48 protein-coding genes, 1 tRNA gene and 2 pseudogenes (1 of these 51 running past the window's edge) are annotated in these 57,671 nt (G+C 46.4%); 26 read left to right on the top strand and 25 right to left on the bottom strand.

What is annotated here, in order from left to right; all coding sequences use genetic code 11:
• Positions 1–2,169, bottom strand: the 5' portion of a protein-coding gene (gene aceE / locus JMX98_RS07030) for a pyruvate dehydrogenase (acetyl-transferring), homodimeric type (protein ID WP_201585536.1). 645 nt of this gene lie to the left of the window's left edge; only the first 2,169 of its 2,814 coding nucleotides appear in the window; its start codon is at positions 2,167–2,169; its stop codon lies beyond the left edge, outside the window.
• A 478-nt stretch (positions 2,170–2,647) separates the two neighbouring features.
• Between aceE and JMX98_RS07025 the strand changes: the two genes are divergently transcribed.
• The 5 genes from JMX98_RS07025 to JMX98_RS07005 all read left to right on the top strand — a co-directional run bounded on the left by JMX98_RS07025 (position 2,648) and on the right by JMX98_RS07005 (position 13,524).
• On the top strand, positions 2,648–4,288 hold the full coding sequence (locus tag JMX98_RS07025) for a hypothetical protein (RefSeq protein ID WP_201585534.1): 1,641 nt from the start codon (positions 2,648–2,650) through the stop codon (positions 4,286–4,288).
• 268 nt (positions 4,289–4,556) lie between these two features.
• Positions 4,557–5,021, top strand: a complete 465-nt coding sequence (locus tag JMX98_RS07020) for a hypothetical protein (protein ID WP_201585532.1) — start codon at positions 4,557–4,559, stop codon at positions 5,019–5,021.
• 43 nt (positions 5,022–5,064) lie between these two features.
• A complete protein-coding gene (locus tag JMX98_RS07015) occupies positions 5,065–7,116 on the top strand; it encodes a DUF11 domain-containing protein (protein WP_201585530.1) in 2,052 nt (683 codons plus the stop codon).
• Positions 7,117–7,250: 134 nt separating this feature from the next.
• On the top strand, positions 7,251–12,581 hold the full coding sequence (locus JMX98_RS07010; protein WP_201585529.1) for a DUF11 domain-containing protein: 5,331 nt from the start codon (positions 7,251–7,253) through the stop codon (positions 12,579–12,581).
• A gap of 172 nt (positions 12,582–12,753) precedes the next feature.
• On the top strand, positions 12,754–13,524 hold the full coding sequence (locus tag JMX98_RS07005) for a hypothetical protein (protein ID WP_201585528.1): 771 nt from the start codon (positions 12,754–12,756) through the stop codon (positions 13,522–13,524).
• Positions 13,525–13,643: 119 nt separating this feature from the next.
• On the opposite strand, the gene JMX98_RS07000 is transcribed toward JMX98_RS07005, so the two are convergent.
• From JMX98_RS07000 to glpK, 4 genes are all read right to left on the bottom strand, one after another.
• Complete coding sequence (locus tag JMX98_RS07000; protein WP_075102140.1) at positions 13,644–14,336, bottom strand: TetR/AcrR family transcriptional regulator; 693 nt, start codon at positions 14,334–14,336, stop codon at positions 13,644–13,646.
• Between the two features lie 233 nt (positions 14,337–14,569).
• On the bottom strand, positions 14,570–15,589 hold the full coding sequence (locus JMX98_RS06995) for an endonuclease/exonuclease/phosphatase family protein (protein ID WP_192995354.1): 1,020 nt from the start codon (positions 15,587–15,589) through the stop codon (positions 14,570–14,572).
• A 281-nt stretch (positions 15,590–15,870) separates the two neighbouring features.
• Entirely contained in the window at positions 15,871–16,383 is a 513-nt protein-coding gene (locus JMX98_RS06990; RefSeq protein ID WP_201585527.1) for a hypothetical protein, read from the bottom strand.
• A gap of 532 nt (positions 16,384–16,915) precedes the next feature.
• Positions 16,916–18,574 (bottom strand): glycerol kinase GlpK, encoded by a 1,659-nt coding sequence (gene glpK / locus JMX98_RS06985; protein ID WP_201585526.1) that lies wholly within the window; start codon positions 18,572–18,574, stop codon positions 16,916–16,918.
• Positions 18,575–19,269: 695 nt separating this feature from the next.
• Between glpK and JMX98_RS06980 the strand changes: the two genes are divergently transcribed.
• From JMX98_RS06980 to JMX98_RS06960, 5 genes are all read left to right on the top strand, one after another.
• On the top strand, positions 19,270–20,907 hold the full coding sequence (locus tag JMX98_RS06980) for a TolC family protein (RefSeq protein WP_227680071.1): 1,638 nt from the start codon (positions 19,270–19,272) through the stop codon (positions 20,905–20,907).
• Positions 20,908–21,016: 109 nt separating this feature from the next.
• Positions 21,017–21,883, top strand: coding sequence for a YihY/virulence factor BrkB family protein (locus tag JMX98_RS06975; RefSeq protein ID WP_201585524.1), 867 nt, complete (start codon positions 21,017–21,019; stop codon positions 21,881–21,883).
• A 45-nt stretch (positions 21,884–21,928) separates the two neighbouring features.
• Positions 21,929–23,122, top strand: coding sequence for an HlyD family secretion protein (locus tag JMX98_RS06970; RefSeq protein WP_201585522.1), 1,194 nt, complete (start codon positions 21,929–21,931; stop codon positions 23,120–23,122).
• 3 nt (positions 23,123–23,125) lie between these two features.
• A complete protein-coding gene (locus JMX98_RS06965) occupies positions 23,126–24,520 on the top strand; it encodes an ABC transporter permease (protein ID WP_201585521.1) in 1,395 nt (464 codons plus the stop codon).
• Positions 24,520–25,710, top strand: a complete 1,191-nt coding sequence (locus tag JMX98_RS06960) for an ABC transporter permease (RefSeq protein ID WP_201585520.1) — start codon at positions 24,520–24,522, stop codon at positions 25,708–25,710. Before JMX98_RS06965 ends, JMX98_RS06960 begins: the two co-directional genes overlap by 1 nt.
• Positions 25,711–25,853: 143 nt before the next feature.
• Here JMX98_RS06960 and sthA read toward each other — a convergent pair whose 3' ends face one another.
• From sthA to JMX98_RS06940, 4 genes are all read right to left on the bottom strand, one after another.
• Positions 25,854–27,503 carry a Si-specific NAD(P)(+) transhydrogenase gene (gene sthA / locus JMX98_RS06955; RefSeq protein ID WP_201585519.1) on the bottom strand — a complete coding sequence of 550 codons (1,650 nt, stop codon included), beginning with the start codon at positions 27,501–27,503 and terminating at the stop codon, positions 25,854–25,856.
• Positions 27,504–27,607: 104 nt separating this feature from the next.
• Complete coding sequence (locus tag JMX98_RS06950; RefSeq protein WP_201585518.1) at positions 27,608–28,012, bottom strand: DUF4377 domain-containing protein; 405 nt, start codon at positions 28,010–28,012, stop codon at positions 27,608–27,610.
• Between the two features lie 79 nt (positions 28,013–28,091).
• Positions 28,092–28,988 carry a pyruvate, water dikinase regulatory protein gene (locus JMX98_RS06945; RefSeq protein ID WP_192995369.1) on the bottom strand — a complete coding sequence of 299 codons (897 nt, stop codon included), beginning with the start codon at positions 28,986–28,988 and terminating at the stop codon, positions 28,092–28,094.
• A 224-nt stretch (positions 28,989–29,212) separates the two neighbouring features.
• A complete protein-coding gene (locus JMX98_RS06940; RefSeq protein WP_201585517.1) occupies positions 29,213–30,517 on the bottom strand; it encodes an RNA-guided endonuclease InsQ/TnpB family protein in 1,305 nt (434 codons plus the stop codon).
• A gap of 596 nt (positions 30,518–31,113) precedes the next feature.
• On the opposite strand from JMX98_RS06940, the gene ppsA reads away from it, so the two are divergent.
• The 6 genes from ppsA (at position 31,114) to JMX98_RS06910 (ending at position 36,634) form a co-directional block, all read left to right on the top strand.
• Positions 31,114–33,498, top strand: a complete 2,385-nt coding sequence (gene ppsA / locus JMX98_RS06935; RefSeq protein WP_198336331.1) for a phosphoenolpyruvate synthase — start codon at positions 31,114–31,116, stop codon at positions 33,496–33,498.
• A gap of 154 nt (positions 33,499–33,652) precedes the next feature.
• Positions 33,653–34,642, top strand: coding sequence for an RDD family protein (locus JMX98_RS06930; RefSeq protein ID WP_227680070.1), 990 nt, complete (start codon positions 33,653–33,655; stop codon positions 34,640–34,642).
• Between the two features lie 299 nt (positions 34,643–34,941).
• Positions 34,942–35,340 carry a 30S ribosomal protein S6 gene (gene rpsF, locus JMX98_RS06925; protein WP_075102154.1) on the top strand — a complete coding sequence of 133 codons (399 nt, stop codon included), beginning with the start codon at positions 34,942–34,944 and terminating at the stop codon, positions 35,338–35,340.
• Positions 35,341–35,356: 16 nt separating this feature from the next.
• A complete protein-coding gene (rpsR, locus tag JMX98_RS06920; RefSeq protein WP_058368567.1) occupies positions 35,357–35,584 on the top strand; it encodes a 30S ribosomal protein S18 in 228 nt (75 codons plus the stop codon).
• A 25-nt stretch (positions 35,585–35,609) separates the two neighbouring features.
• Complete coding sequence (gene rplI, locus JMX98_RS06915) at positions 35,610–36,119, top strand: 50S ribosomal protein L9 (protein WP_075102155.1); 510 nt, start codon at positions 35,610–35,612, stop codon at positions 36,117–36,119.
• 245 nt (positions 36,120–36,364) lie between these two features.
• Entirely contained in the window at positions 36,365–36,634 is a 270-nt protein-coding gene (locus JMX98_RS06910; RefSeq protein ID WP_227680069.1) for a hypothetical protein, read from the top strand.
• Positions 36,635–36,786: 152 nt separating this feature from the next.
• Here the strand turns inward: JMX98_RS06910 and JMX98_RS06905 are convergent, their stop codons facing one another.
• Both JMX98_RS06905 and JMX98_RS06900 read right to left on the bottom strand, forming a co-directional pair.
• Positions 36,787–37,068: a histidine phosphatase family protein gene (locus tag JMX98_RS06905; protein WP_201585513.1), complete on the bottom strand. Its 282-nt coding sequence runs from the start codon at positions 37,066–37,068 to the stop codon at positions 36,787–36,789.
• Between the two features lie 39 nt (positions 37,069–37,107).
• On the bottom strand, positions 37,108–37,359 hold the full coding sequence (locus JMX98_RS06900; protein WP_201585511.1) for an adenosylcobinamide-GDP ribazoletransferase: 252 nt from the start codon (positions 37,357–37,359) through the stop codon (positions 37,108–37,110).
• On the opposite strand from JMX98_RS06900, the pseudogene JMX98_RS06895 reads away from it, so the two are divergent.
• Positions 37,359–37,460: pseudogene (locus JMX98_RS06895) on the top strand (zinc ribbon domain-containing protein); the annotation flags it as partial. The gene JMX98_RS06900 and the pseudogene JMX98_RS06895 sit on opposite strands and share 1 nt — an antisense overlap.
• A 124-nt stretch (positions 37,461–37,584) precedes the next feature.
• The gene (locus JMX98_RS06890) at positions 37,585–38,397 is read left to right on the top strand and encodes an enoyl-CoA hydratase (protein ID WP_201585509.1); all 813 of its coding nucleotides are present in this window, start codon (positions 37,585–37,587) and stop codon (positions 38,395–38,397) included.
• A 35-nt stretch (positions 38,398–38,432) separates the two neighbouring features.
• Here the strand turns inward: JMX98_RS06890 and arfB are convergent, their stop codons facing one another.
• The 3 genes from arfB to JMX98_RS06875 form a co-directional block, all read right to left on the bottom strand.
• The gene (gene arfB, locus JMX98_RS06885) at positions 38,433–38,846 is read right to left on the bottom strand and encodes an alternative ribosome rescue aminoacyl-tRNA hydrolase ArfB (protein ID WP_075101581.1); all 414 of its coding nucleotides are present in this window, start codon (positions 38,844–38,846) and stop codon (positions 38,433–38,435) included.
• 218 nt (positions 38,847–39,064) lie between these two features.
• A complete protein-coding gene (locus JMX98_RS06880) occupies positions 39,065–39,403 on the bottom strand; it encodes a RidA family protein (RefSeq protein WP_075101582.1) in 339 nt (112 codons plus the stop codon).
• Positions 39,404–39,467: 64 nt separating this feature from the next.
• Entirely contained in the window at positions 39,468–40,715 is a 1,248-nt protein-coding gene (locus tag JMX98_RS06875) for an NAD(P)/FAD-dependent oxidoreductase (RefSeq protein WP_201585508.1), read from the bottom strand.
• Between the two features lie 452 nt (positions 40,716–41,167).
• Here JMX98_RS06875 and ychF point away from each other — a divergent pair, with 452 nt between their 5' ends.
• From ychF to JMX98_RS06855, 4 genes are all read left to right on the top strand, one after another.
• Positions 41,168–42,259, top strand: a complete 1,092-nt coding sequence (gene ychF, locus JMX98_RS06870) for a redox-regulated ATPase YchF (protein WP_201585507.1) — start codon at positions 41,168–41,170, stop codon at positions 42,257–42,259.
• A 327-nt stretch (positions 42,260–42,586) separates the two neighbouring features.
• Complete coding sequence (locus JMX98_RS06865; RefSeq protein WP_201585506.1) at positions 42,587–43,138, top strand: hypothetical protein; 552 nt, start codon at positions 42,587–42,589, stop codon at positions 43,136–43,138.
• 120 nt (positions 43,139–43,258) lie between these two features.
• Positions 43,259–44,707, top strand: coding sequence for a deoxyguanosinetriphosphate triphosphohydrolase (locus tag JMX98_RS06860; RefSeq protein ID WP_201585505.1), 1,449 nt, complete (start codon positions 43,259–43,261; stop codon positions 44,705–44,707).
• Between the two features lie 145 nt (positions 44,708–44,852).
• Positions 44,853–45,533 (top strand): TetR family transcriptional regulator, encoded by a 681-nt coding sequence (locus tag JMX98_RS06855; RefSeq protein WP_198336324.1) that lies wholly within the window; start codon positions 44,853–44,855, stop codon positions 45,531–45,533.
• A 12-nt stretch (positions 45,534–45,545) separates the two neighbouring features.
• On the opposite strand, the gene gspK is transcribed toward JMX98_RS06855, so the two are convergent.
• The 6 genes from gspK to JMX98_RS06825 form a co-directional block, all read right to left on the bottom strand.
• A complete protein-coding gene (gene gspK / locus JMX98_RS06850; RefSeq protein WP_201585504.1) occupies positions 45,546–46,574 on the bottom strand; it encodes a type II secretion system minor pseudopilin GspK in 1,029 nt (342 codons plus the stop codon).
• Positions 46,575–46,612: 38 nt separating this feature from the next.
• A complete protein-coding gene (gene gspJ / locus JMX98_RS06845; protein WP_201585503.1) occupies positions 46,613–47,443 on the bottom strand; it encodes a type II secretion system minor pseudopilin GspJ in 831 nt (276 codons plus the stop codon).
• Positions 47,440–47,913 carry a type II secretion system minor pseudopilin GspI gene (gspI, locus tag JMX98_RS06840; protein WP_201585501.1) on the bottom strand — a complete coding sequence of 158 codons (474 nt, stop codon included), beginning with the start codon at positions 47,911–47,913 and terminating at the stop codon, positions 47,440–47,442. The genes gspJ and gspI overlap by 4 nt, the downstream gene beginning before the upstream one ends.
• A gap of 3 nt (positions 47,914–47,916) precedes the next feature.
• Entirely contained in the window at positions 47,917–48,576 is a 660-nt protein-coding gene (locus JMX98_RS06835; protein ID WP_227680068.1) for a prepilin-type N-terminal cleavage/methylation domain-containing protein, read from the bottom strand.
• 362 nt (positions 48,577–48,938) lie between these two features.
• Positions 48,939–49,622 carry a TetR/AcrR family transcriptional regulator gene (locus JMX98_RS06830; RefSeq protein ID WP_201585498.1) on the bottom strand — a complete coding sequence of 228 codons (684 nt, stop codon included), beginning with the start codon at positions 49,620–49,622 and terminating at the stop codon, positions 48,939–48,941.
• Positions 49,623–49,856: 234 nt separating this feature from the next.
• Positions 49,857–50,645, bottom strand: a complete 789-nt coding sequence (locus tag JMX98_RS06825) for a TatD family hydrolase (RefSeq protein WP_192994268.1) — start codon at positions 50,643–50,645, stop codon at positions 49,857–49,859.
• Positions 50,646–50,870: 225 nt separating this feature from the next.
• Between JMX98_RS06825 and JMX98_RS06820 the strand changes: the two genes are divergently transcribed.
• A complete protein-coding gene (locus JMX98_RS06820) occupies positions 50,871–51,536 on the top strand; it encodes an acyltransferase (RefSeq protein WP_201585497.1) in 666 nt (221 codons plus the stop codon).
• Between the two features lie 46 nt (positions 51,537–51,582).
• Here JMX98_RS06820 and JMX98_RS06815 read toward each other — a convergent pair whose 3' ends face one another.
• Complete coding sequence (locus JMX98_RS06815) at positions 51,583–53,370, bottom strand: GspE/PulE family protein (RefSeq protein ID WP_201585496.1); 1,788 nt, start codon at positions 53,368–53,370, stop codon at positions 51,583–51,585.
• Positions 53,371–53,487: 117 nt separating this feature from the next.
• Positions 53,488–54,363, bottom strand: a complete 876-nt coding sequence (locus JMX98_RS06810) for an SAM-dependent methyltransferase (RefSeq protein ID WP_201585495.1) — start codon at positions 54,361–54,363, stop codon at positions 53,488–53,490.
• A gap of 532 nt (positions 54,364–54,895) precedes the next feature.
• Here JMX98_RS06810 and JMX98_RS06805 point away from each other — a divergent pair.
• Together JMX98_RS06805 and JMX98_RS06800 are read left to right on the top strand one after the other, a co-directional pair.
• Positions 54,896–55,669 carry a ferredoxin--NADP reductase gene (locus tag JMX98_RS06805; protein WP_201585494.1) on the top strand — a complete coding sequence of 258 codons (774 nt, stop codon included), beginning with the start codon at positions 54,896–54,898 and terminating at the stop codon, positions 55,667–55,669.
• 153 nt (positions 55,670–55,822) lie between these two features.
• Positions 55,823–55,909: transfer RNA gene (locus JMX98_RS06800), tRNA-Leu, on the top strand.
• Positions 55,910–56,232: 323 nt separating this feature from the next.
• On the opposite strand, the gene JMX98_RS06795 is transcribed toward JMX98_RS06800, so the two are convergent.
• Positions 56,233–56,604 (bottom strand): hypothetical protein, encoded by a 372-nt coding sequence (locus tag JMX98_RS06795; protein WP_201585493.1) that lies wholly within the window; start codon positions 56,602–56,604, stop codon positions 56,233–56,235.
• A 17-nt stretch (positions 56,605–56,621) separates the two neighbouring features.
• Between JMX98_RS06795 and JMX98_RS06790 the strand changes: the two are divergent.
• Positions 56,622–56,971, top strand: a pseudogene (locus tag JMX98_RS06790) (transposase); the annotation flags it as partial.
• A gap of 1 nt (position 56,972) precedes the next feature.
• Here JMX98_RS06790 and JMX98_RS06785 read toward each other — a convergent pair.
• Entirely contained in the window at positions 56,973–57,545 is a 573-nt protein-coding gene (locus tag JMX98_RS06785) for an IS630 family transposase (protein WP_227680067.1), read from the bottom strand.
• The coding region (locus JMX98_RS14075; RefSeq protein WP_227680066.1) for an IS630 transposase-related protein at positions 57,466–57,671 on the bottom strand (206 nt) is incomplete at its 5' end. The genes JMX98_RS06785 and JMX98_RS14075, both read right to left, overlap by 80 nt.

Genomic DNA, 57,671 nt, shown 5'->3' with positions numbered 1-57,671 from the left:
AAGCAGCTGTACTTGGCTTGAGCCATTGTCTTCTAGCAAATACATCCCGCGCTTGATGCCTTCCTCTACGCCCTCTGGCATCGCTGGCTGCTCATAGTTTTCGTTCATCAGCGTTAAGTAGTAATAGACGCGCTCACCCTCGCCATACATCCGGCGCAGACCATCATGCATAATGACCGCCAGCTCATAACCAAAGCAAGGGTCATAACTCACGCAGTTCGGTACGGTGTTAAACAAAATATGCGAATGGCCATCTTGATGCTGCAAGCCCTCGCCATTGAGCGTCGTACGGCCTGCTGTCGCACCAAGTAAGAAACCTTGTGCCTGACAGTCGCCTGCCGCCCATGCCAAGTCGCCCACACGCTGAAAGCCAAACATAGAATAGTAAATATACAGCGGTATCATTGGCAGCGCATTGACTGAATAGCTGGTCGCCAGCGCAATCCAGGTACTCATCGCCCCTGCTTCGTTGATGCCTTCTTCCAACATGTGACCGTCGATGGCTTCTTTATAGCCCATCAGCGCTTCACTATCTTCTGGCGTGTATTTTTGTCCTGACGCCGAGTAAATACCTAACTGACGGAACATGCCTTCTAGACCAAAGGTACGCGCTTCATCAGGAACGATCGGCACGACGCGATCTTGAATGTCTTTGTTTTTTAGCATCGCTGATAACAGACGGACAAACACCATGGTCGTCGACTGCTCTTTGCCATTACTGCCTTTTAAGATACGATCAAAAATCGATAAATCAGGGATATTTAAAGGAATATGACCACTACGACGGTTTGGCAAATGACCGCCCAACGCTTCACGGCGACCTTTTAGATATTTCATCTCAAGCGAGTCTTCTTTTGGGCGATAGAACGGCAGCGTCTCAAGCTCTTCATCATTGAATGGCAAATCAAAACGATCGCGGAAATACTTCAATGACTCATGATCTAGCTTTTTGATTTGGTGCGATTTATTCACCGCTTGCGCTTGCGTCGAGAGCCCATAACCTTTGACTGTTTTGACCAAGACAACTGTTGGTTGACCTTTGGTCTTCATGGCTTCACTAAAGGCAGCATAGACCTTCATTGGGTCATGACCACCACGGTTTAGACGCGCGATGTCATGGTCAGACAGCTCATTGGCCATCTCTTCAAGCTCTGGGTATTTCCCAAAAAACTCTTTACGGGTAAATTCAGGAGTACGTGCCTCATATAGCTGGTACTCACCATCGACCACTTCTTCCATACGGTGCTTGAGCACACCTGTCACGTCTTTATCAAGCAGTGTATCCCAGTTACCACCCCAGATGACTTTAATCACGCGCCAGCCTGCACCACGAAATACCGACTCTAGCTCTTGAATAATCTTGCCATTACCACGCACAGGGCCATCGAGGCGCTGCAAGTTACAGTTGATGACCCAAATTAGGTTGTCTAGTTTTTCGCGGCCAGCAAGCGAGATGGCACCCAAGCTCTCCGGCTCATCTGTCTCGCCATCACCTAAGAAAGTCCAAATTTTACGGCCTTCTTTTTCGAGCAAGCCACGGTTTTCCATATAGCGATGGACGTGCGCGTGATAAATCGACATGATCGGGCCAAGTCCCATAGAGACCGTTGGGAACTGCCAATAGTCCGGCATCAGATAGGGATGCGGATAACTTGATAAGCCTTTACCACCGACCTCACGGCGAAAATTATCCAACTGGTCTTCACTCAAGCGGCCTTCTAAATAAGAACGGGCATAGATACCTGGCGCGGAGTGACCTTGATAATAAACCATGTCACCACCGAAATGATCACTTGCGGCTCGAAAAAAATGGTTAAAGCCTGTCTCATACAGCGTGGCACTAGAGGCAAATGTCGCCAAATGGCCACCTAGATCATCATCGTTTTTGTTGGCACGCATCACCATCGCCAGCGCGTTGTAGCGAATCAGCGCACGGATCTTACGCTCAATGGTCAAGTCGCCAGGATACATCGGCTCGTCCTCGACTGCGATGGTATTGATATAAGCAGTATCAAGGCGGTTGAATGGCAGGCCTTCTTGCACCGCCATATTGTATAAGGCTTTTAGTAAAAACTGCGCGCGATCTTTGTCTGCATGTTTGATCACAGACTCAAAGGCTTCAAGCCATTCTTGGGTTTCGGTGCTGTCAGCATCCTTATAATAGTTCATCGTTATGGATCCTTTTCTATCGGTCACCCCTACTCGGTGGCAGGGTATTATTAAATCAAAGTATTACTGCATACTGGCGTGTGGAAATGGTTTACTCAAGGACTTCCTTGTTAAATTTATCGGAGTGGTTCTGGCGTACTTTAAGAGATGTATCGACTGCTATATTCGATCATCAAATGATAATAACTCTCCATTATAGGCGCTTATGGGAAAGTTGTTTATAGCGATAAAAAAATGGCGACATGAGATGTATTTTTTAAATAAATAATGATTAGTTTTTTTAAAAATGACAATATTGTAATTTATTTATGTGTAATTTTATGAATATAATTTACTTTTTATCATGCCAAATCGACCACTGGTAACTTTATACTGGATTTATGACAAATTGCTTATTAGTATCCTATACTAGTATATTTGTATAAATATGGTTAACCATCATATTAATTGAGCAACCTTGATTCTTAGGAATAGTGACATGTATAAGGCTAAAAAATCCTTAAATATAGCGAATGCTTTTTCATTCAATAAGTATCAATCTCAAATACTGAGTTTGATAGGCTTTATGATATTGTCACTGATAAGTACCTCATCGTTTGCATTGTTAGCAAACCCTGGAGCTAATTGTAATGGGGTTGCAGATGCTGCCCAAGGTACTTTAACTAATGGCGATTATAATAATTTGGTTACTGGTTTTGGTACTTATGTCAACGTAGCTGGTAACGATGGAGGCAAGATTCCTTTACAAATAAGAATGAGTACTGAAGAATCTAGTACTAGTACAGTGAAAAGTAACTTTGGTGTGATCACATCTGACAATAAAAATGCTATTAACATCAGACGCACATTTCCAACTCCGTCTGATTATACAGATATTAAGCTAGAGTTTCTTAACAGTATAACTGAGCAACCCATATATTTAACAAACGTCGCAATTAGTGCTTTTGACATTGATTATGCATTTAGTTGGAGGGGTAGTAACTTTAATGATTATGTTCAAATCACTGGTGTCACTGAAGCGGATAATACAATAGAAGCTAATTTGCAGCCGATAACGGGTTCGAATATTGACTATTCTCAAGGCTTGTATACCACCAGAACTTCTGTTAACTGCCGTGCTAAAAACCTTGGAACTGCCTGTCAAGGTTCGGTACAGTTCTCGCAACCTGTGGCTTCAATTAATATTCGCTACACAAATAGAGGACGTTTTTTCCGCAACCCAACTAATCAAGAGATTGATTTTAGAGTAGATAACTATTGCTATGTTCCTCAATACATTTTCTCTGGTATAGTGTTCAACGATAATGGCGGTATTACCAATATGCAAGCAGATGCTGACAATGCAGATATCACCAGTAACAGTAGTCCTTATGCTAACAACCCTAGCTACTTTAACGGTCTGTTCGATACGCCATTAGAATCAGGTATTAGCGGAAGTACGGTAAGGTTGACAAATTGTGCAAACGGAACGACTTATCCAACCCAATCAGTTATCAAACCTGGGGCACCGACTGGTGCTTATCAGATTAGTATTCCTAAAACCACTTTAGGTAGTAATACAAATCTTTGCCTAGTTGAGAGTAGAACAGGCAACTCTTACCCTATCCGAACCACGACAGACAATATCAATACTGGGTTTACCACTACCACTTATCATTATCCCAACAGAAACTTTGGTCGCGTCATTACCGAAAACGCAGCATTAGTACTTAGAAAAGCTCAGTACGTTAATAACTGTCCTTCTACCATCCCTTATACTGATCCTGCTCTCAATCGTGTAGGTGAAACAGACCTTAGAAAGGGCTTTAGCGAAAGTGCTAATAATGGAAATGCCCTTACCCCTGGTCAGTGTATTGCTTATCGCATTACCGCCACTAATCGCGCTAATCTCCCCATCACAAACTTTGTGATGCAGGATAAACTGCAAAGCAAAAGTGATGGCGCAGCGGTTACCTCAACCTTAGCCAATCCAGTAGCCAGTACAACCGACTATGCTTCTAATAGTGTGGCTATCGGTAATAACGGTACAGTAATAACCAATCCCTTTACCCTAAACGCCAGATCAAACCGTAACTTTTATTTTAATACCAAATATGGCACTACAGCGAACACTCAGTAGCTATTATCTATTGCAACTCTAGATTCTTACTATTTCCTTTTCTAATACAAAAAAGCCCTGTCTAACCAGACAGGGTTTTTACCGTTTATATCCTCCAAAATGCCAGTTGTCATTTTTGTGATGATTAATTGTATTAATTACGTGAAAATAGAAAAAAGGGAGATAGATGCCTTTTAAAACGATGAATGATATTAGATTACTAGCTCCTCCATCATGATATACGACGTTCGCTTTTTACTGATAGTCATGTTCTAAGAAAGGATTTTATATGAAACGTTTTAACCTATTACATAATGTCATGCTAGCAACTTTTGCCTCTGCTTGTTTGCTAGGTACTGCTCATGCTGACGACGCTCTAAAAATGGAACTGACTGCTAATAAAGTAATTAAAAACGCAGAAGGCGAAGTCAGTTACTTACCCGTGAGAACAGCGCCAAAAGGTACTGTTATTCAATATAAAGCGACTTATACCAATACCATCAATCAAAGCATCAACGATCTAGCAGTGACCCTACCCATTCCAGCAAACATGACCTTTACTGGCGAAGTATCACCCGCTAGTGCTCAAGCCAGTATCGATGGCAAGAACTACGCTGATATGCCGCTGATGCGTAAAGTCGATGGCAAGATGGTCAAGATTCCATATTCTGAATACCGCACTCTACGCTGGAATATTAAATTATTGCCAGCCAAGAAATCTGCCGCTGTAGCACTCAACGCTATCGTTGAATAACTCTCGCTCAACACTTTGCTTTAAACCCTAGGAGATTTACCGCATGAAATCGAATACTTTTAATTATAGCTTGCTTGCTGTCGGTGTCGCCGCGCTTATGGGTGTGTCGACTGGCGCTATGGCAGCTACAAACTCAGGTCCCGTCAGTACTGGCGCACAACCGATTAATAACCAAGCAACTGCCATATATACGGTCAATAATGTCGAACAGCCTAAAGTACAGTCTAATAAAGTGACGGTCAATATCACTGAAACGGCAAACTTCTCGCTTATTGCAACACTCAATGATACCGCTGCTGACGGCACTATTGATGACGATAAGAACGAAGACGTTACTGCCACACCAGAAGGCACGAGCGTTTTTGAGCATACCTTACAAAACAACGGTAACGTCAATGACACTTATACTCTAAATATCACCGATAACAACAACGCTGGTATTGTAACTGATGATCAAGACTACCCGCTCAATAATAATAGCGATATTACTTATACCCTTCGCGCTGTAGGCGGTGATCCTCTTAGTACAGAGCAGCAAAACGCTTTGACCGCATTAGGACAAGCTGAAAGCGGCACAATTTCAAGCGGTAGTACGATTCAGTTACCGCCTGGTGTTGAAGCCGCTCTTAGTTATTCAACCACTACGCCTGCCACTGCTGATGGCGGCGATACTGGCGTCGGTACTCTAGAGGCAACCAGCTCATTTATCACCACTGCAGGTGGTAATGCTACCTTAATCAACGAAAACCAAACGCTGGTCAAACTGCCAGTATTTGCTATTACTAAGACAGCTGCCTGTCAAGGGAGTAACACCTGTGACAGCTTAAATTTAAATGCTGCCAATACTGACATCACTTATAGTCTAAATGTCGAAAACGTCAGGACAGACTATAGTGCTGATGCCACTAACGTGGTCTTTAGAGATGTACTGCCCGAAGGCATGACGCTGATTGACAACACAGTAACTGTTGGTGGTCAGACAGTACCGTCAAACCAGTATACCGTTACTACAGTCGCAGGTCGTCAGGTACTACAAGGTACTCTACCTGAGCTAAAAGTGGGTGAAAGCTTGACTGTCGAGTTCCAAGTCAGTGTCGATAAAGACACGCTTAGCGAAGCGGGTAGCGCGACTAATGACTTAACGCTCTATGATAATTATGATGACACCACACCAAACCCTGATGGTGACTTTGACATCTCTGATAGTACTGATGATACGACTGATGCGCCAAAAGTACCGGACGATGGTCCGAACACAGATGGTGAAGACACCTCATCTACTATCAACTTCACTGATCGTCAGTTGACTATTGAAGACAATGATGCAAAAGAGATCGCGGTGAGAGGCGATGAGGTCACTTACACTCAGACCATTACCAATGGCGGTAATGCTACTGAAGGCGGTACAGACCGTCCTATTAATATCACCATCACTGACCCTGATGGTAATGCACTTAATGTGACCAATCCTGTCTACGTTGATGCCAGTGGTGCTGAGCAGCCCTTAGAAGTGGTTAATGCTGAAAATGGTGAGTATAAGCTCCCTGAATCGGTGACTATCGCACCGACTGAGTCGCTTAATATTCGCTATACCGTCCAATCTAATGGCCAGTCTGAAGGTCCTATCGGTAGCAATACAAACGATATCGGTTACTCTGAAGATAACGTGGTGACACTGACTCCAGGCGGTACTGACGCGCCTGCTTCTGATTCAGTCACCAACACGACCACTATCGAAGGCGTTGAGTTAATCAAAACTCAGTATCTAGACGTCGGTTGTACAGGTACGGTAAGTGGTCCATTTACTGATCAAGATATTGATGGCGGTACGCCTGAAGACTGTATCGTCTATAGAATTACTGCTGATAATACCTTTAGCAATCTTAATGTTACTAACTTAATTATCTCTGATGCTATCTCTGAGTTCTCAGCAGGTGCTACTTACAATGGTGACGCCACCTCAAGTGTCAGCAGCAGCAACTCATCGATATCTTCAGCTGCCAGTAGTAATGGCACGATCATAACAACCACTGTTGGTACGCTGACGCCGACTGATACAGCAACTTTGCAGTTCTCTGTAGATATTAATGAGTAATAATTAACACACTATAAACTCTATAAGTGTCACTTGACGCTTATAGACATCCTCTAACTTAACGCTATTTATCTTGGTTAAGTTAGAGGAATACCATTTAGTCCATCATTTATGTTTTATTGGATAAGCAACTTATGACTAAGCCTACTATGACAGCGTTCAAACGTACAGCAGGATGTACAGCGAAGATCTCTACGCTGACATTGGCCATGTTGCTTATGCAATCGAATATGGCTGCAGCAGCACCTGCTGTGCAAATTATTAACAACACTGCAAAAGTGAGCTTTAATTTAGGCAGTCAAACGGGCAACACTTTAACTGCTACTTCAAACACCGTACAAGTAAAGTCTTCTACGCCTATCATCTATGGTCTGACACTCTCAGAACCTTTACCAAAGACTGTCTCTCCAGGCACGATAGTTAATTGGGTCAATGTACTTGAAAACACCAGTACCGATGAAGCAAATTTTGAGCTGACGATGGCTCCTGAAGAAACTCTATCCAACCTAAAAGTCTATCAAGACTTAAATAGCAATGGCATCATCGATGAAGGCGATCGCGAAATCCTTCTCAAGAACCTAACAGCGCAAATCAAATTAAATCAAGAAGAGAGCATTCAGCTTATTATTCAAGCATTAACAAGTGCAGAAGCTCAAGATAGTGATACCTCCAATATCCAGCTTGGCGCTACTATTGTAGAAGATCCATCAGTAAAAGCCGCTACCGCTACTGATAGCGTGATAATCGTTGAACCGCGTATCGACTTTATGAATAGCGCCTTTGATGACTTCAAGAAAAAGTCTCAAGTTGATCAAAACATCTATATTCAAGCTGGTTATGCTCAATGTAATGTGCAGGATGACAAACAAGATCAGATTTGGGTCACCATTAACTCACCTAAGACTGGTGATACTTACTCTTTAAAAGCATTGGAAACAGGTAGTAATACCGGGAAATACCGCTTAGAGGTACCCACAGCTAATAATGCAAATGCTATAAATGATAATATTATTCAAACCCTGGACGGTGATATATTAGGTGTCAAGTTGGAGGCCTGTATCGCCCCGACGGTAGGTCTTGGAATAGATGATTTGCCGAGCACTACAGATTTGAACACGGTTACTGATAATATTACCAATAATATTAATATTGTTGACGAGACGCCAAAACTAAAAGTCACCAAAGAAAGTCAAGTAAAAACAGCTGAACTTGGTGATTATGTTAACTACACTATCAGTGTAAAAAATGATGGTAAGTCTACTGCCTATGATGTCTCATTAAAGGATGCGCTTCCACGTGGTTTTGATATTGTGCCAAATAGTGTTCGTATCACGGAAGGCCAGGTGTCTAATGACGTTACTATCAACCAAGCACAAACGAACCAATTTAAAGCTAATGGCAAATATCAAGTTTTAGGTTTGGGTGATTTGAACGCAGGCGACACCAAGAACATAACCTATCGAGTGCTTATCGGCTCATCAGCACTAGGCGGCGACGGTATCAACCGTGCCACAGCGGTTGGTCGCGATGAGAATGATGAGCCTATAGCATCGCTTGAAGCGCAATGGCCTATCGAGGTCAGCCGCGGTGTCATGAATACGGACGGCATCATCATCGGTAAGGTCTATCACGATATCAACCGTGATGGTATTCAGCAAAAAGAAGACGGCGAGCTTGGCGTAGCTGGCGTGCGTATTTATATGGAAAACGGCAACTTCATCGTCACCGATCCTGAAGGTAAGTATAACTTCTATGGTGTCAGCGCTAAGACGCACGTGTTAAAAGTCGATCGCACCACTATTCCAAACGCTACAGAACTAGTGATTCAAAGCAACCGTAATACTGCTGATGCCGGTAGCCGTTTCGTCGATTTGAAATATGGCGAGCTGCACCGTGCCGATTTCGGTATCGTCGGCAGTATGGGTGATAGCACTGAGCGTCTAAACGAAGAGCTCATCGCTCGTAGTAAGTCTATCAGCGCAAAAAATAACGCGCTTGAGCAAGCGATTAAGAGCAAGCTAGATCTAGAGCCTATCTACGATCGCGATTACGATGACAACGTCGATGCCAGTGGTTGTAAGTCTAATGATGTGCTAGAGCAAAGTATCCAATGTGATTCAGCTATCGTCAATGAGATGGTCAGTCCAGCTAACGAACGTATCGACCTAAAAGTCAATACTATCACTCAACCGAAAGAAAAAGTACTCGAAGAGTTTCTAAAAGAGGTTGCTAATAACGATATTGCCTTTATTAATCTAAGCGAAGGCCAGCAGCTCAGCAGCTATAAGCAAATGGTACAAGTGCAAGCGCCACTAGGCAGCAGCTTTACCCTTTATGCTAATGGCAAAGCCGTATCAGAGCAGCAAATCGGTAAAACCGCCGAGCAAGAAAAGCAAAAAGTAACCGCTTTTGACTATTACGCAGTTGATTTGAAGCGCGGCAGCAACACCTTGCGCGGCGTGGCAACTGACGTCAATGGCAAAGTCATCTCTGAGCAGACGATCAACGTCTTGACGCCAGATAGCTTGCAAGCGATTGACTATCGTACTCAAGACAGCCTTGTACCTGCAGATGGGGTCAGCGAATATCAAATCGTCATCAGCCTAAAGGATCGTGATGATCGTCCCTATGTCGCCTCTACGCCAATTACTATCGATACCAATATCGGCCGTATCAACCTCAAAGATAATAGTAAAGAAGCGGCAGGCACCCAGATTACCGTCAATGGTGGTGAGCTACTGATACCCGTCACCGCGCCAAGCGTACCGGGTAAAGGCGAGCTGGTCATCGATACCGGTAGCAGAAAACAAGTGATTCCGCTACAGTTTACCGCGCAGCTACGTCCGCTGATCGCGGTCGGTATTGTCGAAGGTGCGATCTCGCTTAAAGACTTTGATGGCGGTCAAATCACTGACGCTCAAGGCGCTTTTGAAGAAGAGCTTCATGAGATATCAGGTAATGACGATTATGCCGCTTCAGGCCGCGCCGCTATGTTCCTAAAAGGCAAAGTACGCGGTGATTATCTATTAACGCTCGCTTATGACAGCGATAAAAAAGGCGAGCGCCTGTTCCGTGATATCGAGCCTGGTGAGTACTATCCGGTCTACGGCGACTCTTCAGCCAAAGGTTTTGACGCGCAGTCAACCAGCAAGCTCTATGTGCGCGTTGATAAGGGCCGCTCGTTCGCCATGTACGGCGATCTAAAAACTCAAATCGATAATGATGAAGGCATCAAGCTTGGTCAGTACAACCGTACTTTGACGGGTCTGAAAGCCCAGTATGAAGATGATAATACGCGTGTGACTGCCTTTGCTGCTGAAACCAGCACCTCACAACGCGTCAATGAAACACGTGGTCTTGGTATCTCAGGCCCCTACCCACTTGGCGAAGACTTTGATGCCGTGTTAGAGAACTCGGAAACTATCGAAGTGATTACTCGCGACCGTAATAACCCTGGCTTAATCGTCAACCGTGAGACGCTCACCCGTTTCGCAGATTACGAGATTGATCCAATTAGCCGCAGTCTATATCTTAAAGCGCCTATCGCTAGCCAAGACTTCGATGGCAATCCTATCTACTTGCGCGTCACTGTGGAAGTGGATGAAGGTGGTGACGATTATTTGGTTGGCGGCGTAGCCGTTAAGCATCAGCTCACGGATAAAGTCGCTATCGGCGGCAGCTATGTCAATAGTGATGATCCGCTTAATAAAGAACAGCTTGCTAGTGTTAATACCGTTATCAAGATGAATGACAAGCTAAAACTGGTCGCTGAATATGCCAAAAACAAAGCAGAAAATCCCAATTACGACCCTAGCAATCAGATCAATAACACTGAGCTTACTGGCAATGACGTCGAAGGCGACGCTTTCAGAGTGGAGCTTGATTATGACGACAAGAAAAGTACCCGTGCCAAAGCCTATTATCATGATGCCGATACAGGGTTTGTCACTGGTGCTTCTCCACAGACTGCTGGTCGTCAAGAGTCAGGCTTTGAGGTTGCACATCTCATCAATGACAAAAAGACCGCGCTTAAACTAGAAGGCGTACGCACCAAAGACCATACTACCGAAGCGAGCCGTCAAGGGGTGCTTGCCAGTATCGAGCAGCGCTTAAGCACTAATGTCGTCGGCGAGATTGGTGTCCGTTACTATAAGCAAGACGCCACAGCCGCCTCGCGCAACACACAAGCGGCAACTGATGTGGTAGATATCACTGATGATACGGTATTTAACGATGACATTATCAACCAGTCAGCACTGAATGGTGTTAGCAATGCGGATAAAGACATCGAAGGCACCACCGCTCGCGCTCGTATTACCTCTCGCCTGCCCAAGCTAAATAATAGCTTGGTATTTGCAGAGTATGAGCAAGATATCGAAAACAGCTCTCGTAATGCCACGTCCATCGGCGGTGAGACAGCGCTGGGTAACCTCGGTCGCTTGTATGCGCGTCACGACTTAATCAATAGCTTATCTGGCAGTTATGGCCTTGATGATACAGACGAGCGCCAACGTACTGTTGCTGGCTTTGATGCTACCTACATGAAGGATGGCAAGGTCTATAGCGAATATCGTATGCGTGACGCAATCAGTGCGCGCGAAGCAGAAGCCGCTATCGGTCTCAAAAACAAATGGTACGTGCAAGAAGGTCTGACCCTAAGCACCTTGTTTGAGCGCGTCGAATCACTAGAAGGCGAGACAGACAATACGGCGACCGCAGCGGGCATTGGGGTCGAATACTTAGCCAAAGAAAACTACAAAGCCTCAGGACGCTTTGAGAAACGTTGGGGCGAAACCAGCGACACCTTATTAGGAAGTGCAGGCATCGCCTATCGTTATACCGATGATATTACCCTACTTGCCAAGGACATCTACTCACAGGTCGACTATGATGATGGCCATCGCACCATCAACCGTTTTCAGTTAGGCGCTGCCTATCGCGACTATGATAGCAATCAGCTAGACATGCTGGCAAAACTTGAGTACCGCTTAGACGACAATGCTACTGGCACTGACCAATATCAAAAAGATACAACGATATGGTCGTGGAGCGGCAACTACCATCCAACGCGCGCGCTCACTCTCTCTGGTCGCTATGCGGGCAAATATACCCAATACGACGCTGATGATATCGTCAGCGAAAATACCGCGCATGCCGTCTATGCACGCGGTTTATATGACGTCAGCGAGCGCTGGGATATAGGTCTACAAGCTGGTACTTACTGGAACAAGCAAGCGGATGATATGTCATATATGCTTGGGGCAGAAGTCGGCTACAGCCCGATGACTAACCTCTGGTTATCACTTGGTTATAACTTTATGGGCTTTGAAGATGACGACATCGCTTATGACGACAGTACGCAAGAAGGCGCATACTTCAGATTACGCTTTAAGTTTGATGAGGATTTATTCAAACGCGAAGACCCACGTAAAAATAAGCGTTTGCTGAGCAACGCGACGCTATAATCTGACAAAATTGTCGTCGCTCTGAGCTGCGGCAATTTTTTTATTACTGTACTGATATTTTTCAGTTGGCTTATATATACTGATAAACGTTTGATATAGTGATTAGGGTATGTCCTGATATTGACAAATACTTAAAAAATAAAACCGATTGCCTGAATACAAGGGTTGTAATATGTCGAAGTCTGCCAGCACAGTAGCTACCTATAAACGCTCTTTTTATACGGCACTGTCCGCAGTATTGCTACTCACGTCTGCTTCATCAGCATTGGCAGCAAGCGACCGTGTCAAAACCAACACACTGATAAGTAATGACTACTGCCATAGCAATTTAGAAAGTCACATCCCTTCTTATCAATACCAAAGTACTCAGCAGCAGGCGTTGAGCTGTATGCTCACACAGGTAAAACCCTATCAGCAAGCGGATAAGACAGCACGCCAGCGCTACTGGGCCTATAAAGCGCAAGCATGGCTGAATTACGCCATTCATCAGGACAGTATCAATAGCCGCTCTACCGCTGGTGCCTACGCTGCCCAAACGGCAGAGTCCATACTGCAATCATTAAAGAATGGCACAGAAAAAGATATCAGCCTGTATCAAGACATCCCTGCGATGTCTGCCTTGATGCGACCAGACCTATGGGCAACTATAAGCGCCTTCAAAGACAGTGACGGCATCGCTGTTGCCCCGCGTGAGGTGGCGTTTAGCGAAGTGGCTCTGATTTGGGCGGCCACCAATCAATGCGCGCGCGGCTGGCGAGAGTCAGGGATTCATTTTCGCATGGCCGATCGCTGGCTTGAGCAAGCACGCCAAGCCTACGTCAATGCTCACGACTCACAGACCAATGTTGCCCTGCAAGCGCGTATCGTTCGCTATTATGAGACGTACGCCCCTCTTGACTCAGGAGAAGACACATGTCATGGGCAAGCGCTCTCTCCTATCTAAGCCACCTACCCTGCTAACTAAGCACCAAGCACCAAGCATAAGTACAGACATAAAAAAACCGACTATGCAGTGAGCATGTCGGCTTTTTCGTTGCTATTCAACCAGTAGCATACTGTCAACTAACGGTTTTTACGCGGTAGCTTTTCTGGCAAATAACAGCGCAAATAAGCGATAAATGCCGTATTTGCTTCTTGAATATAGTCACTGGTGATGCTTTGATGACGACGATAAGACAAAGTAAAGATCGCATTGACGATGCTATAAGCAATCAATAACGTGTCTTGAATATCATCAAAATTCGGCATCTCATAGCGCTCTGATAAGCGCTTATACACCAAGTCTATGATTTGATGATCGATATCTTCACCGAAACTGTCTCCTTCAAAGTCTGGAGTATTGGTATCATAGATCAGCTTGGCTTTGGTTTCATCATTATGAAAGATTGTCACACACTTATCGATCAACGCGGTCAAATACCCCTGCCATCTGTCGTAATTGCCGATATCGACCGTCTCTACCATCTCTAATATCTCGATGGCGTTCAAAAAACGCAACGCTAAAAATATCGCTTCGATATTAGGGAAGAAATGATAAGCAGATGCGCGCGGAATACCTGCCTCTTCGCACACCGCTGCAAGGGTAATATCGTTAATAGCATGGGTTTCGCTTAGCTTTTTGGCACCAGCCAATAGCTTTTGACGGCGTGCACGACCCTGCTGACTGGTAAACTTAAACTTATTTGGCACCAGCTTTTTTGCCAGCTCCGAATCTACCAATACGTCTTCAATCTTTTCGTCTTTATTTTCGCTCATTGTAAGTCTCTTAATGTTACGCCCTATTTTATAAATACGGTCTTTATTGAAAGTTTGGTCTTAAATAAAAAACAACGATGATTGACTAACAATAATTCATTGCTATCATCGCCACCCCTTTCAATAAGGAGGCATCATAAACGCTTGTATACTATCAAGCAAGGCAGTTTAGTGGGTTAAAAATAATATATGAGTCAACAACATAACAATGTCGATATAACTGTATGATACTGCTAATTATTTAGTTTGATTTTCGCTCTTATAATACCATGATCGATGACCCTATCTGCATAATCCCATTTTAAATGATCATTAAAATAGTCCACCCGCTCTACCTGACCGAGCGAAAACTTGCTATCAGGTAAGAACTCTTCTGACACAAATAATTGATCGATGACCTCTGGCATACCTTGGTAAATATGAGTATAAGCCACATCTTTCATCCAGCCATAACGCGCTTGAATACGGGCAGCATCAAATAGTGCAACATCGCGCATGCTTTTATCATAATTGACCTCGCCCGTCTCCGTCATCAGCTGCGTGGTGACGCTATTCGTCACATCATTCATGTCACCCAACAAAATCAGCGGCTCACGGGTATTCTGCAAACGCTCAATGATAGACATACGAATCGAAGCCGCCTCGGCCGCACGCATACAAAGACTTCGTAGCTTGGCACGGACCCTGATATTAGGGTCATCCATATCTTCTAGCAAGTTGCCGGCCTCATCACGCAAGAAAAAAGCACGTTTGCTTTTTAGATGCGCGGTGACGATGGTGATTGGCTGACCATAAGCATCAACGCGCACCATCAGCGGCGGCCGATTAAAGCGCTGATAGAGTCCCACATCAGGGACATCAAGCACTGCCTTCGGTGCCACCTCCTGTAACAAACTGACCTCTAACGGCTCAAAACGGCTGATCATGCCTACTGCTGGTGTCTTTTGGGCACCCTGCCCTTGGGTATACGGGCTGGCCGCATCATTGCTTGCCAGCGGTGCGATGACGTGCTTTGCCTCAAAACCCAAAGACGCCGCCAGCGCTACTAAAGCGGCACTATCCCAAACTTCTTGTACAGCGATGATATCGGCATGAGCCTTCGCCAACAATTCGCTGATACCGCGTAGCTTATGATTGTATTCAGTATCATTATAAGCAGGGGCATTGTCATAATAAATGCGGTTGGGATTTGCAAAGTTCAATAAGTTTGCGGTCGCGATATAAAATTGATGATTATCAGCCTTATTATTCATATATTCCCTATTATTTTTATAATGTCTGATATATTCATTAACACCCATAAATAATAAACTTTTTTCATAAAAAAAGCTTCCAAAGATGCCTTCGGAAGCCTCAAAATAACATAAATAATCTAAATAAAAGCGATTGAAAGAAACTAATGTACAATTAAAATCTCTGCTGTAACGTCATAGTAAGCTCTTATAATACTGCTTAGTTGTTAGACTGTTACGCTTTTTTATTTATATTTCTAATGAGTTTTCATAAGATTTTTAGGGCCTTATAAAGAAGCCAATTAAGAAACACGGTTCCATGCATCGCGTGAAGCTCGGCGAGCATCATTCCACTCTAGGCGAGACTCGCCTTTTACTTCGTGCCATGAGCGCTCTAAGTCAGCTTCGTGGTCTTCAAAACGCGCATCAGCTGGATAGCGCGCACGATTGGCGTAGCCTACTGCATATGCTGGGTGTAAATCACGATCAAAATCTAGACCTTCACGATAGTAGTCTGCATTGGCATACTCAGCGCGCCAGTATGCTTCTTCACGCGTCGGATCAATCGCTTCTGCAGCTGCATGACCGGCGCCGCCACCGACGACTGCGCCAATCGCGCCGCCAATTAGTGTCCCTAGCGGCCCTGCCATTGTACCAATAGCCGCGCCCGCTGCTGCACCGCCAACGCCGCCAATACCTGTGCCAATAGGATGCGATCCTGGCTCACCGGTGATGATGTCTGCGTTTAGGTCTTTTTTAGACTCTTTTGACATGTGTTTTACTTCACTGCGATCGATACCGTCATGGTTACTCATAATATTATCCTTACATTCATTATTTGTTATATTTTAACTACTCAGACCGCCAAGCTTGCGGACTTGTGAATACCATTAAAGTATAGGAATTTATGGATAAGCTTCGATAGACGCGTTATGTAAACTCTGTCCCACTTCAGATTGCCTTACGTTACAGCCTGTATCTTTCTCACGGTCGTGTACGGCCGTTTCAGGTTTTCAGTAATACTCCTTTATTGATTTTATCGTCTTCTTATTTTTCTATATCATTAGGGCGTGTTGAACATTCGACCATGGCACTGACAGCGACTATTTTTTAGGCGATTCGATGTTAAAAATAATAAGTTTAGTCATTCTAAGCGCTTATTTTTAACGATGAAGCGGCAAAAAAGAGTCCTGTCCCTGCGGGCTGATGCTAAAATTGCCCCATACTGCGTTACAAATCTCGCTAAGGCATCTGCATTATCGTCGCTTTGTGCCTTGTCTGGAACAATTTTAGCAATCAGCAGTGCCTATTTGCGAATATTCAACACGCCCTATTTATCGCGTTGTTTTATAGCGGCATTAAGGATCGTTTGATGGCTTGCTGCCATTTACTCAGATGCTGCTCACGCATATCTGCCGACATGCTCGGCTCAAATATACGCTCTACTTGCCAAGACGCTTGCATCGTGGTGTCATCATACAGCCCTGTTTTTAGACCCGCGAGCATTGCTGCACCTTTTGCGGTGATTTCTGTATCCCTAGGACGCAGCACTGGCACATCCAGTAGATCTGCCTGAAACTGCATCAGCAAATCATTATTGGCCGCGCCGCCATCTACCCTGAGCTCTGTAAGCGGATGGGGGCTATCTTTTTGCATTGCAATCAGCACATCATAGGTTTGATAAGCGACCGCTTCTAGCGCTGCACGAGCAATATGCGCCTTCGTAGTGCCGCGGCTCATCCCAGTGATACTGGCGCTGATATCAGAGCGCCAATAAGGCGCGCCAAGTCCTGTAAAAGCTGGCAATAGTACCACCTCTTCACTACTGTCTACTTGCCGTGCCAAATCCTCCACTTCACCACTTGTCTTAATCATACCCAAATTATCTCGTAGCCACTGGATAATGGCACCTGCCATAAACACACTACCTTCCAAGGCATAGGTCACTTCTTTTTTTGGTGGCTGTAATAGGCGCATACCTGACTGAACGATTTGGTCAAATGATAAGTTATCTGGGCGCGTTGGGCTGGTTTTTCGCTGCCATGCGATGGTGGTCAGCAGTTTATGTTCGCTGATTTTTGGTTGTTTGCCTATGTTCATCAGCATAAAGCACCCAGTCCCATAGGTGTTTTTGGCCATACCCGCGTCCAGACAGCCTTGGCCAAAGAGCGCCGCTTGCTGATCGCCCAATACCGACTGAATAGGTATTTGCTTGGCAAATAGGCCTTTTTTGGTTTTGCCAAAATCTCCGTCAGACGGCAAAACGGTGGGTAGGATGCTCATGGGTATCGAAAAACGGGCACAAAGCACCTCTGACCATGCCAGCTTATGAATATCAAACAATAACGTCCGAGATGCATTGGTCACATCGATGACATGCGCGCCACCAGTCAGTTTGTATATCAACCAGCTATCGATGGTGCCCACCGCTATCTCACCTCTACTGGCGCGCACGCTCAGCTTAGGGTTGTTTTCGAGCAGCCAAGCGATTTTGCTGGCACTAAAATATGGATCGAGGCGCAGGCCTGTCAGACGCTGCACCTCTTCTGCCATGCCATGCTGCGCGCTGCTATTGAGACCCGTGTCGCTAACCGCAACTTTGCTCAATGCGCTTTTGCTCCGTGCACCGCTGTCAGACGCGCCGCGACTTGCAGGTTCAGCGGCCAGAGTTTTGCAATAGCTGGCCGTACGCCTGTCTTGCCAAATAATCGCTGGCGCTAATGGCTTGCCGGTTTGTTTGTCCCACATCACAATAGATTCACGCTGGTTGGTGATGGCAATGCTACTGACATCGGTGGCCAGCAGGCCTGCGAGGTTGATCACATCGTGCGCACAGCTAATCTGCGTCTGCCAAATTTGCTGGGCATCTTGCTCTACAAAACCTGCCTTAGGTGTCTGCAAGGTCGTCGGTTGCTGCGCCATCTTAATGGGGCGGGCGTGATCGTCGTAGAGTATCGCTCGGCTCGATGTCGTGCCTTGGTCCAAGGCCAATATATATCCTGCCATTACCTGCCCCTTTTTTGCTGATATGCTAAATAATCGTCAGCTCAGTTTACAATATGTCCTGAGTCTGTCCTATTCTGAGTATAGTCAATGTACTCTAAAAAGCGCATAGCGCTACTGGGATGCTATTTTTAAACGTAGGTTGCGCAGCCTCTGGGAACGCAGCACGCAAGTAAAGTTTATACCAGTAGCGCGTTTAAATTTATATAACAGTTTCATGTTCAACTGACTATATGTCCTATATAACGCTAAGTCTTCTATTTTTGATGTTAGGCTTATGATACTGATTATAGCGCGGTATTTTGCCGGCACTGCTTGCCATATGTATAGCCATCTTTTGCGCGGTTTGATGTCTATTTATTTACTGTAGCTGATTGTCTATCATAGCGCTATTTAATACACAATAGAAAAAGTCAAAATACTGAGCATTGACCCGTCACGATTGAGGCTCTACAGTATGTTCATAATAGGGCACATCCTCACTTATTTGCTTTGGATGAATAGTCTATAATAAATGTACAATGCTATCTGCTGCCGACTTGCGATACGCAATCATACCCGTAGCAACCTGTATACCAGTGTACTTTTTTATAGGTCTGATGGTCTTGAATCATACCTTGCACTCTCATTAACGGCTTATGTGACTTATGAAATTTGCTTTATCGGCTCTCTCTATTGCTATGATGACGGTGACTCTAATGAGTGCATCGATAGTTACCCATGCAAACACAGACACTCGTGTAGACCCCACGGCAGCGCCTAGCCACGCCGGCTTTCAAAATGAGATACCAACCATCACGCAAATCGTTGAGGCAGAGGATAGCGCGGCACGTATTCAGGCAACCGACGACATCCGCATCGCACACAGTGCGATGAGTCATGACCATAAGCGTGCCACAAAGCCCTTAAGTACGCTTATCGACCCCATCACGCACAAGACAGTGGACAACAGCTATGCGCTGGATGTGTCTAGTTTTTTGAGCCTTGAGGAAGCACAAGATATCTTATTGCAAGTCTCACCCAAAATCGCGGCCAATGATGCAGCCATCGCCGCCAGTGAATACCAAACCGACGCTCTCAAAACCTTAGACAACCCACTGGTGTTTGCGCGCGTTTCAGCCAGTGCCTACCACCTCGATGAGGATATCGATTTGTCTTCACTCAGAAGCGGCATTGTCAATGAAATTAATAACAGCGTCGATGGCATTGTCCCGCCGCCTGTCCCAGATTTGCCAAACTTCGGTGAGCTCGTCGGCGAACGCCTGCCGGACTCTTATAATTTTAAGCGCTCAGGCGAGACGACCAGCGCTGGCCTAGGCGTGGCGTGGCCCATCTATACCGCCGGACGCACCGCAGCTCTAACGGGAGCCTCCCGCGCCCGTACCCAAGAAGCACTCGCAGACAGCATACTGGATAAAAACGCACTATATAACACATTAATCGAGCGGTATTTTAAAGCGCAGCTTGCCATCATTGCCGCCTATTTGCGCGACGATGCTTATGATACGTTAAAACAGACCGACCATATGGCCGAGCGCTTGTATGAAGAAGGCTTTATCTCTCATGTCGATAGACTAGAGGCACAGTCGGCGCTGGCAGATGCCAAAAGCGAAGCTGTCAAAGCCAACAACGATGCTCGCCTTGCGATGATTGCACTACAAAGACTGCTGCGCACTGACTACCGTATCAAGCCCACTACGCCATTGTTTGTCTCCAGCCGCCCGTTGCCTGATGTCAGCTACTTTCAGGACTTGGCGCTCAATAATCACCCAGGGCTACAAAAAGTTGCGGCCAAGCGCGCGCAGGCGCAGCAGCTACATGCCTTATCCGATACAGGCTACAAGCCGACGGTCATGCTTTATGGCTACGGGCAAGTTGAAAAAGACCCAAGCTGGGTCGCTGGTGTTTCTGCCAGCTGGAAACTGTGGGGCGGGCTCGACAAAACCGCATCACTGGCCTCTAGTAGCGCGCAGATTCGTCAAGCCGACTTGTCTGAGATCGAGGTCAGTGACAACTTACTCCTGCTGGTCGAAAAAAACTGGCATGATGTCAATAATGCCCAAGCACGCTATCAAGCCCTGCAGAGTAATGTAGATCTGGCCGCAGAGGTGCTGCGCTTACGCCGTTTGGGATTACAAGAAGGGGTCAATACCACGATAGAGGTGGTACAAGCACAAACGCAAGCGCTCAAAGCTCGTACCGAGCAAGCACAAGCAGCACATGACTATGTACAAGCACTGGCTGCCTTGATGCAAAGCTGCGGCACACCGTTGGCATTCAATGCTTACCTCAATGCTGCTGACATTCAATTGCCGACTTTATATACTCAGCAATAAAAAAACACAGCGAAAAACAAATCACAACGACTTAAGTAAGCTACCGTCATTTACTTAACATGGCTGATAGAGACACCTAACCTGAACCTTTAGTGTGAATGATTGTTTTATGAAAAATCTGACTGCTACCTCGACCCGCAATTGGCGACAGACGTTACTAGAGACGTGGCGTATTGCCAATACCTCAAACGTCTGGGCACACTGCGCAAGCGTCGGGTATTTTGGTTTTTTGTCGATTTTTCCAGTCATGGCTGTGTTTGTGCTGCTGTACGGCTTGGCGTTTTCGCCCGCCGAGATGCAAGAGCAGATATCACTGCTACGCCCCTTTATACCTGATACGGTATATGACGTCTTAGATTCGCGCCTAAGTGATCTGGTCTCTAACACCGCCTCTACCCTCACTTTTGGCCTGACTGTCTCAGCCTTAGTTGCTTTATATGCAGGCTCCAAAGGGGTTAAGTCATTAATCGTTCTTATCAATCTGGCCTTTCATATCAGCCAAGAGCGCAGTTTTATTCAAGGCACTATACGCGCCCTTGGTTTGACCTTGGCGGCAGTGGTGGTTTTGATTATAGCCATATCCTCTATCGCGATTATTCCTGTTGCCGCCACTTACCTGCCCTTTCCGCAAGTCGCCAAGACAGTGGCGCTTTGGAGCAGATGGCCGATACTGGCAGGCATTATATTTTTGTGCTTTTTGGGTTTATACCGATTAGCGCCCAATCGGGACGCAGTCGCGCTAAAAAAACTGGTACCAGGTGCGCTGGTAGCGACCGTCCTTTGGATTGTGCTGTCGATATTGTTTTCGCTGTATGTGCAAAACTTTAATAATTATAGCGCTGAGTTTGGCGTGCTTTCGGCTGCTGTGGTCATTATGCTATGGCTGTATTATTCAGCGTTTATCGTCGCCTTTGGTGCTATTTTTAACGCTGAGACGATCGAAAACGCCAAGCCTTATGCGATTCGTGTGTATTAATATCCTCTTTGTTTTCAACTTTGTTGCTTTAGGACTCTCACCGTCATGACTGAATTTCCAAACGAATCAGACGACTCACGCAAACTCCCTGATTCTGATGAATCAGCGCGGCTTCATGATGCACAGACGCCAACGGAGTCTGTAAAAGAGACGCCTGATGACAGCCCAGCACCAGCCGAGGCCGATTATTATCGCGGTACGCCAAAGTCAGACAATGCCGCCATGCGAAAAAAAGCCCTATTGGCTGGCGTGGCACTCATCATCATTGCTGTCATTGCCTACGGCCTATACAAAAGCACCGCGCAAAGTGAGCCGCCGCTTGTGACGCTGCAAGGACAGATGCAAATGCAGCAAACATCTATCGCCGCAAAGGTGCCAGGGCGCATCGCTCAAATCTTAGTTACCGAAGGTGATGAGGTCACACCCGGCCAGCAGCTGATTGAAATGGACTCGCCTGAGATCAATGCCAAGATCGCTCAAGCGCGGGCAGGCAAACAAATGGCCCAAAGCCAGTTGGATAAAGCCGAAAACGGCGCGCGCCCGCAAGAGATTGCGCAGGCAAAAGCGGCATGGCAGGCCAACAAAGCCGCCTCTGATTTGGCACAAAACACCTATCAGCGTGTCGACCGCCTTTATAAAGAAGGCTTGATGGCACGGCAAAAACGCGATGAAGCTTATGCACAGTATCTGGCCACCCAAGATCAGACCGAAGCGGCGCGGCTGCAGTATGACTTGGCACTAGAAGGTGCGCGCAGTGAGGATAAATCAGCGGCCACCGCACAAGTGGCGCAGGTTGATGCCCAGCTTGACGAGGCTTTGGTCGCAAAAGAAGAAGCCAATCTTAAAAGTCCGATTGCTGGTATCGTTGATAATGTCATCGTAAGCGCAGGCGAAGTCGTCGGTCAAGGAGTGCCAATCTTGACGCTGGTCAACACCGACGATCAGTGGGTGGTGCTCAATGTCACCGAGTCGCATCTCAATCAATTTGCCATCGGTCAAGTGTTTACGGGCACCATCCCAGCGCTATCTTCTGCCGGCAAGCCCTACAACAAACAATTTACCGTTTATGCCACCTCGACCCTCTCCGACTTTGCCACGTGGCGACCGACCAATAATGATGATGGTTTTGATGTGCGCACCTTTGAGGTCAAGGCTCGCCCGACTGTGCCCGATGCCCGTATCCGCTCCGGTATGAGTGTCATCGTACCTATCGACCCCACCACCATGAGCCAAGAGTAAGCCATGCGCCTAACTCAGCTAAGTGAGGCTTTTATACGTAGCGCCGCCTATGAGCGGCGGTTTTTGCACAAAAACCCATGGGACTTGACCATGGTGGTATGGATTCCCTTGCTCACCGTCTTGCTGATTTGGTGGATATTTTCGCAGACCCAGATTACCAACCTGCCTATTGGAGTCATTGATCAAGACAATGGCCCAGTGGCCAATACCGCCGTGCGCTATCTTGATGCCAGCCCAACGCTGAGCGTCAGACAGATTTATTATTCAGCCGCAGAGGCAGAAGCGGCTATTTTGCAACGTGATATCTACGCTGTTGTCATCATCCCTGAAGACTTCTCGCGCAATATCTTATCGAGCAAATCCGCACCGCTTATTTTACAAGTAAATGCCCAGTATGGCACGCACTCAGGTATTATTCAGACTGGTGTGCAAGCAGTCGCAGGTACTCTGTCGGCAGGCGTTGAGATTCAGCGCTTGATCAAACAAGGCATGGCACCATCACAAGCGGCAATCGCCTATTCGCCAATCAGCATACAACGCATCAGTCTGTTTAATGCCGCCACCGACTATCAGCAGTTTTTGGCCTCTACCGTGATACCGGCGCTATTACACATACTGGCCATGGTCATCGGTGCCACGACCATCGGCCGTGAGCTACGAGATAAGCAGCTTGGCCATTGGTATGGTTTTATCGCCTCTGCTCAGGCTTATGACAATCTTAGTGGCAGCATTAGTGCCAATATTAGTGATAGTACCAATATTAGTAGCAATGTGAATAACAATGTAGCTGATAACACTGTGCAAAAGATAGCCGCGCTCAGTCAACCTGCAGCTAAGCTGCCAAATAGTACCGCTAAGGACAACACCAATCAAAAACCTGTATCTACGCTGCCGAGCGTGCACATGGGTGTTTTGCTTTTTGGGTTGTTGGGTAAGTACTTTTGGCCGATGCTGGCTTATGGTCTCTGGTCTATCTTGGCGCTGTGGCTGGCCACGCCGCAAGAGTCCGTAGCGAGCAGCGCTTTTTTTGCCACTTATCTTGGCCTGCTGCTTTTGATGATGCTATCGTTTTGGCTGGGCGCTATTTTTACTTTAGGCTCTTTTTCATTACGTATGGGTTTGTCTGCCACTGGTTTTATCTCCGCGCCTTCGTATGCCTTTGCTGGCGTGACCTTTCCTTATATTGCCATCAGTGACAGTGCCAAGCATTGGTCAGACGCCTTGCCACTTACCCATTATCTTAAGCTACATATCGCGCAGATGCAGATGCAAGCGCCTGTCGCCATCTCCCTGCCGATACTCTACGGCCTTGCCATCGCCACTGTCGTCGCTATGATGCTGACTGCCCTACTCACCAAACGTGCACTGGCACATCCTGAACGCTGGGGAGCACGCTAATGTCGACATTATCAACAGACCATAACGCTAAAGGCACCCAGCCGCAGCCGCCAGTGCAAGGCTTTTTTGCAAGCTTTTTTCAGACCCTAACAGACGTCTTTACGGACAAAGGCATTGTATTGATGCTGATTATTGCCCCCATCATCTATGGCTTTTTTTATCCGTGGCCATACTCATCGGAGGTCGTCAATCATGTGCCAGTCGGTATCGTTGATAAAGACAACAGCGACTTATCACGCACCATCGTTCGTTATGCTAGCGCCAGCCCGCAGCTCGACACCAGACGGTTTTTAGACGAACAAAGCGCTAAGGAAGCCATTTGGGCAGATGAAATTGCAGGCTATATGGTGATCCCAAGTGGGCTTGAGCAAAACGTGCTGTCGGGTAAAGCAGCTAGTGTCAGTGTTCTTGGTAATGGCGGTTATTTTTTGCTTAACAAAAACGTGCAGATGGGATTTTTAAAAGCGGTTAGCACGGTCTCCGCTGGGGTCAAAATTAAAAAGAGTGTCGCGCAAGGTGCCTATGCCCCGACAGCCGCACAAAACGCACAGGCCGTACCGCTACAGATTGTCCCGCTATACAACCAGACAGAAGGGTATGGCGCTTATGTGGTGCCCGCCGTTTCTATTATCATCTTGCAGCAAACACTACTTATGGCCACTGCCATGCTCATTGGTACTTGGTATGAGCAGCGGCGGCATCAGACCAGCATCAGCGGCTGGCTTGGGCGTATCACAGCGCTTAGTACACTGAGCTTTTTGATCGGCTGCTTTTATTATGGCTGGGCGTTTGAGCTACATCACTATCCACGCGGGCAAAATATGCTCGGCAGCCTGCTGTTTCTTTTACTGTTTTGTCCGGCGGTGGCGACACTTGGCTGCCTACTTGGGCTTTGGTTTCGTCAGCGTGAGCGCAGTATGCAGATTTTGATTTTTAGCTCATTGCCGATGTTTTTTGTCAGCGGCTACCCATGGCCTGCCGACCAGCTGCCTACTTTCTTACAAATAGTGCGCTGGTTTATTCCGACCACGCCCGCCATCAATACCTCAGTCCAGCTAAACCAAATGGGTGCGAGTATCTCTCAGGTCGCGACTGGTTTTTATGCGCTAGCGGCCTTATGGGCGCTGTATTTTGCGCTACTTGTGTGGCTTCGCTGGTATAATGCGCCAAAGCGTAGGCAAGTCTCGTAGCGGCTCGGCTCGTTTAAAAGCTTTCTAGGGCGTCTCCTCAATTCAATCGATAGCCATTTAAATGGGCTAAAAATGCCATAAAAAAAGCGCCTGCTAATCATAAGCAGGCGCTTTTTTATTTGACTGAACGTCGCGCGTCATTTTTAAAAAACGCGGTTTAGTCCATTTAATGCAGCCACTCGATACGCTTCAGCCATCGTTGGATAGTTAAAGGTGGTATTTACAAAGTACTCAAGGGTGTTGTTGCTCTTGCATTTCATCACCGCTTGACCGATATGGATAATCTCTGAGGCGTGATTGCCGTAGCAATGAATACCCAAAATCTCCAGCGTGTCACGGTGGAATAATATCTTTAATACACCAGAGCGCTCGCCGATGATCTGTGCCCGCGCCAGATGTTTAAAGAATGCTTGACCTACTTCATAAGGGACTTTTTCGTCCGTCAGCTCTTGCTCTGTCTTACCAATACTAGAGATTTCAGGAATGGTATAGATACCAGTCGGTACACTTGATACAGGCTCTGCATCACTGTCACCGACCATAAAGGCTGCCGCACAGCGCCCTTGGTCATAAGCGGCCGACGCCAGAGACGGCCAGCCAATCACATCGCCGGCTGCATAGATATTGTCGATTTCGGTACAGTAAGTGTCATCGACTTTTAGCTGGCCTCGGCTATTGGCTTCAAGACCGATGGCCTCTAGGTTTAGGCCTTCTGTGTTGCCTGAACGGCCATTGGACCACAAGATCGCGTCTGACTTGATGCGTTTGCCACTCTTTAGGTGCAAGACCACATAATCGTCATGGGTTTCTAAATAATCAATCTCTTCATTACTACGGATCAGAACGCCAAACTGCCTAAAGTCATGGGCAATCGCATCGCTAATTTCACTATCTAAATAGCTCAGTAGCTGGTTTTGGTTATTGATTAAGTCAACTTTATAGCCAAGGCCGGTAAAGATAGAAGCATACTCACAGCCGATAACCCCTGCGCCATAGATGATGATTTTTTTGACGACATAGTCCATCTGCAAGATTTTGTCAGAGTCAAATACCCGTGGATGGTCAAAGTCAAGAATATCTGGGCGATAAGGGCGGCTACCGACGGTGATGATGGCTTTGTTAAACGTGACAGTCTCAAAGATATTGTCATCGGTTTCGACGCGCAGAGTATGGGCATCGACGAAGCTTGCCCAGCCATTAATCACTTCGATACGGTTGCGCTCATAAAAACGCGTGTGGGTGTTGACTTGCCGGCGAATCACTTGACGCGCTTTGGCCAGCACTTCATTGAGCGGGACTTGCTTGTATTCCATCGCTTTGGTAAACATGGGATCACGGCGAAAGTTGATCAAGTTAAACACCGATTGACGCAGCGCTTTACTCGGTATGGTGCCGACGTGCGTTGAATTACCACCGACCTGCTCACGCGGATCAATCACCGCCACCTTTTTGCCCGCTTTGGTCAGCTTCATGGCCGCCGCTTCACCAGCAGGACCCGCCCCTAAGACTACTACATCATACTCATACTGATGCTTATCGCCCTTTAGACGACGCGAGTCTTTGGTAAAGCCAGTTTTGATATCGATACGAGTATCATCGAGCGGATTGACCAAGTCAGGATGATGCATGATGTCTTCGGTGACTTGCTCGTGGGTTTGCTCGATTTTCTCTTTTCTACCTTTACCTTTGGTGTGCTCAGGGTTTGGTATAGGCGCGCTTTGTTTGTTAGATACTTCGGTATGGGTATCTTCACCAACATCGTTGGTCGCATCGCTTGGTTTTTTACTTCCCATTATGTCCTCTTTATATATTATGTATTTATATATTAATGTATGTATCGTATCGCCCATGAAACAGCGTCATAGATCTTCTCATTATCATAGCTTTAATCATAGCTCTAAGGGGTGCCTACCATACGTTGAGATAGGATATTTTGCAACGTCCAGTGACCCGTCAGACGTTGTTGCCCCTCGTCGATCTGTGGCCGTACACTAATGACGTATTCGGTGCCAAGGCTTGGCGCAAAGTCATCAATCCAGTCATAAGGAATCTGAAACACACTGCCATCTTTGCTAGATTTGGCCAGCAAGCATTGCATCGGTAGCTCTGAGGCGCAGGCGACACGATTGGGCATAATGGTGAGCGTTTGAGCGTCACCAAGCACAATACTCGGAATATAACGCGGCTCAGGCACAGGCTCACGAGCAAATGGCGACGTCTGGCAGGCACTCAATAGCGTCGCGGCGCTAATAACGCTTGCTAATAATAAAGGTGTTTTTTTGGCTTGATAAAGTGAACGCATAATCTTCTCTATATAAAATGACCGTTTGATAAAGATAGTGTGATAAATCTGGAGGTATAAAATGTGAGCGCTCAGCATTCTAACCGATGCGGCGTTTTAGCCCCGTCATCTGCAAGATACGCGTGGCAATCTCTTCTACCGACATCTCAGAGACATCGAGGCTTGGGATACCATGAGTGATATAAATACCTTGTATGGCGCGCTGCTCTTGCTGACACTGCTGATAGCTCGAATAACGGCTGCCCGCGCGGCGCTCTTGGCGAATCTTGACCAAGCGATCGGTATCAATCAGTAAACCAAACAGCTTGTCTTTGTGTTCGCGCAGGGGTTTTGGTAATTGATTGTCATACAGATCATCTTCTGTCAATGGATAATTGGCGGCACGAATACCGAATTGTAACGCAAGATATAGTGACGTCGGTGTTTTGCCCGAACGTGATACCCCTACCAAGATAATATCGGCAGCATTATAATGACGGGTGCGCGCCCCATCATCGTTATCTAAGGCAAAATGTACCGCGTCGATACGCTCTTTATACGTCTCGGAGTCGACATCATCATGAGCATGACCTGAATGGCCGTCTGGCTCTACCCCAGTCTCTTCTGCGACGCGGCCGATCAGCCCCTCATACATATCCAAGTTACAGCTGTGCGCTGAGTTGATTGTTTCGCGAATCTCGGGGCTCACGATGGTATCAAACACCAATGGCAGCAAACCATCACGCTGATAAGCCATATTGATTTGCTCAACCGCATCCTCAGCACGCTCTAGGCTATCGACATAAGGCAACACTCTGGTCTCAAAAGGAACCGAGGAAAACTGACTTAAGATCGCACGGCCCAGCGTCTCCGCCGTAATCGCCGTACCATCTGAGATAAAAAACGCGGTTCTGATGGCCTGAGAGCTATCCAAGTTTAGCGCGTGGCGGTTTTGAATGGTGGGCTTGACTTGTTCAGCTGGATTGCTTGAGTACATGCGTGGATACCTCGGTTGAAAACTCATCGATTGAAAACTCAATAGGAGTCTTCATCTAGTTTTTGTCTATTATATGGCGTTGTCTGATATATAGCATCTGGGTCTTTATTATACATACCGGGCACGGCTGAGCGCCCTGTTTTTCTGCTGTATATTATACGCATATTGACATACTTCCCGCCACTTTCGGCAAGCACAAGTGGGGATTCTAAAAGCAAATGCTCTTAGGCGACTTTCTCACGAAGGTCGCTTGTTTTCTGTTTCAACGGGCGACCTTTACTGCATCCTCCCTCCGCAGACAAAACGGCATGTCCTGCCGCTAATATGTTACGAGCCGCATTAAAATCAGCGTTCGCAACATACCTACATTTGACGCACTCGAATTTTGCCTGAGTTTGTCTGTTTTCCTTGGCGATATGATTGCATTCAGAGCAGGTTTGGCTAGTGTAGCGTGGGTTTACCTTAACCAGTAACCCACCGCGCCATTGCTGCTTGTACTCAAGCATATTGACCATCATGCCCCAGCCTTGATCTAGAATGGATTTATTTAATCCTGACTTGGCTTTGACATGACGACCTTTGTTCTCCACCGTGCCACTGGCTGATTTCGACATATTGGCGACTTTTAAATCTTCACAAGCAATCATGGCGTGGCTTTTGCTGATGCTGGTGGTTATTTTATGCAAGTAGTCATGTCTGATATTGGCAATGTGGCTGTGGAGTTTTTGAATCTTGCGGTTTTGCTTCTTCCAGTTTTGGCTAAACAGAACCTTTCTGCTTAATTGACGCTGTAATTTGGCAAGTTTCATTTGATTGGCTTTAAAGCTGTTTTTAGGTTTAATATATTCACCGTTTGAGGTGGTGAGTAGTTTGCTGATACCCATGTCCAAACCAATGGCGCTTTTAGAGGGATGGCGTGGTTGTTCAACCTCACGCTCAGTACCGAATGACACATACCAGCGACCTGATTTCTTGCTAATGGTGACATTTTTAATGGTACCGATGATGTCTTGCGATTTTCTAAACTTCACCAGACCAATGCCATTCGGTAGTTTTACTCGATTGCCTTCAATACGGCAGTATTTGTCAAACTGAACCAAGCGAATTGAGTCGCTCCCATCTGATTTGCGCTTAAATTTTGGCATCAACGAGCGTAGCTGGATTTCTGTGCCATCAGCCAGTTTAAAAAACTTGGGTTTGCGAGGTTTATTTTTATTTTCTTTTAATCTGGCATGTGCTTTAGGGTCAAAGAAACGTGACCAAGCCGAGGCAAGGTCACGTACTTTTTGTTGTAAGGATACAGCATTTGAGCTGGTTTTTAAGAACTCGAAATCAGGATTGTTCTTTAGATCCATGATTTTATTAACAAGGTTGGTGGCATTGATAAACTCATCTTTAGCAAACATCTCAAATGAGATTGCCAGCATTTGATTCCAAACAAAACGTGCAGAGCCAACAAGATTATTTAAAATAATCTCTTGCTCTGCATTAGGCTCAAGCCTAAATTTATACGCTTTGTTGATTTTCATGAAATACTCTTGGTGAGTTGGAAATATTACAGTACTTAATTATTGTATCAATATATCAGTGGCTTTGATGTGATTTTAATGAGGTATCTGTGTCAAAAATCAGGATATGCGACATTCAACTCTACCCTAATGTCGGGTGGAGTCCTCTTTCGCGGCTTTGATAGAAATCAATGTTACAGGCGTACACTTATCACCAACATCCATACCGGCACAAAGGCTATGCGCGGCAAAGACGATCAAATAGCCGCGCCATACCTCCTAAAACCAGCCATGTTATGTGGTTTTTGAGGCGACGGGCTTTATAAAACATCCATCGATGGCTTTAGTGGTTATCACTGCTGGTAGTTTTGGTAAAATCAGTCGAAACGGTGGGCGCTTGGAGATATCAACAAACGGATTTTTTTCTTAGCTTTTTTGGACACAGATAGCCCTTTATAATTGCTGTTTCTATAGCGTCATCATAAATTATGTAGCAAATCCGACAATTTGTATCTTTTTCACAAGTTTTTTGGTTCAACCCCTCGAAATTCTGCAAATATAGCGGTATAATTCACCGTTATAATCTTTACTAAATAACCTTATTTTCTGGAGTTATCATGGCAGCGCAATCTACAGCACTTGTAATCAATCTAGATCAGTTAGGAAAAGACGACATCGATATGGTCGGTGGTAAAAACGCCTCACTCGGCGAGATGATCAGCCACCTATCTGATTTAGGCGTTAGTGTTCCAGGCGGTTTTGCGACGACTTCCAATGCGTTCAATCGTTTTTTGACCGAAACAGGCTTGCTCGATAAGATCAACAACGAGCTAAAAACCTTAGACGTCAACGATGTCAACAAACTTGCTGCCACTGGTAAAAAAATCCGTACTTGGATCATTGAGCAAGCGCTGCCAAGCGACCTTGAGCAAGAAGTACGCAAGTCATTTGAAGCCATGAGCGGCGGCGAAGACATCGCGGTTGCGGTACGCTCTTCTGCGACTGCCGAAGATTTGCCAGATGCGTCATTTGCTGGTCAACAAGAGACTTTCTTGAATATTCGCGGTATTGATAACGTCCTAATCGCTATTAAAGAAGTATTTGCCTCTTTGTATAACGATCGTGCCATCTCTTATCGCGTGCATAAAGGTTTTGAACACGAAGGCGTGGCACTATCGGCTGCTGTACAGCGTATGGTACGCTCAGAAACAGGCGCCGCGGGCGTGATGTTTACCCTTGATACCGAAAGTGGCTTTGATCAAGTGGTCTTTATCACCTCAAGTTATGGCCTAGGTGAAATGGTCGTACAGGGCGCGGTGAACCCAGACGAATTCTATATTTCTAAAAAATTACTTGCCAATGGCAAGCCTGCCGTTATTCGCCGTAACCTCGGTAGCAAGCATAAGAAAATGGTGTATGGCGATGAAGGCAGCACGTCAAAATCAGTGAAAACCGTTGATGTTGAAAAACAAGATCGCATGCAGTTCTCACTCACCACAGAAGAGCTAACCTCACTTGCCAAGCAAGCGGTCACCATCGAGCAGCATTATGGCCAAGCGATGGATATCGAGTGGGCGAAAGACGGTGACAGCGGTGAAATCTTTATCGTACAGGCTCGTCCTGAGACCGTCAAAAGCCGCCAAGACAGCAATGTCATGGAGCGTTATGTCATCGATACCACTGATGCCAAAGTATTGTGCGAAGGTCGTTCAATCGGTCAGCGTATCGGCTCAGGTAAAGTACGCATCGTCACCAACTTAAACGAGATGGACAAAGTAGAAGAAGGCGACATATTAGTCTCTGATATGACGGATCCAGATTGGGAACCGGTCATGAAACGCGCCTCTGCGATCATCACCAACCGCGGTGGCCGTACCTGTCACGCGGCTATCATTGCTCGTGAGCTAGGTGTACCAGCGATTGTTGGTTGTGGTAACGCCACTGAGCTATTGGTCGACGGTCAAGACGTCACCGCCTCTTGTGCCGAAGGCGACACAGGCTTTATCTACGAAGGTCAGATCGACTTTGAAGTACAAACCAACTCTGTCGAGACCATGCCAGAGCTAGCATTTAAAGTGATGATGAACGTCGGCAACCCAGACCGCGCCTTCTCATTTACCCAAATGCCAAACGAAGGTATCGGCCTTGCCCGTCTTGAGTTTATCATCAACCGTATGATTGGTGTGCATCCAAAAGCGCTACTAAACATGAATAGCTTGCCACGCGAAATCTCACAAGCCATTCATGAGCGTATCGCAGGCTACGCCTCACCTGTCGATTTTTATGTTGATAAATTGGTCGAAGGTATCTCAACCCTAGCGGTTGCCTTTATGGACCAGCCTGTCATCGTTCGTATGTCTGACTTTAAATCAAACGAATATGCCAACCTATTGGGTGGTAAGCTATACGAGCCATCAGAAGAAAACCCAATGCTAGGCTTCCGCGGTGCCAGCCGTTACGTGTCTGACAACTTCCGCGACTGCTTTGAGCTTGAGTGTAAAGCACTAAAACGTGTCCGCGACGAGATGGGCTTGACCAACGTTGAGATCATGATTCCATTCGTTCGTACCACTGACGAAGCACGTCAAGTCATCGAACTGCTTGAGAAAAATGGCCTAAAACGCGGCGAGAATGGTCTACGCGTCATCATGATGTGTGAGCTACCGACCAACGCTCTATTGGCAGAAGAATTCCTTGAGCATTTCGATGGTTTCTCAATCGGCTCTAATGACTTGACTCAGCTAACGCTCGGTCTTGACCGTGACTCAGGTATCGTCTCTCACTTATTTGATGAGCGCGACCCTGCGGTTAAGAAACTGTTGACCATGGCTATCGAAGCTTGCCGTAAGCAAAACAAATACGTCGGCATCTGTGGTCAAGGTCCATCTGACCATCCAGATCTAGCATTCTGGCTCATGGAACAAGGCATCAGCTCTGTGTCACTAAACCCTGACTCAGTGCTAGACACTTGGTTCTTCTTAGCTGGTGAAGACAAAAAATAAGCCGTTACATTAAGTCACAACGGTGATTGACACAGTCATTACAAGTACTACTTTTAGGGTCTATTTGATTTTTTCAAATAGACCCTAATATAATGTGAGACAAGTAGTGGCTTAAAAACAGTGACTTAATATTTGACTAACTATGCAGGCAATTATGCAAATTTTTCTTGCTCGAAATAACGTACAAGCTGGTCCATACAATTTGGAGCAGCTCAATATCATGTTGGCATCTGGCGAAGTGGTGCTAGATGACCTGATGTGGCATGAAGGCTTGGAGCAATGGCAACGTGTCGGCACCTTAACCAACAACCAAACGGTCTATACACCCGCTCCGGTTAATGGCGCTGAGGTCAATGACTCTATCATTAACAACGTCACTATTTTTCCAGAAGACAATGCCTCAGGTAAGCAAACCGACAAGCCTGTGTCTTTAGATAGACTGTACGGCAAGCCTGAGCGTAAAGATACGGCGAATAATACCAAGGTCGACATGACGACCAATCGTCACCACACCCCGCATCATAACGTCTCATTAAACAAAACCCATCTGAATAAAGCTGCCACCAACCAAGACAAAGTCATTGGCGACGTCGTACTTGCGCCTATCATGTCGCGAGTATTGGCGACTGTTATCAATGCTCTCGTCTATATACTAGCTTCCATTCCGATGATAATGGCTTGGTCAAAGTTAGACATTGACTATTCAAAGCTCCAGAATATTGAGAGTGTAGAAACTTTAAATAAAGCTTTAGAGTATTCTACAAGTTTAATAGAAACTATTCCTAGCAGTACTTTGATGATGTCGCAAGCGCTTATATTTGGTTTGCTTGCATTACAATTAATATTCATCTCGCTCCGTGGGCAATCGTTGGGCAAGTTACTTACTGGTATTCGGGTCGTAGATCAAACCACGCATACTCTTCCCTCCTTTACTAAACTTATAGCTGTTCGTACTTTATTGCTACTTATCATTTACTATCTACTGTTCATGATCCTAGGTTTCTTTGCATTTGCAATTATCGGGGTACATTATTACATGGCATTAAAGAGCCCTGAAAACATCGGTTGGCATGACAAACTGGCTAAGACGTTGGTGGTCAAAGCCGACAGCAGTCAGCTGACAAAAAAGCCAACTCTGAAATAATCAACCGACAAATAACAAGCTCGATCTCTAAATTTATCCTTAAATACCTCTTTAAATACTGAAAAGCAGCGTATGATCTTGGCTTTTTTAGTATTACCGGCAATGCGTGAGTGATTAACCTTTGTATTAGCCACTCACTACTGTTATAATACGGCGCTTTATAAACTAAGCTTATCTCCAAGATTTTATAAGAACTATTTTTATAAATAGGATTTTATAAAACTGGGCGTTGGGTTTACCTTATAAATCTCCTTGCTATTGACATAGGGTCAATAGCTACTAATCCGTAAGGAGTCATAATGCGACATTACGAACTGGTGTTACTTGTACACCCAGACCAAAGCGACCAAGTGGTCGGCATGGTTGAACGCTATATCAAGTTGGTTCAAGACAACGGTGGTGCTATCCATCGCCTTGAAGATTGGGGCCGCCGTCAATTGGCTTATCCAATCAACAAGATTCACAAAGCTCACTACGTTCTTTTCAACATCGAAACTGACGGTGATACTTTAGCTGAACTTGAAGAATTATTCCGCTATAACGACGCGATCATTCGTAGTCTAGTTATGCGCCGTGACGAAGCTGTCACTGAAGAGTCGCAGTTAGCCAAGAATGCCGATGAAAAACGCGCACGCAAAGCAACTACTCGTCGTCCAGACAATCGTGAAAACGACGACAACGACAACAGTGAAGACTAATTAAAGGAGAATACTCATGGCACGTTTCTATCGCCGTCGCAAATTCTGCCGTTTCACTGCTGAAGGCATCACTCACATCGACTATAAAGATGTTGAATTGCTAAAACAGTACATCAGTGATAATGGTAAAATCGTACCAAGCCGTATTACCGGTACATCTACTAAGTATCAGCGTCAACTAGCCACTGCTATCAAGCAAGCTCGTTACCTTTCACTACTTCCGTATACTGACAACCATCAGTAATTTAACCGTTAACTAGGAATGACTCATGCAAATTATTTTGTTACAGCGTATCGTCAACCTTGGTAAACTCGGTGAAACTGTCGATGTAAAACCAGGTTACGGTCGTAACTTTCTTATCCCTCAGGGCAAAGCGCTACCTGCGACCAAAGCTAACATTGAAAAGTTCGAAGCACGTCGTGCTGAGCTTGAAGCTGAAGAAGCAAAAGAAATCGCTACTGCTCAAGAGCGTGCTGACGCATTAACTGACGTTAATGTCATCATGCGTGCTAAATCAGGTGACGAAGGCAAGCTATTTGGCTCTATCGGTACTCGCGATATCGCTGAAGCATTGACTAACTCAGGTCTAGAAGTAGACCGTGCTGAAATCAAGCTACCTGAAGGCACTCTACGTCAAGTGGGCGAATACAATGTTGATATTCAGCTACATCATGACGTGACTGCTAGCATCCTTGTTACTATCTTGTCTGAAGATGGCGACAATGAAGACGCAGCTGACGATGTAGAAGACGACAACGAAGATTACTCAGAAGAGTAAGCCTGTGTAGCAGTCTAAAGAAGCCAGTGACATCATGTCGCTGGCTTTTTTTATTCCTGATCGCTGCTAATCTCGCTTGACTTATTTGTTGCGACCCGATGATATACTCTAGCAACTATCTGCAATAAACCCTTAAATATCTTATACTTAATGATAAGATAACCTCTATAAAACCCTCTATATATTTAATTATCTGACTGTTATGCTATAGCCCTCTCATTTGTTGATAGGGTACGACGAATAGTATGCCAAATAACAATACGTTGAACGATAAAACATTAGACAGCCGTGTGATAAATACCAATGATAAATTGTTATGTATCCAAGGTAATAAGTTTTATGCAGAAGGTGAGGTTTATACTGTCGGTAGAATTGTAAATAATAAGTATTTTCAACTGCTGACTGGCAGTAATGACGATCACTGGTATGCCACACTAGATGAAAGAGGTATTTATGTCAGTTTCGATTCTATGACGCCTGATAATAACAAAGCATGGTTTGATAAGATTGCTTAAACGATGCAAAAGCCCTTGTCCATCGCTGCAGAAGATAAAATAAACTAGTCATTACACATGGCCAGTTTTTTGCTATGAGCCTTTTTATTAGAGCATATCATTAGGGTATATGTTCAATTGTATTATCGTGGAAGCTGGCATTGAAAACACACTCAAAAAAGAAAAGGCAAGTCTTGGCACTCCCCGTACGCCACTGAAGCTGGCCAATCTGCTGCTATCTTCGGTATATTTTGTCCAGCATCAATCATCTTGGCAGCAGTTATCCAGCCTGCATGACCAACTGCTAATATTGGTTTTTGGCCACTATTTTGTGCAGCCATGTCATTTAACCAGTTCTCCACACGCTCAAATAGCTGCTGCAAGCTCTCGCCACCATCAGGCGCCAAGTGAGCAAAGTTAGCAAGCAAGGAAAATTTATACCAGTAGCGCGTCATAATACTTGTACTTTTTTCGTTTAGGACTGACTATATACTTCAGACAAAAGGTACAGAAGCAGCCAGCCCCGCATATATGGCGATTTCACTTACCTGCTGCGTCGCCCCTAGCCCATCGCCCGTATAGCCATCTAAACGCCTACGTAATAAGCGGCGCATATATTCTGTCGCCAGCAGCGCCAATATCAGCGCTACTATCCATTGGCTCAGACCAATCTGCTGCACAGTGCTCGGAAACAAGTAAACAACGAGCGCGCCTGCCACCAATAGCCAACCACTACTAAACAGCACTTGGTATAAGAGAGTGGTTTTGTCGTTTTTGTAAAACGACCCATAACAGAGATGTTAATGGAGCAAAAAACATTCTCGCGGTCGGGCTTGACCGTCTTTAATAGGAATCCCCGTTTCTTGAGGTCGGGGAGGAAGTCAAAACGGATATTCAACACAGGTCAGCTGTTATATCACTGATGAGCCATGCTATCATTTGGGTTTATGTCCCATTATCAAGGAAGATAAATGTACAACACCCATACGTCTGAGACCAATGAGCCGTTCGTTATCAGAGAAAACCATAAAGAGGCAAACGGCGTCGTCACGCTTACTCTCAATCGCCCCAAACAATTCAATGCGCTATCAAGCGATATGCTCACCGCCATGCAGACAGAGCTGGACAATATCGCCCAAGACAGCAATATCCGTGTGGTCGTCATCGCGGCAGCTGGCAAGGCATTTTGTGCAGGTCACAATCTAAAAGAGATGCGCGCCCACTCGGATGAAGCATTTCACAGCGCATTATTTAAACAATGCAGCCAGATGATGCTGACCATCAACCAGATGCCGCAAGTCGTGATTGCCAAGGTACAGGGCATCGCCACTGCCGCAGGCTGTCAGCTGGTCGCCGCTTGCGATCTCGCCGTGGCGGCTGATGAAGCCAAGTTTGCCACCTCTGGCATCAACGTCGGGTTGTTTTGCTCGACGCCGGCTGTCGCTGTCAGTCGCAACCTCTCTCGCAAGCAAGCGTTTGAGATGCTCATCACCGGTGAATTTATCGATGCCCGTACCGCCTTGCAGCAAGGGCTTATTAACCGTGTCGCGCCAGCGGATCAGTTGGCGGCCAGCCTACACTCTTTAATCGATAGCATCACTGCCAAATCCTCTGTCGCGCTCAAAACTGGCAAGGATATGTTTTATCAGCAGTTGGAGATGGACTTGGCAGACGCCTATGACTATGCAAGCAAAGTGATGAGCTGCAATATGATGGCAGATGACGTGCGCGAGGGCATTGATGCGTTTATCGAAAAGCGCGATGCTGTATGGACGGGACGATAAGACTCACGCGCCAGAACGCATGACTAAACATGTGATTAAAAATCCACCTTGCCGCGTAACGCTTTTATTTTGCCGCGCTGCGTCTTTTGATCGACCCGTTTACGCTTAGCACTTTTGCTGGGTTTGGTCGGTTTACGTGTCGGCAGCGTTTTCGTGGATTGCAAAATAAAGGCTTTGAGGCGCTCAAGCGCATCTATCTTATTGCGCTCCTGCGTACGGTACTGCTGCGCTTTTAATACAAAGATACCATCTTTGGTGACACGGCTGTCTTTACTGTTTAATAAACGCTGTTTGTGTTCCTCGCTTAAGCTTGAGGCATTGATATCAAAGCGTAGGTGAATGGCCGAGGCGACTTTATTGACGTTTTGTCCGCCTGCCCCTTGCGCACGAATGGCATGCATCTCCACGTCGCTATCGCTCAGACGCATGGTATGGCTGATAAAAATCATAAGACTCTTTTTTATTGTATATGGTTTTTATGATATGGGGCTTAATTTAGCATTTATAAACCGCAGTAGAGTAATGACAAAAAAGCTAACAGCAAGAAGCCAAAGGACAATACTAATAAAAAATACCAATGAAAAAGGACACGATATCGCTATCATGTCCTTTTTGTTTGGCTCTGACTGCATACTAGTAGCAGCGCTGCGCTCGTAGTAACGCTAAGTTACTCTGCGGCAGTGGCAATCATCTCGACGAGTAGCTCAGGACGCGCCAGTGCAGACTCGCCGCAAGCACGCGCTGGTGGCTGTATGCCTTCAAACCACTTATCCCAGACTTCATTCATCGCAGCAAAGTCTGCCATGTCTTTAATCCAAACGGTCACTGAGAGTAGCTTTGATTTATCGCTACCAACCTCTTCGAGCAATGCTTGGATTTTTTCTAGGCAAGTGAGGGTTTGGGCTTTGATGTCGTCTTCTGCGTTACCCACCTGACCGCACAGATAAACGGTCTGGTTGTGTACCACGATTTTACTCATACGCTGATTGCTGTGTAGCTTTTTCATCGTATTTTATCCTTAATATCTAATGAAAGTTAAGTTGCGTTTGTCCGGTAAGCAGCTCTAACGCCTAGCTAGAGAAACGCTGAGCGCTAAATGGGGTGATATCGACCAATAGCGGCTTATCATGAATCATCTCTTCTACGATGCGCCCTGTCATCGGCCCCAAAGTAAAGCCTTGATGGCTGTGACCAAAGGCAAACCAGAGCTTGTCATGCTTAGGTGCAGGACCAATGACCGGCTTCATATCTGGCATACAAGGGCGCGAGCCTGCCCACGCTTCGCTCTCGACAGCGTCATCTAGCGGTAGAATTTTGCGCGCGAATTTTAGGACGGTCTGTAATTGACCGAAGTTTTTTGGCGCGTTCATGGTTGTCATCTCAGCACCGGTGGTGATGCGAATACCTTGCTGCATCGGTCCCATGACAAAGCCTTTGTCCATATCAAACATACTGTGATGGATGGTGTTTTTATCCGTCACTTTAAAGTGCTGATGGTAGCCGCGCATCGGGAACAACGGCAGGTTATAACCCAATGGTTTGATCAAGTCGTTTGACCAAGGGCCGGCGGCGATGACCAGCTTATCACTATAGTAGGTCTCTTTATCCGTGATGATTTTCCAGCCTTCACCTTCTTTGACGATTTCTTTTACGTCACTTTCTTTGATCGTCCCTTGCATCTCTTCGAAGTTTTTGGCGTAAGCTTTGACCAAGGCGCTCGGATTTGAAACTTGCCACGAGTTGAGCCAATGAATCGCGCCCACAAACCCATCAAAATTGGCACTCGGCTCCATCGCTTTCAACTCTGCAAGACTCAGTACGTTGTGCTCAACGCCCTGCTCACGAGCTGCAATGGCTGATTCAATCGCCTCTTTAAAGGTGTCTTCAGAGCGATGCAGCTGCAACCATCCATCACGCGTGATCAGCTCATCGGCACCAGATGCCGAAATCATGGTTTGATGCTCACTGGTACAATGCGCAATCAGCGTCTGCCACTCAGCTTCGATTTTTTTAACCGTGGCTGGCGCCGAGTACTTCCAGTATTGCAGCAAGGCTTGATGATAACGCAAAAGAGCCGGTATCCGATAACGGATATCGGTACCTTGGTTGGGTAGTACGCGAATCATCTCTGTCAGCTGACGCGGGAAAGGATGAGTATGGATGGCTTCACGCTGGATCAAGCCAGCATTTCCATAAGAGGTCTCTGACCCTGGGAGTTTTTTATCTAGTAACAGTACTTGCGAATTATTTTTTTGTAGATGCCACGCAATTGAGGTGCCAACCATGCCAGCACCAATAACAATAACCTCATAGCGCATAGAATATCCTTTCCTAACAGGTAGTAGAGTCTTGCATATCAGGGGGTGATAATAACGCGAACCTGATAATTAATAAACCCGTATTTAACGGATTTTTTCGCCGAAAAATACTTTTGGTTATACGTTTTTAATAAAGGTATTTTCTTCAGGAATAACAAGTCATTTTATTAAAAATAAAGCCCGCAAGTGCCCCACTCGCCTGATATTGCGGCGCACCTACGCGAAAATCACACGTGGCGATAGCTCATAAGAGCGTCCATAACGCGGACATCGTCATATGTGTATTTTGATGTCAGTACTGAGACCAGTTTTGCGACAGATATTTGAGTCCAAATACACCGCAACAACCTCACCCTTATCCTCGGAAAATTTGCTACAATATGCCCAATTTTGGCTGGCGCTTTCATCGAGCATCGGCCGACCTTATTTTATAATACTATCGAGAGAGCATTATGGGTTTTAATTGCGGCATCGTCGGCCTACCAAACGTGGGCAAATCCACCTTATTTAATGCGTTGACCAAAGCGGGCATCGCTGCTGAAAACTTTCCGTTTTGTACCAAAGACCCCAATACTGGCATCGTCCCTGTGCCAGATCCTCGTCTCAAAAAACTGGCCGATATCGTCAATCCTGAGCGCGTGCTACCCACGACCATGGAGTTTGTCGATATCGCAGGTTTGGTCGCAGGAGCCTCAAAAGGCGAAGGCATGGGCAACCAGTTTTTGGCCAATATCCGTGAGACCGACGCGATTGCACATGTGGTACGCTGTTTTGACGATGACAACGTCGTCCACGTCGACGGCCGCGTCAGCCCTATTGATGACATCGAAACCATCAATACAGAGCTGGCGCTCGCAGACCTAGAAGCAGTCGAGCGCGCTATTCAAAACCAAAGCAAAAAAGCCAAAGGCGGTGACAAAGACGCACAGGCCATGCTTGAGGTGTTTAAGAAAATCGAACCTTTATTGGCTGAAGGCAAAGCAGCACGCGCAGCAGGTCTGGATAAAGATGAGCAAAAACTGATCCGCAGCTATGGTTTGATCACTTTGAAACCGACCATGTATATCGCCAACGTAAGCGAGGATGGTTTTGAAAACAACCCTTATCTTGATGCGGTGCGCAACTATGCCACAGGCGAAGACTCTATCGTTATCGCTTTGTGCAACCAAATCGAATCTGAAATCGCGCAGCTCGACGAAGACGACAAAAAAGACTTTTTAGAAGACATGGGCATGGAAGAAGCCGGTCTTGATCAAGTGATTCGTGCAGGTTACGACTTACTTGATATGCAGACCTACTTTACTGCTGGGGTCAAAGAAGTGCGCGCATGGACGGTCGCTGTCGGCGCTACTGCACCGCAAGCAGCTGGCGTTATTCATACCGATTTTGAGCGCGGCTTTATTCGTGCTGAGGTCATCGCTTATGACGACTTTATCAAGTATAACGGCGAAAAAGGCGCTGCAGCCGCTGGTAAATCTCGCCTAGAAGGCAAGACTTATATCGTCCAAGACGGCGATGTGATGCACTTTAGATTTAACGTGTAACTTTCAATAGTATATAGTTAGCTGAATGTAAAACTGTTATGGATTTAAACGCGCTACTGGTATAAATTTTACTTGCGTGCTGCGTTCCCAGAGGCTGCGCAACCTACGTTTAAAAATAGCATCCCAGTAGCGCTATGATATTTTTAAAGTGTATCGACTATAGCTTGTTTAAAATTAATTGGCCGATGTTGGATATTCTCCATCATCGGCTTTGTTTTATCGCTATATTGTTATATTATAACATATCTTTATTTCGCTTATTTGAGGCCTCATACTGTGAATAATTATTGTTCTAGACTTGTAGGTATTACTATATTAGGAAGTGTGATGGCAGGCTCTTTATTGGGCTGTCAGCCAAACAACGATACCGATACAGCGGTATCTAAAGAAGCACAAGTAGATAACCACGCCGATCATGAACAAGGTCATGAAATTCATGACAATAGAGAGCATGAAAAGCACGGCCACGAAGAGCATAGTGATATGGAACATGGTCATGAAGGGCCTAATAATCATGAAGATCACAGTCATGAAGGTCATAGTCATGAGGAACATGCGCACGCAGGTCACGATCATGCAGCTCATACCAGCAACAGCACTACTTTCTCTTGTGAGCCTACTGCTACTATTGGCGTTTCTTATCATAGCGACAGTACACCGCAGACAGCGCATTTGCTCATCGATGGTATCGAATACGACTTGGCCGCCAGCGCTGAGAGCAATGACCAACAAACCTATATGAGCGATATCGGTCTTGATGATCGCCACGGCATCATCTGGCAAGTCAGTGGTGATGAGGCGATACTACTTAGCAAAACCTTAGATGATGAGGTCGCCATCAGCGATGAGCAGATACTTTTTAACTGCCATACAGCCTAATGATCATCACGCTGAACGGTGGTACGAAAGCGGTACTAAGTAGCAGCTGTACCAAGGATGCTATTTTGCTATGCTAGAGGCTCCCTTGGTTTCGGATATTTTTATATGCTAGGCACCTCTATGTCTTTGTCGTCTGCCACCACCCAATGGTCTCATCTTCTAAACGCTCAGCGCCTCGGCGCTCATAAAAAACACAATGCCAATACCAGCACTCGCTCTCAGTTTCATAAAGACTATGACAGGCTGGTATTTTCGCACTCTTTTCGTCAGCTCAATCAAAAGACTCAAGTACATCCCTTGACCAATCAGCTGGGTATTCATACCCGGCTGACTCACTCTCTTGAAGTCTCTTGTATCGGGCGCTCTTTGGGTATGATGGCAGCAGAAAAGCTCCATGATAAGCTGTCCCACGGTCTGCCCGCTGGGGTCTCGCCTGCTGATGTCGGCGTCATCGTGCAAGCGGCATGTTTGGCCCACGATATCGGCAACCCGCCATTTGGGCACGCAGGTGAGTACGCCATTCGCGACTGGTTTGCTCATCCTGAGCGGCAGGCGGTTTTGCAGCATTTATCCTCCTCTGAGCAGCTGGATTTATTGGCCTACGAAGGTAACGCGCAAGGGTTTCGTTTGCTCGCACGTAACGAGCATCATCCTGATAAAGGCGGCATGCGTTTGACTTGCGCAACCTTGGGCGCTTTTATGAAATATCCTTGGCTGGCCACCCACAGCAATGACAGCTCACAACTTACCTATCCGCAGCGCCCTGCTGCCACCTTACAAGCCTGTCCATCGCAAGCCAAAAAAGCACAAAAATTTGGCTGCTTTTATAGTGAAGCGGCGCAGCTAGAAACCTTAGCATCGTGTTTAAACCTGCCGCGCTCCAAGCAGCATGAGGGTTTTGCCCGTCACCCACTGGCGTATCTATTAGAGGCAGCGGATGATATTTGTTATGCATTGATTGATTTAGAAGACGGCATCAATCTAAATATGCTGACCTATCAAGATGTGGCGGCGATATTTTATGAGCTGATTGGTGAGCGACCTTGTACCATCGAGTTACCTGCTCATATGTCTGTCAGGCAAAGTCTGGCATCACTGCGCGCGCGGGCGATGATGCGTTTGGTCAATACCGTGACGGATGCTTTTATTGCCAATGATGACGCATTACTGGCCGGAACCCTTAGCGGTAGCCTGTTTGCCCACTGTGATACCAGCGTACAAAACGGCATCCATCAAGCCAAACAGCTGGCGCGTGAGCAGATATTTAACCATCCAAGTAAAGTACGTATGGAGCTGATGGCCAATCAATGCCTGCATCGTCTTTTAGATGCCTTTATGCCGCTGGCGTGGACGGGGAGTACGATCATAAACGCCGCGCAGCCTATGTCTTTTGAGCAGGAGCGTTTGCTAAAGCTGCTACAGCCGCACTTAGATGAGCAGCGCCGTACGTTATCAGACAATGTCTATCATAATATTTTAAGCATTCTAGATTTTATTACGGGTATGAACGATCATGAAGCCTATCGACTGGCGCAAGAGTTGCAGGGGCATTGGGGGACGGTGGTATAAGACGCGTCTATTTAAAAAACCGCGATAAACAAAATGAGTGGGTGCGATATGGCGACTATTGAGTTAACAGTCGTTGCGTATTTTGGTCGTATTTGTGCGCTAAAATGCGTATGATAACCCTTTACTGGATAACTTTTGAAATACTATGAGTAGTCGCGAACAAAAAAAACTTCAAACTCGGCACGCTTTTTTTAATGCGGTGCTCGATTTATGTATGACTGGACAAGCCTTTAGCTCTATTAGCCTTCGGCAGGTCACCCGCGAGGTGGGCGTGGTACCGACGGCATTTTATCGGCATTTTGACGATATGGAATCGCTTGGTCGAGCCTTAGTGATTGAGGAGCTAGGCAGTACACTCGCTATACTGAGTGATAGCCTGCAGATTGGCCGTAAGCGCAGTTTTGATCGGCAAATCGCCAAAAGTATCCAGCTGTTTTTATATATGGTCAGCGATCAGCCGTACTATTGGCAGTTTTTGGTCAGTGAGCGCTATGGCGGCTCTGATGCGGTGCGCAAAGCCATCAGCGATCTGGTCAAAAACCACACGCAAAACTTAGCAGATGACTTAGCGTTGCAGCCAGCCTTTACTCACATCAATGCTTATGATCGACGGCTACTGGCTGAAGCTGGCATCAATATGTTTTTTTCTTGGATCATCGATTGGTTGGAGCTGACTTACACCGAAGATCATGATGACGAGATCGATCTAAACGAAGTCGAAAAAAACAAACAACTGATGCTCCATAACTGTACTCGGCAAGCACAGATGCTGTTTTATGGTGCGTACAACTGGAAATCAAGCGAAGAGACTCGTTTAAAAGATTAGCGGCTCTACAGCTTAAAAGCTGGGTCTAAAGGCCCACAAGCGCTGTGCCACCACCTGAATATGCTTAGCGATTTTATCGGTCTCACTCGCGACGCTCTCATTATTGCCTCCGCTACTGTTTGCGGCATTGGCAGGCGTTTTGCTGATCAGTATGGTGGCAAAGCGTTGTTTTGCGGCACCAGTATCAGCGGCCGTGATCAGCGCCAAAAATGCTTGGCTTTCAGTAGCAAGCAGCGGAGTCAACGCTTGGCGCTCGTCAGCGCTCACCGTACCGAGCGCTGGTAGTTGCCACAGCGCATCAATCGCCGCTAATGCTTGCTGGCCGCGCATATCGACTAGCGCCTGCATCTGCTGAAGATCAGCCGTCTCTGTCAGGGCAGCGAGCAAAACTGGACTGGCAGTATTGATATTGATAGGCAAATAATAAGGCACTGCAGTGATATAAGGACGTAGTGCTGCTAAATCCTCAGTGCTGACCTTTTCGATATCTTGTAGCTGCTCCACACTGACAAATGGCTGATTGGGCAGTGTGCTGGCCGCGCCCCTCGATTGCTGTTCATAGACCACACCTTCATCACCGCCATCTTGATAAACCGTGCTGTCACTATCTTGGTAGTCAAGCACAGCTATAGCAATCTCTGGTGCCAAATTTAACTGTACCAGCAACCTCTGAAATACCGCTAATGCGGTGCCATCCACTGCGCCGTCATGATATAAGTTATTGATATTAAATCGACTGGCTTCATCACGCACCTCGATACTAATACTGTGCCCATCCAAGGTATACGGCGGGATCGGCTGCGCCCAAATATCTTGCTCACTATCCGTCTCATTTAGCGTATCATCAGCGCGAATCAGCGTCACGGCCAGCTGTTGACCAGCATGGATGTCTTGTAAAAGCTGGTTTTGCTCAAACAATAACCCACTGCGTCTAATGGCAATCTTTTGACTGGCCAGCATGGCACCTGCTACGACGGTGATGCTGACCACCAGTAGCAATATCGTCAATAAGGCAACCCCGCGCTGTGAGTTCGCTGTCATCGACATAACTGCCCTCTAGTATCGAATAAAGGATGCATTTAGACACCGCCCCCTGCATCACTGTTTTGGGCACCGCCATTATCATCATTGTTACTGTTGTTGCTGTTGTTATTGCTGTTACCATCATTAACTGTATTTGCTGTTTTAAAGCTATCAACAGCTAGCGACTTAGGAGCGAGCGCCCATTGCCACGTGATTGGCATGTCTTGATAAGTAAAGCTCACCGCCACACCTTTTGGCAAAAGAGTGATTTTGGCCTGAGTATTGGCTGTATTGGCTGTATTGGCTACGCGGCTCGTTTGATTTGCCGATGTGCCCAAGCGCCCACCCTCTGTATTAGGGAACTGATCGCTTGGCTCTGGCATTAATGCCTGCCAGCGTCCTGCACTCACGCCTTTTAATAGCACACTATCTAAGCTTGTGCTTTCGCCATTCATACTATCGATACTATGATATTGACGGCGAATTAGTTGATCGTTAGCAAACACATAGGCGATCCGCTGCACACTAGCGCTACTCTGATAGCGTGGATCAGGATCGGCAAATCGTACAAAACTGACAGACTCGCCATCCACGCTCATAAACGGCTGAGGCGGCGGAAGTGTTGCTTGCGGATCTGTGCTGCTATTATTGGTTGAGTCGTCAGTCGTTGACGCTTCATTGGCCTGATAAGCAATGACTTGCCCCATATCTTGTTGCAACTGCAAATACGCGTATTGTAATACTGCCAAATCATCTGCATGACGCTGGGCGCGCTCACGCGACTTGCTGACACTGTCAAACACTTGCCACCCTGCGACTGCGAGCATGGCAAATATCGCCATTGCTAGCAGTAGCTCTAGTAAAGTAAAGCCCCGCTGCTGCCTCATGGCGCACCGCCAGATGCGGCCAAACCTGCTAAATCTAGGCTACCGATGTCTTGCTCACTATTGCTTAGCATCACACTGATATCGGTCACAGCCGTACGTGCTTGGCCATCTACTATCTGCGCAACTGAGATATTTACTTCTTTTAGCGCAGGCGTGATGGCCTCATTGACCGTCATTACCACCTGCCAATCTCGGCCTTGGGCATTGATCGTTTGGGTGCGATTGGCCGTCAGCCACGTCTCTTGAATACGTAAATCCGCCGCCGCGTTTTGTGCCACAAAATGCGCCAGTGTACGGGTACGCAGTATGTCAACTGAGCTTAAATAAGCACTACTGGCGCGGCTGGCTGCAACAGCAACCACGGCCAAAATTGCTAGCGCCACCATCACCTCTATCAACGTAAAGCCGCGCTGGCTCTGCTCTACATGTGATGAGGCAGCTTTATCATAAGCGTTGGTGTGTTGGCTCATCACTTATTGTCCTTGTCCAATCATCATACTACCGTCGGGCATAATCGTGATCACATCACCTACCAGCCGCGCCTCATGCAGCACCTCGATGGTCACCGGCGTGGCCTGCCCTGTACCAAACCAAACCACCTGCGGCACCACCTGACCGACAAACCAAGGCTGCAATGTCTGAGCTTGCTGAGCGCTTAATACCTCTACAGCCGCCAAGCTCTGCACCCTGATATGAACACCAGATGGCAGCTCGGGCAGCGTCACCTCCGTCTCAGGCTCCCAGCTTGGCGTTGGCAAGGCTTCATCAGAACCACCGCTCATGGTAGACAATTCTGCCGACAGCTCCATGGCATTTTTGGGCGTACTATCATTGCTATCTGCTGAGACGCTCGCTGACTGATACGCGGCATAGGGATTGGACAAGGTCACAATCACAGGCGTCACCTGACCGCGCTTATCGGCCTGCAGACTAAGACCCATCGGCTGCATACGCTCAGCGGACAATAACCGTACATAGCTGAGTGAGTCGGTCAGATGCTCATAAAACGCGCGGTTTTTACGTGCTTCACTACTGCCCACAGATAGGCTCATCATACCAGCGAATATCGACAAAATGACCACCACTACCACGATTTCGACCAGTGTAAAGCCTGTTTGAGATTTAGAAGACATGAAGTGCGAGTGTGCCGAAGCAGAAGTATGAACACAAGACGTACGGGCGTTTTTTATGAAAGGAGGTGTATGGGCATCAGCATCAGGCATAAGCGTCTTATCATACCGCCTATACTGACTAAATTCTGATTGAATCAACCTTAGAGAGCTGGTCGCTGAGCGAGTCTGAGTCTTGACAGTGACCGGCATATTGCACCTATAAGCTCATGATTGTATTAAGGTAAGTACAAAAATTCTCTGTGCTGCCTGCCAAGAGGCCACAGCACAGAGCGATGTGACTGCCTACATTGGGCACTGTTTTTATCTGTTAGGGTCTGTACTCTTAACTCACATACATTATCGTTTTTAACACGAGAAACGCGCTAATAATTGGTGTTACGGTGCTCTTCTGATTCTGTATCGATTTGCTCTACCAACTCTTGCATATCCTCATCCATCAAGTCATCGTCAGCAGCTGGGTAGTGACTTGGCAATTCCAGCATTTGCTGCACAAAAGCATAACGCAAGGTGTCGCGGCGACCCAAATAACGCTGATAAAAACTTGAGTTTAATAACCCCGCCCCGCCTTGACCCATCGCCCAAATCGATGACAAATAGTCACGAGTGCTCAAACTACTGTGCTCGTCTTTCAGATACGCGCTGATGATGTCGATCAAACGCTTCATACGCTGACGGCGAATGTCGTACAGCTCGCCAAACAAGCGGTTAAGACCTGTCACCGAGGCCGCCAGACGCTCTTCTATCTGGTTGAGCAGCATGGCTTTTTGGGGATTAAACAGTTGCTGCAAAATCATACGAGCCACCCCCGCTGATGGGCAGTCATCAATACGGTTGATCTCAAACAACTGCTCTTCATAACGAATAATAATACGCAGATACAGCTCATCTTTACTGGAGAAATGCTTATATAACGTGCCTTTGGCCAAATCCAGCTGATCTGCCAAACTGTCCAAAGTGATATCACCATCGCCGGACTCAAGTAACAGTTGCTCTGCCATCGCTAAGATATTCTCTTCTCGTGCTTTGAACTGATGCTGACGACTCATAATCTCTCCTAAAACTTGACAAGATTAAGCATATAACCATCGTTTATACGGATGTATCGGCAACAAGCGGATGCAACTATATGAAGACTGCTCGAGAACTGCCAAAGGGAATATGCTCGTGTTTGCTAAATAGTCATGGGTAACTGCCTGATTACGCTCGATATTAGAAATAAAAAAAGAGACAAAACCTTCACATTACCCGATAAATGACTGATTGGTCATAGCATAACCATTTTAGCAGTACTGTGCCAGCAAATTTTCAAAGTTTTTTGCTGTCAGTGCCCCAACCTCCTCACTGTCACACTCATACATCTGAGCCAGATAACGGGCGACATACGGCACATAGGCAGGCTCATTGGGTTTGCCGCGCTTGGGGACAGGAGCCAGATAAGGGCTGTCGGTTTCGATGAGGATTCTATCTTTGGGCATCTTGCGCGCCGCATCTTGAATCATCTGTGCGCTCTTAAAACTGACGATGCCTGAAAACGAAATATAAAACCCTAGATCCAGCGCTCGTTTGGCCGTCTCCCAATCTTCAGTAAAACAATGAATGATGCCATGCTCGGCGCCTTCTGCTTTTAGGATATCAAGGGTATCTTCTTTGGCATCGCGCATGTGCACCACCAAAGGTTTTTTGAGCTGCTGGCTGGCATAGATATGACGAGCAAGACTGGCTTGCTGCTCTTTTTTATTTTCTGTTGACCAGTAGTAATCCAGTCCCGTCTCCCCGATGGCCCAGACATGCTCAGCATCAGCGGTTTGTATCAGCCGCTCGGTTGTCGCGGATTGCAGCACTGTGATATCTTCACAAGGATGAATGCCGACACTCATGCCCAGCGCTAACACCTCATCGCTATGAGTGCTGACAATATGAGCGATGTCATCATATTCAGCAAAATCACACATAATCGCCATCGCGCGCGTGACATTGGCCGCTTTCATCGCGTCAATTGCGCCGGACAGTTGACCATCATATTTGGTTAAATCCAGGCGGTTTAGATGGCAATGCGTATCAGTAAACATAAACAATCTCGTTAATTAAATACATAAGTGGTAAATTTTAAAATAAGACATGACACTTGAGAAATGACAGTTAAAAAATGACCTTAACAGTATAAAATGCCTCGTCTTTGTGCTATTTATTGCTCTGACTTGCGCTGTTTTCAAGGCATAATCCATAAAGCCCCATAGAGCGCTGCGACCAGCGGCCTATCACGCCTAACATTCATCCACATAAGCCCTGCTATTATGACGCCAAAAAAGACAGTGACCCTGCCCCCTATCCTCAAAACTCTGCTACCCAAACAACTCTACAGACAGCGGTTTTTATTGACAGATAACGGACAGGACAATCATATCGATATCGCCTATGATGCGCGTATCATCGGCGGCTCAGCCATTACCATACGTAAAGGTCATGACAATCAAATCAGTATCGGCAAGCACGGGAAGTTTAACAAGCTCAATATCGATATCAATGGCAGTCATAATCATATTACCATCGGTAAGCACGTCAAATTTTCAGGCCATCTGCTGATTGTGGGCGATCATTTGCACATTGATATCGGCGATCGGACCACGGCGATTGACTGCTATGTGTTGGCACGTGACAAAAGCGTGCGCATTGGCAAAGCATGCATGATATCGCGCGGGATAGAAATCCGTGCAACCGATGTCCACAAAGTCTACGACACCGAGTCCAACGAGCGCCTAAACCAGGCCCGCGCTGATGTGGTATTGGAAGATCATATCTGGATCGCAGCCAACGTCACTATCTCCAAAAATGTCACCATCGCTAGCGGCTGTATCATTGCCGCAGGGTCTTTTGTCAACAAACCCATTACCACCCCAAACTGCATGGTCGCAGGCACGCCCGCGAAAATCATGCGCCAAAACGTACGCTGGGAGCGCTAAGACGGTATGCAAACATGAAGGACAGCGGTCTACTTGCCGCATACGCTTAATGCAGCGGTACCACGCGCATCACCTCTTCTATGGTCGTCACCCCTTCACTGATACGCTTGGCACCCGATAATCGCAGCGGCTGCACCCCTTCGCGGTAGGCTTGTTTTTTTAGTGCCTCTACATTGGCATCGGTTGCGACCAACTTTTTTAACTCATTGGATAGCGGCATGATTTCATACAGGCCCACACGGCCTTGATAACCCGTTTGGCGGCAATGCTCACAGCCTGTTGCGCGGTAGATTTGCGCAGGCAAGGGCGCGCGCCAAGGCTGCACCAACTCCTGCCATTGAATGGCAACCTCACTCTCGGGGCGCACCTCTAACGCTTGCTTGCAGTGTGGACATAAGGTACGCAATAAACGCTGTGCCATGACTCCGAGTATGGTCGCTGAGGTCAAAAACGGCTGCACCCCCAAATCATGCAGACGTGTCAGTGAGCTTGGTGCATCATTGGTATGCAGTGTTGAGAGTACCAAGTGACCAGTCAGCGACGCTTGTACCGCCATATTGGCCGTCTCAGTATCGCGAATCTCCCCAACCATGATGATATCTGGATCCTGACGCATCAATGAGCGGATACCATCAGCGAAATGCAAATCCACTCCCGCATTGACCTGCATCTGATTAAAGCTCGGCTCAATCATCTCGATAGGGTCTTCGATGGTACACACGTTGACCTGCTCGGTCGCCAACTGTTTGAGCGTGCTATATAGGGTGGTGGTCTTACCAGATCCTGTCGGGCCGGTGACCAAAATAATACCGTTTGGATGGGCGGTCAGCTCATGCCATGTCTCGAGCTGCTTACCCGACAAACCAAGCTGAGCAAACGAGCGTACCAGCACTTCAGGATCAAAGACGCGCATCACCAGCTTTTCGCCAAAGGCGGTCGGCATGGTAGAGAGTCGCAGCTCGGTTTCTAGCCCCTTTGGCGTACGAGTCTTTAGACGGCCATCTTGCGGCTTGCGCTTTTCGGCGACATTTAGCCGCCCCAAGATTTTGATACGCGCAGTCACTGCAACGATGATGGCCAGCGGCATCTCATATACTGTGTGCAGCACCCCATCGATACGAAAGCGCACCCTTCCCATCTCACGCCGCGGCTCTAAATGAATATCGCTGGCACGCTGCTCAAAGGCATACTGCAGCAGCCAGTCGACAACTTTGACAATATGTTGATCATTGGCATCGGGGTTGGTGTTGTCCCCAAGCTGCAATAACGCCTCAACATTGGTCACATCAGCGGCAGCACGCTTATGTAAAGAGTTGGCACCCGCAATCGCTTGTGTCACTTGATAAAACTCTTGACGATAACGCTTGAGCTGATCGGGACTGATATAGACGGTGCGATAGGTTTTGGATTTGATCAGCTTTTCGATATTGGCGTGCCAATCGGTAAAAAACGGCTGGTCTGTACCAATGACGACCTCATCTAATGTGACCTCAATCGGCAAAATATGCTGCGAGCGAGCATATTCAAACGACATCAGCTGCGTGACTGCTGGCACATCAACCTTTAGCGGATCAATACGCACCATCGCCATACCCGCTTTGGCCGCTAGCCATTGGTTGAGCCATGACAGCGTTAGTTTGGCTTCAGAGGTGCTGTCTAGCGCATGAGCATTGGGCAAACCAAACTCGCTAATGGTCAGTAGTGGATGCTGCTCCTTGGCTCGGCGGCTGGTGATGACCAAATTATAGCTGCGTTGATCAATGATTCTATCCGCCAGTAACTCATCTAGGCACCACCGTAAATCTATGACTATCGAATACTTCTGCTCAGACATATTTTTCTTCTTTTTTAGTCAGTACATGTGAGGCCATCGTCTAGATTGGCCAAGCTCAGCTGCAGCATTATATAAGCTCTTTAGCGTGATACTATGTTAGCGTTATACTATACAACGTTATGCTATGCTGGTAATCGCTGTGATCTGTAGCGCCCCTGATGCAAGCCGCCAAAACGCTACATCGACAGACTTGTAGCGCATCGTAAAGGTTTTGTGCACTTCCTTGCGGCGATAGGCAGGTCGCGGATCTTGAGCGATGAGTGCTTGAATGATGGCCATATCCGTATCGACAAGTTGCCAACGCGCCTGATCAATTAACACTTGCCTGCCAGCACCTGGCGCAGCTTCTCTAGTAAGCGCATCAGACATTAGCTGCAAAAACTGCTGATAAGCGGTGTCAGTGACTGTGACCTCTAGCAGCTCAGGTGCCGTAGGAGCAAAGCCACTACGAGCATCGAGCAGCGCATCGCTATACGCCACATAGGGCTTGATATCGATGATGGGCGTACCATCTATCATATCAGCGCCACTGATGATAAGAAACGCGCGACCTTGTACTACCTCGACGCGCTCAAGCTTGACCACAGACAGACCCAGCGCTGATGGGCGATACATACTACGGCTGGCAAACACGCCTATTTTTTGATTGCCGCCCAATCTTGGTGGCCGCACTTGCGGACGAAAATGCCCTTTTGCTGTCGTGTGCGCCGCTGTCGCATCCTCTTCGCCGGCAGGTACGGCTGCACTCACTCTGCCAGCTTTGGCCGTATCATTATGATGAAACTGCCAGCTCAGCCAGATATGACTAAACGCCTCTAAACCAACAAAAGCGGCGGGCGTATCATAAGGCGCAACCATCTCAACTACGCTCATCAGCGCCACCAAGTTTGGTTGTCTTGGCGCCCCAAACTTTTGCGAGAGCGGCGCCCGATGATAGCCAATAATAGGCGCCCGATGACAATCGGCGAGCACATCGTCACCTGATACAGGCATAAATTCTCCAAAAACACGCTTATTGCATGATACAAAATTATTTACTAACGATATTCTATTTTATCATGCCACATAGTCGCTGCCAGACGGATTTTTATTTTAAAGTTTGGTATTATGAGCGAGAGTTTGATGACCGCCCCTATTTTTATAAAAACAGTTTTATAGAAACGGCTTGATAAAAGCAATTTGATATGGGCAGATCAATAGAGGCGACTTGATAGGCTAGGCGCGCTGACGAAACCGCTTTTGATGAAAATAATGATACCTTGTCGTGTTTTGCCTTATCTTAGCGGACAGATTTGGCTGAATGAACTGATTTTTACGGCTTGACGCCACAGGCATTCGCTGTCATTTATAACATTATATAAAATGATAAAATATATAAGTTAAAGTATATAAAAGGCTAAGATAGCGCTTTATATCGCCTATAAAAACCAGTACCTTATTAGCGCCGAAACGGTCATTGAAAAATTTTATCTTAATACCTATTTAACCCATACGATACCGATAATCACTTATTAACGAGGACTTTATGTCAAAACTTCGCACCGAAACGGTTACAGAGGTTCATCATTGGAATGACTCTCTATTTAGCATCAAAACCACTCGTGACGATGGCTTACGCTTCCGTAATGGCGAGTTTGCGATGATTGGAATCGTGGTCGATGGCAGACCGCTGCTGCGCGCTTACTCTATTGCCAGTCCCAACTACGAAGAGCATTTAGAGTTCTTTTCGATCAAAGTACAAGACGGCCCACTGACTTCACGCTTGCAACACATCAAAGTTGGCGATGAGTTATTGGTCAGTAAAAAACCCACAGGCACGTTAGTGTTGGATGACCTGTTACCAGGTAAGCACCTTTACATGCTATCGACTGGTACTGGACTTGCGCCCTTCTTGGCATTGTCACGTGACCCTGAGGTTTATGAGCGCTTTGACAAGATAGTCCTCGTGCATGGCGTGCGTAACGTCGAAGATTTAGCGTACCGTGAGATGTTCGAAAATGAGCTGCCCAACGATGAAATCTTCGGCGACTGGTACAAAGAGAAGTTTGTTTATTACCCAACGACGACGCGCGAAGAGTTTAGAAATATGGGCCGTATCACTGACTTGATGGAATCAGGCAAACTGTTTGAAGATGTCGGACTGCCACAAATGAATAAGGACGATGACCGTGTAATGATTTGCGGTAGCATGCCGTTCAACGCTGATGTCTCGAAAATATTAGATGGTTTTGGTCTTACCGTGTCGCCACGTATGGGCGTGCAAGCCGATTACGTTATTGAGCGTGCCTTTGTAGGCTAGGTCTGCATTTTTTGCTATATCGTCAAATAACTGCAAATTATTTAAAATAATTCTTGACGACAAAAAATAGGCTGCTATAATACGCAGCCTATACGGCGAACACCGTAGCCCAATTCGATAACTGTTGTTTTTATAAACGTTATCTACTTACATGCCAGTGTGATGGAATTGGTAGACATGACGGATTCAAAATCCGTTGCCTTTAAAAGCGTGTCGGTTCGAGTCCGACCACTGGTACCAATACTTCAAGCTAAGTGCTTGATAGCTAAAAGATTAATCACTAATTAGCTTTTAGCGTGTACACCACAGTGTACACTTTGATAAGATTTCGCACTTAACTTGATAAATCAGCCTCCTTAACTGGGGGCTTTTTTATGTCTGTAGAAAGTAGCTTAGTCATGCCAGCCATCAATCACGATTTGATACGCCCAATAGTGGACTGACTGCCTATTACTGAGCCGCTACAAAATATCGCTTGCCATCGGCGTGCATGGGGTTGAATTGTGAATAGCCGCACGCGCGCGATATTGGCGCTTAAAACCGCCAACATTTTCAACACCATTTTATATATTTAGCAGCAGTTTGCCATCCTGTTCACATAAAAAACCTTCGTCAACCAAAGACGCTATATCCCTGTAAAAAGTCCTGTCCGTGCGGTTGCTATATAACGCCTTAATCTGCGCGTTACGCAACAATGCCGCTGGCGTATAAACCTTATCTAGCCCCATCATGACCATAATCATATTAAACTGTCTCTCAGAGATCGTTTTTTCAAATTTTGCATTGTTTAGACTGCCTTGATAAAGCAAAAAACCAATCAGCTGATTACATTGGTCATGTAGATCATTAATCGTCTGTAGCATGCCATTCATCACAAAATCAATAAATGAGCTATGCTGAAGAAACCGTACAAGTAAACTTGGTAAACTAAGCATATTAATCGGAGTTTATCATGGTCAAGAAAATAAGAACCTATAGCACAGAATTTAAAGCTGAAGCCGTTAAGAAGATATCAGACAATAATGGCAATATCTCAGCAACCGCAAAGCAGCTTGGCATTGCCATGCAAACGCTATCGAATTGGCATAACAAAGCCAACCAAGGCAAGCTCAAAGGCACAGAACAATACGACCCTGATCTTATGACAGCTCTTCAAGAAATAAAGCAGCTCAAACGACAGCTCAAAGTTGCCGAAGAGGAGCGAGAGATATTAAAAAAGGCGACGGCGTACTTCGCGAAAAACAGCTAGTCAGGTACGCCTTCATCAAAGATAACCAGCACTTCTTTACCATCACCACTATAGTCAGTTTAAAATAAAATTGTTATGCCTTGAACAAACATCATAAAACAATTTGGATAAGTCGTTTTCCATCCAGACTTGGCGTAGCAACTTCACCTGAGCCCATTTTTTCTCGATAGGATTCAGATCAGGGCTGTACGGCGGCAACCAAAGAATACGATGCCCGTGCCTGTTTAGTAGCTTTTGAATGCGTTTGCTCTTATGAAATTTGGCGTTATCCATCACAATCACGCATTTTGTTTTAAGACTTGGGATTAGTTTGTGTTTGCACCAGTGATAGAAGACGATGCTGTTGATGTTTGTCTCAAAGTAATCAAGCGCAAACAGCATCTTTTCATACAGAGCACCAATAACGTTGGTTCGCTTTTTACCTTGCCAGTTGTAGCTATCGATACAAGGCTTACCAATCGGTGCATAACCATGAGAGCGAGTGGTCTGACTCTCAAAGCCGCGCGCGTATATATAAACGATGGGATAGCCTTGCTGCCTAAAGCTATTAAGTTTGCTCTGATACTGTGCTCTTTTTATTGGGCAAGCTTTTGGATGCTCTAATGTCTTTTTTTTGACTGATACCAAGCCGCTTTAGGGCATGATGAATGCCTGTTTTACTACAGTTTAGACGACGGGCTCGCTCATACTGGTAATCATCAGGATGTTCTTTAACATAATTAAGTAGCACGTCATCTGGTATTTTATAGGGTT

The sequence above is a fragment of the Psychrobacter sp. HII-4 genome, assembly GCF_904846595.1.
Taxonomy (GTDB): Bacteria; Pseudomonadota; Gammaproteobacteria; order Pseudomonadales; family Moraxellaceae; genus Psychrobacter; species Psychrobacter celer.
Note: the sequence above shows the minus strand (reverse complement) of the source record. Positions and strands in the feature narration are given on the sequence as shown.

Coding starts and splice junctions, on each gene's coding strand:
- JMX98_RS07025 (WP_201585534.1), top strand. CDS start 2,648: ATGTATAAGGCTAAAAAATCCTTAAATATAGCGAATGCTTTTTCATTC.
- JMX98_RS07020 (WP_201585532.1), top strand. CDS start 4,557: ATGAAACGTTTTAACCTATTACATAATGTCATGCTAGCAACTTTTGCC.
- JMX98_RS07015 (WP_201585530.1), top strand. CDS start 5,065: ATGAAATCGAATACTTTTAATTATAGCTTGCTTGCTGTCGGTGTCGCC.
- JMX98_RS07010 (WP_201585529.1), top strand. CDS start 7,251: ATGACTAAGCCTACTATGACAGCGTTCAAACGTACAGCAGGATGTACA.
- JMX98_RS07005 (WP_201585528.1), top strand. CDS start 12,754: ATGTCGAAGTCTGCCAGCACAGTAGCTACCTATAAACGCTCTTTTTAT.
- JMX98_RS07000 (WP_075102140.1), bottom strand. CDS start 14,336: ATGAGCGAAAATAAAGACGAAAAGATTGAAGACGTATTGGTAGATTCG.
- JMX98_RS06995 (WP_192995354.1), bottom strand. CDS start 15,589: ATGAATAATAAGGCTGATAATCATCAATTTTATATCGCGACCGCAAAC.
- JMX98_RS06990 (WP_201585527.1), bottom strand. CDS start 16,383: ATGAGTAACCATGACGGTATCGATCGCAGTGAAGTAAAACACATGTCA.
- glpK (WP_201585526.1), bottom strand. CDS start 18,574: ATGGCAGGATATATATTGGCCTTGGACCAAGGCACGACATCGAGCCGA.
- JMX98_RS06980 (WP_227680071.1), top strand. CDS start 19,270: ATGAGTGCATCGATAGTTACCCATGCAAACACAGACACTCGTGTAGAC.
- JMX98_RS06975 (WP_201585524.1), top strand. CDS start 21,017: ATGAAAAATCTGACTGCTACCTCGACCCGCAATTGGCGACAGACGTTA.
- JMX98_RS06970 (WP_201585522.1), top strand. CDS start 21,929: ATGACTGAATTTCCAAACGAATCAGACGACTCACGCAAACTCCCTGAT.
- JMX98_RS06965 (WP_201585521.1), top strand. CDS start 23,126: ATGCGCCTAACTCAGCTAAGTGAGGCTTTTATACGTAGCGCCGCCTAT.
- JMX98_RS06960 (WP_201585520.1), top strand. CDS start 24,520: ATGTCGACATTATCAACAGACCATAACGCTAAAGGCACCCAGCCGCAG.
- sthA (WP_201585519.1), bottom strand. CDS start 27,503: ATGGGAAGTAAAAAACCAAGCGATGCGACCAACGATGTTGGTGAAGAT.
- JMX98_RS06950 (WP_201585518.1), bottom strand. CDS start 28,012: ATGCGTTCACTTTATCAAGCCAAAAAAACACCTTTATTATTAGCAAGC.
- JMX98_RS06945 (WP_192995369.1), bottom strand. CDS start 28,988: ATGTACTCAAGCAATCCAGCTGAACAAGTCAAGCCCACCATTCAAAAC.
- JMX98_RS06940 (WP_201585517.1), bottom strand. CDS start 30,517: ATGAAAATCAACAAAGCGTATAAATTTAGGCTTGAGCCTAATGCAGAG.
- ppsA (WP_198336331.1), top strand. CDS start 31,114: ATGGCAGCGCAATCTACAGCACTTGTAATCAATCTAGATCAGTTAGGA.
- JMX98_RS06930 (WP_227680070.1), top strand. CDS start 33,653: ATGCAAATTTTTCTTGCTCGAAATAACGTACAAGCTGGTCCATACAAT.
- rpsF (WP_075102154.1), top strand. CDS start 34,942: ATGCGACATTACGAACTGGTGTTACTTGTACACCCAGACCAAAGCGAC.
- rpsR (WP_058368567.1), top strand. CDS start 35,357: ATGGCACGTTTCTATCGCCGTCGCAAATTCTGCCGTTTCACTGCTGAA.
- rplI (WP_075102155.1), top strand. CDS start 35,610: ATGCAAATTATTTTGTTACAGCGTATCGTCAACCTTGGTAAACTCGGT.
- JMX98_RS06910 (WP_227680069.1), top strand. CDS start 36,365: ATGCCAAATAACAATACGTTGAACGATAAAACATTAGACAGCCGTGTG.
- JMX98_RS06905 (WP_201585513.1), bottom strand. CDS start 37,068: ATGACGCGCTACTGGTATAAATTTTCCTTGCTTGCTAACTTTGCTCAC.
- JMX98_RS06890 (WP_201585509.1), top strand. CDS start 37,585: ATGTACAACACCCATACGTCTGAGACCAATGAGCCGTTCGTTATCAGA.
- arfB (WP_075101581.1), bottom strand. CDS start 38,846: ATGATTTTTATCAGCCATACCATGCGTCTGAGCGATAGCGACGTGGAG.
- JMX98_RS06880 (WP_075101582.1), bottom strand. CDS start 39,403: ATGAAAAAGCTACACAGCAATCAGCGTATGAGTAAAATCGTGGTACAC.
- JMX98_RS06875 (WP_201585508.1), bottom strand. CDS start 40,715: ATGCGCTATGAGGTTATTGTTATTGGTGCTGGCATGGTTGGCACCTCA.
- ychF (WP_201585507.1), top strand. CDS start 41,168: ATGGGTTTTAATTGCGGCATCGTCGGCCTACCAAACGTGGGCAAATCC.
- JMX98_RS06865 (WP_201585506.1), top strand. CDS start 42,587: ATGGCAGGCTCTTTATTGGGCTGTCAGCCAAACAACGATACCGATACA.
- JMX98_RS06860 (WP_201585505.1), top strand. CDS start 43,259: ATGTCTTTGTCGTCTGCCACCACCCAATGGTCTCATCTTCTAAACGCT.
- JMX98_RS06855 (WP_198336324.1), top strand. CDS start 44,853: ATGAGTAGTCGCGAACAAAAAAAACTTCAAACTCGGCACGCTTTTTTT.
- gspK (WP_201585504.1), bottom strand. CDS start 46,574: ATGACAGCGAACTCACAGCGCGGGGTTGCCTTATTGACGATATTGCTA.
- gspJ (WP_201585503.1), bottom strand. CDS start 47,443: ATGAGGCAGCAGCGGGGCTTTACTTTACTAGAGCTACTGCTAGCAATG.
- gspI (WP_201585501.1), bottom strand. CDS start 47,913: ATGAGCCAACACACCAACGCTTATGATAAAGCTGCCTCATCACATGTA.
- JMX98_RS06835 (WP_227680068.1), bottom strand. CDS start 48,576: ATGTCTTCTAAATCTCAAACAGGCTTTACACTGGTCGAAATCGTGGTA.
- JMX98_RS06830 (WP_201585498.1), bottom strand. CDS start 49,622: ATGAGTCGTCAGCATCAGTTCAAAGCACGAGAAGAGAATATCTTAGCG.
- JMX98_RS06825 (WP_192994268.1), bottom strand. CDS start 50,645: ATGTTTACTGATACGCATTGCCATCTAAACCGCCTGGATTTAACCAAA.
- JMX98_RS06820 (WP_201585497.1), top strand. CDS start 50,871: ATGACGCCAAAAAAGACAGTGACCCTGCCCCCTATCCTCAAAACTCTG.
- JMX98_RS06815 (WP_201585496.1), bottom strand. CDS start 53,370: ATGTCTGAGCAGAAGTATTCGATAGTCATAGATTTACGGTGGTGCCTA.
- JMX98_RS06810 (WP_201585495.1), bottom strand. CDS start 54,363: ATGCCTGTATCAGGTGACGATGTGCTCGCCGATTGTCATCGGGCGCCT.
- JMX98_RS06805 (WP_201585494.1), top strand. CDS start 54,896: ATGTCAAAACTTCGCACCGAAACGGTTACAGAGGTTCATCATTGGAAT.
- JMX98_RS06795 (WP_201585493.1), bottom strand. CDS start 56,604: ATGCTTAGTTTACCAAGTTTACTTGTACGGTTTCTTCAGCATAGCTCA.